The following is a 44,870-nucleotide window of genomic DNA, read 5'->3' as shown; positions in this document are numbered from 1 at the left end:
CCCCCCCCCCCCCCCCCCCCCCCCCCCCCCCCCCCCCCCCCCCCCCCCCCCCCCCCCCCCCCCCCCCCCCCCCCCCCCACCACCGTGTGTGTGCTTCATACGGAAGCTCAGGGCCAGGCAAGGCAGAACGGGTGGCCGGCCGGATCCGCGTAGACCCGGAACCCGGTGCGCGCGGCGGGGTCGTCGACCGCTTTCACCAGCCGTCCGCCTAGTTCGAGTACCTTCTCATGGGCGGCTTCGAGGTCTTCGATGTAGAAGTCGAGATGGACCTGTTGTGACCAGCCATTGTCCGGCCATGTCGGCGACACGTGCTCGGGCGCCAGCTGGACGGCGATATGCCAGTCCCCGTCCACCCAAACGTTGTGCCAGGTGTCCTTGGCTTCGACGGAGCCGCTCAGCAGTTCCGCCCAGAACGTGCTTTCCGCCTGAATGTCCGCAGCCTCGAAGACGATCGTCCGGCGTTTCAGTTTCACTGGTCACCCTCTCGTTTCATGGTGCTGGTGTGCTCTGCGGCCGACTCGATGTTTGGGCGGTCCCAGAGCATCGGCGTGTCCTGCCCGGTGCGCCAGAGGTCCACCTGGTCGGTGTAGTTGCGGTGAAAGGCGTGCCCGGAGGTACCGGTGAGCTGGACCCAGCGCGAGCCGTTCAGGTCGGACAGGTCGACGATTATCCGCATCGACGGCACGTAGGTGACCTCGTACCCCTGGGTCGTCACCCAGCTGGTCGCGTTGACGATGCCGCCACCGCCGCCGACCGGCACCGGGCCGCGGTTGAAGAGCATCTCGACCGGCGCGATCCCGGACTGCCCGAGCGAGCCGTTCTCTAGCGCGAGGGTGTGCAGGTCGCCCCAGCGCCACGCTGTGGGGTCGTCGCCGAGTCGGTCGCTCAGCTCCCGCTCGGCGTCGCTCATGGCGAGCGACAGCATGTCGTTCATCGTCTCGGTGACAGGGGTGCGCTTGTCGTCCCACCACGGCGACCGAGGTTCGGCCAGGAGCGGGCGGAGGGTCTCCCAACCGTCGTCGCCGGCGCCGGGAAGCCGGCCGGCGGGCAGCTCGTCGAACGTACGCCTCACCAGGTGAAGCAGAGTCGCGTTGTAGAACGCCGCCGCCGCGGCGGACGCGGCCGGTGTCTCGGCTGGCTGCTGGAAATCCCACCCACGCAGCAGATCGCGGGCCTGTGCCACGTTCTCGTCGCCGTCGGCGAGCGGTGCGGCGAGCAGCGCGGGCACCACGGTGGCAGCGAAGCCGTTGTAGTTGTCCATCTGCATCGCGCGCATGTCGTCGATGGTCAGTTTCCCGCGCGACGCCCGGTCGATGATCATGTCTGCGATGCGTTGGCTGCGATAGCCGTACGACCAGTCGTTCGTGATGAGGTACGGGTAATGCGGGCCGGCCACCGCCTGGTTCGCGGTGATGATCACGCCGTCGTCGGGGTTGTACTCGTTGGGCAGCGCCTCGAAGGGGATGAAGCCGGTCCAGTCGTACGCCGGATCCCAGCCGGGCGCGGGCCAGCGGCCGTCGCCCTTGCCACGGATGGGGATCCGGCCCGGGGCCTGGTATCCGATGTTGCCATCGACGTCGGCATAGATCATGTTCTGGGCGGGGACGTCGAACAGCGCGGCCGCAGCCCGGAACTCAGTCCAGTTCGACGCCCGGTTGAGGTCGAACATCGCGTCGATCGTGCGGCCGGGGTCGAGTGCGGTCCAGCGTAACGCCACGGCGTACGGCTGGGCGCTGGCGTGCGCGGGCACCCCGGGGGCACCCACGTCGAGACTCGGTATGTGCGTTGGTGAGACCTGCGCGTACGGCGAACCGGAGGGGTCGAGCGGTGGCCGGGCGGCGATGGCGAAGATGTCGGACATCCGGTCGGACAGCAGCGGGCCGTGCTTGGTGGACCGTACCTTGACGGTGACCGGATCCCCGCCGGCTACCTCGATGGTCTCGTCTCGGATTGTCAGCGGCAGCCAGGTCGTACCGTCGAAGTACCGGTCGCCGACGATCTTCTCAACATAGAGGTCAGCGACGTCGGCACCGAGGTTGGTCAACCCCCACGAAATCCGCCCGTTGTGTCCAATCAGCAGACCCGGCATGCCGGCGAGGGAGAAGCCTGCGGCGTTGTAGTCGCAGGTGCAGTGCAGCCCGTTCTGGTACCAGACACCTGGCAGGGACGGCCCGAGGTGCGGGTCGTTGGCAAGCAGCGGCTTGCCGGAGGCGGTCAGGTCGCCGCTGACCACCCAGGAGTTCGACCCGACGCCGGTGCCGCTGACGCCGAGCCGGGCTGGCAGCGCGGCGATCCGGCCGCGGAGCGCCTCGAGCGCCGGTGCCGCGTCGCCGCGCCAAGCCTGGTCCGCTGCCCCGCCCTCGCCTCCCAACGAGCCACCTGCAGCGGCTGCTTCTGCATCGAACGCACCATTGACAATCGAACCGCCACTAACGATCGGAGCGTTCCGCTCGAAGGGATATGCAGGGAATAGTTGCTCGATCTGCGCACGGGTCAACCCTTGCCCGAGCAGGACAGAGCGATCCATTTCCGAATAGATGTTGCCGATCAGATCCCAGGCCATTGTTTTCAGCAAGGAAATGGAGTCGACGGGACTCCATGGTTCGACGGTGTAGCCAGGGTTCTGCAGGCCGAGCACAGCGTACTCCAGACTTTTGGTTCCAGAAGCCTCAGAACCGCCATTGTCCGACATCCAAGCGTTCACACCTACTGCATATGCCTCAAGATTGGCGCGAGCGTCTGGTGTTAGCAGTTCCCATTCCTGCTCGGCCACCGCACGCCAGCCCATCGTCCGCAGGAAGGCGTCAGTGGGGATCTCCGACGGGCCGAACAGTTCGGCGAGGCGCCCAGAGGCGAGGTGACGACGGAAATCCATCTCCCAGAAGCGGTCCTGGGCGTGCACGTATCCCTGCGCCACAAAAAGGTCCAATTGGTTCGATGCGTACGAATGCGGGATTCCGTGATCATCCCGGTAGGCCGTAACCCCCGAGCTTAGACCCGGCATAATGATCACAGAGCTGTAATCGGGAAAGCTGCGACGAACGGCCCAGGCAAATGAGAGCAAAACGACCAATATCGTGGCCAGGAGGGCGGCGAGGAACCACTTCAGCACCCGCCACCGGCGACGCCTGCGACGCGCTCCGTCGGCCCGCTCCAGAGGATCCGCATCTGCCTCGACGACCTGGCCCTCTGGGGGGTCGTCTCGTCTCAAGTCCTGATCTGGCATGAGTCCATACCTGCCTTGTGCCGGGCTCCACGCGGGTCGGCCCATTGTGTTGCGGTCGGCGGAATCCGGACACGTCCCCGAATTCGGGGGCCGCGCTGTGGAGCGCACACCCCCTGCCGGTCGGCAGCTATCCGCCCTTGCAGTCGCCACCAGTCCCCGGAAGCAGGGACCGGCGAGCGCAGTGCACCCGCTGCTAGCTTGGGGCTACATCCAGTGACATCCTTCGACCTAATCCCGGCCTACGCCGGCCGGGATAGACGTATGCACTTTTCCGTCCGCGCGGGGGAACGCAGGCCGAGCGTCGATCGCGCGGCACAACCAGCACCGGGGGCTCAAGTGATCAGGACCGACATCCTCGTCAGTTCACCCATCTTCCTGATCGGACTGGTCCAAACGCTGACCGACGCAGGAATCGTCATCGTCTCGTCACGAACCGCACCCCAGGAGGAGCCGTCCTGGCTAGCTGACATCATCCTAGTCGACATTGATGCGCTGTCCCCTCCGGACGGCCTCGGCCACATCACCGATGCCGCAAGGAGCACGGCCGTGCTGGTCCTGGACAACGAGGCCGCCTCCAACGGTGCCGCGTACCTGCGCGCCGGCGCCTCGGGCGTGGTCAGCAAACGGGAGCCAGGCGACCGCATCGTCGACGCGGTACGAGCCGTCACCTCTGGCTGCCTCTACTGCCCCGGCGAACCGCAGACCCCGGCGTCCGCGGAACACCCCGATCTCCCGGGCTACCACCTGTCGGAACGGGAGAAGCAGGTCCTACGGCAGATCTCCCGCGGGCTCACCCACGGACAGATCGCTACGCGACTTGGGATCAGCCCGCATACGGTCGACACGTACGTCAAGCGCATCCGCGCCAAGCTCGGTGTCGGCAACAAGGCCGAGTTGACCCGCGCTGCCCTGCTCGGCCAGTTGACCAAAGCGGGCCCGGACAACGAGTACGGTCCCCTCGCGCAGAAATCGGCTTGACCACACGACGGCCCCCGCCCCGAACTTGATCTTTAACCTTGGCCGAGTTGCCAATACTTGATCCCTTGTAGATTCGGTCCACATCCGGGACGGTGGCGCACGGTGGCGGAGCAGCACAGCCACAGCGGTTTGGAATCATGGTCGCCGCGCAGGGGAACGACCTGCAGCCGGATCAGGGTGCCATCGAGGTAGGGGCACCAGCGTGGTCGATCCAGCAGGTGCGACGGGTCACCCTGGGGCCGCCGGTCTCCAGCTGCACACCTACGCGGTGCCGTAACGGCTGGTAGTGGTGCGATGCCACCGGCGCAATCCGGCGACGCGGCTGCTCGACGCACCTGCCCGTCCCGGCTCCTGGCGGCCGCCCGCCGACACTGGCGAACACCCCGGCACGCCGCAGCGTCCCTGGTGTAGGTCCTGCAACTACCGGATCACCCTGCCGGCCATGCTCGGCTGGGTCTCGGTCCGCCGGCCCTGGGTCGAGCCGGCCGACGTCCTGCTGAGCCCGAACGATCACCGCGTGTGCCGGCGATCGGGCGAGGGCCTCCGTCGCCATCGCCGTCCCGCCCTCCGCCTGCATTCACCGTCCGAACTCGCTCAGGTTTGCTGAACGGGAAGCGAGACGGAGCTGAACGAACTGCTGCACACGTCGCGACTCGACGCGCAGCGAGGGGATCATCGACAGACTCCGTCGAGAGTACGGATCGGCACCCATATGCTGCTCGGCTCGGTCCCTTCGGATATCGGCACCGCATCCTCCACGCCACGCACAGCCTGCCTGGCACTCCCACCGAGCACATCGCCCCGACGGCCGAGACGCTGGGCGTGGCCGACCTCATCGAGCTGGCGGCCGGCCCGGGCGGGCGGCGCTTCGCCGTAAGACCTGCTTCCTCGAGTTCACGCTCCCGCAGCTGAAGGCTGGCTCCAGCGCTGCCTCAAAGCAGCTCAGGACGTCAAGGTCTGTCCGGCCAGACCGCCGGCCGCGACCGAGTGTCGCGAGGGTGCCAGGCCGGAAACCCGTGAACCCTGCCGCTGCAACTGCGGTCGGCGGGGTGACTGGGAAGGTCTTGGCCCCGGATCCGTTCGAAACGTAGCGGCGTCGTCGGCCAAGACCCGGTGGTGCTCGGTGCGTGGCCAGCACCGAAACCCGACGTCACGCCTGAAACTGCGGCTTCCTAACGAACTCAAGCACCTGCCGAGGCCCTGACCAGCAACTCACCGACAGGGCGTCCCGGCTCCACGACCATTGCCCGCAGCACATTCTCGTACTGCTCCAGGATTCCCGCGACCGTGGACGCGTCGAACAGGTCCGCGTTGTACTCCAGCAGAACCGTGATGGTCTCGTCCACCCCAGACACCGTTGCGCCGTCCTGAAAACGCTGCTCGGCGTGTGGAATGATCACGGCGTTGAGGTCGAACTTCGCCGAGCCGTTGTGCGCGTCCAAGACCTCCAGCGTCACTCCTGGCAGCCGCAGCTCGGGCATCGGCGTGTCGAGGAAGCTGAACATCACCTGGAACAGCGGCATGTGGCTGACGCTCCGTACCGGACGCAGCTGCTCCACCAGTTTGTCGAACGGCATGTCCTGATGGGCGTACGCGTCGAGGCAGGTCTCCCGGACCCGGCGCAGCAGCTCGGCAAACGACGGCTCGCCGGACAGATCCGTCCGCAGAAGCACAGTATTGATGATCATACCGATCAGGTTCTCTAGTTCGGGCCGCTGCCGGTTGGCGGTGCCCGCGCCCAGGACGATGTCGTCCTGCCCGCAGAGCCCGTGCATCACGGCGACGAACCCGGCGAACATGCTCATGAACAGCGTGACGTCCTGCTGCCGGCCAAGTTCCCGAAGCCCACGGGCCAGCTCTCCGTCGATCTCCAGCGTCTCCTGCCCACCACGGGAGGTCATCTTGCGGGGACGGGGCCGGTCGGTCGGCAGGTCGAGGACCGGGGGCGCCCCCGCCATCCGATCGCGCCAGAACGCAAGCAGCGACTCCAGCCGCTCCCCCTGCATCTGCTGACGCTGCCAGACGGCGAAGTCGGCGTACTGCACCGGCAGGTGGGGCAGGTTCGGCTCGCGGCCGACACTACGAGCCTCGTACAGCTCCAGGAAGTCACGCAGGAAGACGCCCTGCGTCCAGCCGTCGTGGATCAAGTGGTGCTCGACCACGACCAGCACGTACTCGTCGTCGGCGAGCCGAACCAGGGTGACCCGCAGCAGCGGGCCGGTGACCAGATCGAACGGCTCCTGCCCTGCGGCGCGCACGAAGTCGTCGAGCCAGGCGTCGCGATCGTCGGCCGGCAGGTCGCGCCGGTCGGCCAGTGCGACCGGGATGCCCTTCGGCTCCAGGATCACCTGCACGGGTTCACCGTCGATGTCGGGGAACACGGTCCGCAGGATCTCGTGCCGCACCTCGAGCTCGGCGAGCGCCGCAGTGACCGTCTCCAGATCCACTTGCCCACGCAGCCGCAGCGCCCGGGGCACGTTGTAGTTCGAGCTGCCCGGCTGCAACTGGTGCAGGAACCAGATCCGCTCCTGGACAAACGACAGCGGCAAAGGCTCGTCCCGCGGCGCCCGCGGCACCGGCGCGGCACGGAACACCGGACTCTCCGCCACCCGGGCCGCGAAGGCGGCCAGCGTCGGCGCTTCGAAGATCGCGCGCAGCGGCAGGTCGACGCCGAGCTGTTGATTGACGTGCGCGAGCATCCGGGTAGCGAGCAGCGAATGCCCGCCGAGGACAAAGAAGTCGTCGTGCAGGCGCACTCGTGGCACGTCCAGAATCGCGCACCAGATCGCTGCGAGGTCCCGCTCCTCAGGCGTGCGGGGCGGCTCCCCCGGCGCAGCGGCGTCGTCCGACGCCTCGTCTAGGCCGACCGGCGGCAGTCCGGCGTAGTCGATCTTGCCGTTCGGTGTCCGGGGCAGCGCAGCGATCGGTACGCACCGCGCCGGCACCATGTATTCGGGAAGCACGGCCCGCAGCGCCGAACGCAGCTGCGCGACCGGGACGGACGTCGGCGTGACGTAGGCCAGCAACTGACCCGGCCGGCGGTGCCGCACCACCGCCGCATCGGTCACCTCGGGCAGCCGCCGCAGCGCCGACTCTATCTCTCCCAGCTCCACCCGGTACCCATTGAGCTTGATCTGCCGGTCGGCGCGGGCGACGAACGTGATCGAGCCATCCGGCAGACAGCGAGCCAGGTCGCCGGTGCGGTAGAGCCGGGCGCCAGGCAGTCCGAACGGGTCCGCCACGAAGTGCGCAGCGGTCAGCGCTGTCCGGCCCCGATAGCCGTACGCCAGTCCGGCGCCGCCGAGGTACAGCTCACCGACCACGCCCACCGGCACCGGCCGGCACTCGTCATCGAGCACGTAGGCTCGGGTGTTGGCGACCGGCCGCCCGATCGGCGCGCCGAGACTCGGATCGGCGCCGGTCAGCTCGCAGGTGGTCGCGACGATTGTCGTCTCGGTGGGCCCGTACGTGTTGATCAGCCGGACCCGGCCGCCGACACGTTCGTGCCAGACCGCGACCCGCTCCGGCAACGCCCGCTCCCCGCCAATGATCACCAGCCGCAGGGTGCCGGGCAGCTCGGCATCCCCTTGCCCGAGGGCGACGACGAGGTCGTGCCAGTACGCCGTCGGCAGGTCCAGCACGGTCACGTCGGCGGCGGCACAGGCATCGAGGAACGTCGCCGGGTCGGCCAGCATCCGGTCGTCCCGCAGCACCACGCAGGCGCCACGCAGCAGGGCCGGGAAGATCTCCTCCGCGCTCGTGTCGAACGCCATCGAGGCGAACTGCAGAATCCGGTCCTGCGGCCCGAGGTCGTACTGCTCCACGGCGTGCAGCGTGAAGTTGACCAGAGAGCCGTGCGACACCTCCACGCCTTTGGGCTCGCCGGTCGATCCGGAGGTATAGATGAGGTACGCGACGTCCCCCGCGGTAGCCGCCGGGTCGTCCCCGGTCGACGTTGCGTCGTCGTCGACGAGGATCACCGGCACATCGGTGCCGGACAGCTTCGCCGCCAGGTCCCGGTGACTCAGCACCGCCGTCACGTCCGCGTCGGCAAACGTGGCCGCGATGCGACCGGGTGGGCTCATCGGGTCGACCGGCACGTAGGCGGCACCAGCCCGGAGTACGCCGAGCAGCGCGGCGACCAGGTCCAGGCTCCGGTCCAGCACGATCCCCACCCGTCCGCCCGGCCCGGCTCCGGCCCTCCGCAGCAGGGAGGCGAATCCACCGGCTCGCTCATCGAGCTCCCGATAGGTCAGCGACGCGGTCCCCGCCTGCACAGCGACGGCGTCCGGGGATCGGCGGGCCTGCCTGGCGAACAACGTCGGCACGCATTCTCCGGTGCCCAGCTCACGCGCGGTGGCATTCCATTCCTGTACCGCCTGGTCGCGCTCATCGTCGCCTGCCCGGGGCAGCCCGCCGAGCCGTGCGGCGGGATTGGTGGCCGCCTGGTCCAGCAGCGCGGTGTATTGCCGCACGAAGCGCTCCCCGGCCGCCACGTCGAGGATGTCGTCGCGGAAGCGCAGCGAGCCATGCACCGTGTCACCGAGATCGGCGAACGCCATCTCGAGGTCGAACGCGCTGTGCCGCTGGCCTACCGGGAGGGACTCGGCCCGCAGGCTGCCCAGTTCTCGGACGATGCCGGCGTGGCCGAGCAGCGCCGCAGGAAACGCTGCGGTATCGCCGGGCGACGGCCGGTTGAAGACGAACATCGCCTGGAAAAGCCCGTGCCGGGGGACCGTCAGTTGCTCGGCAAGCAACGCGCTGGGCAAGTCCTGGTGTTCAATGGCGCCGACGACCTGGGTCCGCGCCTGTCGCAACAGGTGCCGAAAGGGGTCGGCGCCGGTGGCCCGGCTGCGAATCAGCACCGGGTTCATCAGGTACCCGACGACGCCCGCGGCGTCGGGCCGCGACCGGGCGGCGAGCGGGGTACCCACCACCACGTCGTCCTGTCCGGTCAGCCGGTGCAGCAGGGCCTGGTAGCCGGCGAGCAGTAGTACGTTCACGGTGACACCCTCGTCGACCGCGCACCGCCGGAGCCGGGCAAGCAGGTCGCCGTCGAGGCAGAACCGGTGCACGCCCGCCGTCTGCGAGGCTCCCGACGGATTCCGGGCGGGCAGTTCCAGCGGTGGCACGCCGGCACCGTACTGCCGTTTCCAGTACTCGAGCAGGTCCTCGCCAGCCGGAGACGGTGCATGGACAGCCGGGGCGGGTGTCAGTGCCTGCCCGGTGTAGAGGGCTGCGAGTTCCCGGGCGAGGATCGTGGTGGACCAGAAGTCGGTGGCGATGTGGTGCGCGGTCACCAGGACAGCGTGTTCGTCGGCGGCGAGACGGTACAAATACAGCCGGACGAGAGGGCCGGAGGCCAGATCGAACGGCAGGGCGGCGTCCGCCGCCAGCCGGGCCGGCAACTGCTCGGGGTCCACCTCGGACCGCACGAACTCGCCACCAGGCCCAGGCCGCCGTACCGGTTCGCCGTCGTGGGCCACGAAATTCGTCCGCAGCCCTGGGTGTCGTTGGACGAGACCATCGAACGCCGCAGCGAGGGCTACCTCGTCGAGTGGCCCGGTTAGCCGGACGGCGGCCGCCGTCGTGTGGGCGGTACTGTCCGGCTCCATCTGATGCAGGAACCACAGCGCCCGCTCCCCCGGCGACAGGACGGTCGACGGTGCCTCGGCCAGCGCAGACCCGACCACCGGCCGGGCACGAGCCGCATCGAGCTGTCCCGCCAGGCTACCGGCGAGGTCTGCCAGACCGGCCCCGGCGAGTACCTCGGCCAGCGGCAACACGACGCCGAGCTCCTGTTCGACCCGCTGCCCCAACTGCTGCGCGGCCAGCGAATCGAGCCCGGCGGCCAGCAGCGGCGACTCCGGCGCGAGGTCCGGCGCGGGAATCCCACAGGCCTCAGCCGCCCATCGACGCAGCGTCTCCACCATCAGCGTTTGACGGTCGCGGCCCTCGGCGGCAAGCAGTTGCGCGCGAGTCGGTGCGGGCCCGTCCGGGGTGGTCTCGCCGCGGCCGGTCTCGTTCCGGCCGAGTTCGGGCAGATCACCGGCGAGCAGCCGCGTGCGGCAGGCTGCCCGCTGCACCTTGCCGCTCGATGTCTTGGGCAGCGAACCGGGCGGGATGAGCACCACCAAAGCGACCTGGACGCCATGCTGCTCGGCGATCCCTCGCCGGATCGCACCTGCGACTGCGGCGATGTCGAGGGTGTCGGCGACGCCGCGGGTGACCTCGTGCACGATCACCACCCGGTCCTCGCCATCGTGCTCCACAGTGAACGCGGCCGCGCAGCCGGGCCGCAACGCCGGGTGCGTCCGCTCGGCCGTCACCTCCAGGTCCTGTGGATAGTGGTTACGCCCCCTGATGATGATCAGGTCCTTGAGCCGGCCGGTGACGACCAGTTCGCCGTCGCGGACAAAGCCGAGGTCGCCGGTGCGCAGCCAGTTCTCCTCGCCCTCGCCAGCAATCCGGGCGTGGAATACCTCGCTGGTGTCCCCCGGCCGCTCCCAGTAGCCCGCTGCGACGCTCGGACCCCGCAGCCAGACCTCCCCGACCTGATCCGGCGCGCGGCGTTCCCGGCTTTCCGGGTCCACCACCGCGATCTGCTGGTCGGCGGCGACCGGGCCGCAGCTGACCGGTCCCCCAGCAGGCCCGGGCACGACCTCACCACGCCTGAGCGCCGCTGGGTCGACATCGCCAGCGGTCGAGGCGAGCGAACCTCCGCTGACGATGAGTGTTGCTTCCGCGAGCCCGTAGCAGGGCAGGAACGCCTCGGCCCGGAACCCGGCAGGGGCGAACGCGGCGGAAAAGCGCTCCATGGTGGATCTACGAACCGGCTCGGCGCCGTTGAACGCTACCTGCCACGTGCTCAGGCTGAGCTGCGCCTGCTGCTCTGGGGTCGTCCGGCGCACGCACAGGTCGTAGGCGAAGTTCGGGCCGCCGGTCATTGTGATACCGAATTTGGTCACCGCCTCGAGCCAGCTCTGCGGTCGGCGAAGGAAGTCGAGTGGGGACATCAACCAGATCGGCAGGCCTGCGAACAGTGGCTGGAGTACACACCCGATCAAACCCATGTCATGGTACGGCGGTAGCCAGCTCAAGCCTCGGGTCTGTGGTGTGGTGTGGAAGAAGTCCTGGATCAGCCGCGAGTTGTGCAGCAAGTTCCCGTGGGTCAGCATCACGCCTTTGGGCGCGCCGGTGGATCCCGACGTGTACTGCAGCATCGCCGTGCTCCCGCGGTCCGCCGTCGGCCGGGTCCACTCATCGGCCGCCGCGTCGGGCACGTCGTCGGTCGTCAACCAGGGCAACCCTATGTCTGGCAACCCTTCGGCGAGTCCCCGCAGCGGCTCGGTGGTCAGCGCCGCTGCGGGACCGGCGTCGGCGACAATCGAAAGCAGACGCGGCAGGGTACGTTCGAAGCGCATCGGGTCGGGCGGAAACGCGGGCACCGCGATCACCCCGGCGAATAGGCAGCCGAAGAACGCAGAGACGAAGTCTGCCCCGGGCGGATAGAGCAGCAGCGCCCGGTCGCCCGCCACCACACCGGCCTCCCGCAGCCGCACCGCGATGGCCCGGGCGGTGCGGTCGAGTTCGCCGTAGGTCCTGGTGGCCGCGACATCGAGATCACCGTCGAGGAAGACGTAGCCCATCCGGTCGGGCTCGTGCGCCGCCCGCCAGCGCAGCAGCCACGCCAGGGTGGTCACCTCGACAGCGCTGCCCACATCTGGAAAGTCGAACCTCACCACAGTCTCCCCCTGCTCCAGATCGCCCTCGGCTTCGCCTCGAAATTACCGTCTGAGCAGGACGTTCTTGGTGTCACATGAAGCAGGGATGGTTGCGCCCACAACGGCACAGCAAGCTCGACGCACCGCCCGCGAAAGGAGCATGCCCATGCGGTTCAATACCCGAGTGGCCGACACCGTGGACTCGCCGATCGGGTCGGCGTACGAGGCGCTCGACCAGCGGATCGGCAAACGCGATCTGCTCGACCTGGCCCAGGCCGCCCCGCAGTACCCGCCGCCGCCGATCGTCGCCGAACGGCTCGCTTCGGTGGCCCGCGACGCCCGCGGCGCAGAGTACACCGAAATCGCCGGACTACCCCGTCTGCGCGAGGCATTCGCCAGGGAGGTCTCCGACGCGTACCGGGGCCGGGTAAGCCCCACGCAGGTGTTCGTGACGGCCGGCTGTAACCAGGCCTTCTGCCTCGCGACGTCGGCGCTCGCCGGGCCCGGCGACGAGATCGTCCTGACCCTGCCGTACTACTTCAACCACGATATGTGGCTACGCACACAGGGCATCGCGCCGGTCTACCTCGAACCGGGACCGGATCTGATGCCGACGCCGGAGGCCGCCGAGGCGCTGATCACCCCGCGGACCCGGGCGATCGTCGTCGTTTCGCCTGGCAATCCCACCGGAATCACCATGCCTCCCGAACGGATCGCCGCGATCGCTGCAGTGGCAGCACGGCACGACGTCGCTCTCGTCCTCGACGAGACCTACCGGTCGTTCCGTGGCACCACCGAACCGGCCCACCACCTGTTCGTCGACCCGGCGTGGGACCGGACGTTGGTAAGCCTGCACAGCTTCTCCAAGGATCTCGCGGTCCCCGGCTACCGCGTCGGCGCCGTGGTCGCGTCACCGGCGCTCGGCGCGCAGATCACCAAACTGCTCGACTGCGTGGCGATCTGCGCGCCGCGGATCGGGCAGGAGGCGGTGCTGACCGGCCTCGTCACCGCAGGCCCGTGGCGACGGCAACGAGCAGCCGAGGTGCGCCGCAGACAGGAATGGTTTGCCGAGGCGATGGCGAACCGGCCGGGCGGGTTCGAACTGCTCTCCGCCGGCGGCTTCTTCGGTTGGGTGCGCCACCCGTTCACCGGACGCACCACCGCCGAGGTGGTACGCGAACTCATCGTGGAGTATGACACCCTGGTGATACCGGGTACCGCGTTCCTGCCGGACGACCGGGGCATGCTGCGGGTCAGCGTCAGCAACGCCGACCGCAGCGCGACCGTGGAATTTGCCGGGCGGCTCGCCGAGTTCGGGAAGCTCAGCCCGTGACGCTCAATAGATGATTCGGTTGTCCGGGGCTGGACGCCACGCGCGCGAGCCCCGCAGGTTGCGGGTGATGTTCAGCCGCTTGAGCCACCGGTCGGTGCCGTCGTAGCGGGCGCGGAACGACTTGCGCCCGTGCACCGCCCGGAAGTTGTCGACGAAGACGAGGTCGCCTGGGCGCAGGGCCACGCCCCGCATGTGCGCCTCGATCTGCTCGCACAGCCCGTCGAACGCCTTCGCCGACCGGCCGGACCAGCCCTCGGTCTTCATGTGGTACGGATCGAGCGCCATGTACGGGTCGTGCCGATCGCCGAAGAGCACCGGGCGCTTCACCGGATCGTCGTTCCACGATTGGATGAGCGCGAAGCTGCGTTTCCGCAGCCGATCGATAACCGGGTCACCGGTGGACACGGCGGTGTTCTCCGGACGGTGCGAGTTGTCCGGCATCTGGGTGAACTCCGCCTCGAACAGCGCCTCGGTGTCCAGCATTGACCAGTCGAGGTCCCCGGCGTCGCAGATCACCGTCTCCACATCATCCGGGTTCTTCAGGCACATCAGCGCCACGTAGTCACCCCGGCACGGGTGGAACGCGTCCTCCGTGTGCCAGGAGAGATGCTGCAGACTGTTGGAGCCGATCTCGTAGTTCTCGTGCCCCTTGATCGGGAGCACGTCGTGCATGATCCGCCCGTCCTGCTGGGTCGCCCAGCCGAACACGTCACCGAGGCGGGACCCACAGAGCAGAAAGAAGATCTCCAACGGAAACGCCCGGGAGCCGTGCTGGCTGTCACGCCAGTGCTCCGGCGTCGGCCCCAGCGCTTTTTCATCGACATCGAGACCGGAAATGAGGCAGACAGCCGACGGCTCACCGAGCCGGTACTCCTCGAGGAAGGTCAGCAGCCGAGCCGGCAGCTGCAGGGCGAGCACCGGCGCCCGCCGGATCAACTCGGGGTCTTCGATGGTGTCGTATGCCGCGACGAGTTCGGCCAGCATCGGCGCGAACTCGGCGTTCTCCTGCCGCGTCAGCGCGAGAGTGTGCACGCGCGTCTCCCTCCTGCACTCAGCAGCCGTCAAATCGGCAGTCTAGGAACAGCCGGCCGGTATGCACTGGTCCCCGTTACACGGGACGGTCGCCCGGCCGCCGGAGCGCTTACCTTTCATGAAGACCCACCTACTGGTGCCGATCCGCGCCGTCGTTCCCGCGTGCGGCGACGTCAGAAGGACATGCAGAGGACTTGACGAATGCCCCACATGGCTAACCTGACCGCGATGGAAGTCGATGCGCTCACCGACATCGACGGCGGCATCAACCTCACCGACGGCCACGCCCGGCTGCTGTTGTCGCCGGAGCAGAAGGCCATCGTCAATCGGATTCCCGAGATGTTCGCCGAGGCGTCGCGGCGCCCGTTCCCCGAGATCGAGCGGGAGGCGCACACCGCGTTCCTGCACGCGATCGGGCAGCGCAGCGCACCGATCGGCACCGGGCGCATCCTGAGCTGCTACTCGTCGACGCTGGCCACCGACATCGTGGCCCGTGCCCTGCCCGCCGGCGCCCGGATCGCGGTACTGCACCCCACGTTCGACAACATCGCCGACCTCTTTACGACCCGCGGCCTCTCACTGCAACCGCTGTCCGAGGCCGAGTTGCTCAACAAGGAGTGGCCCGGCCCGCCGGTCCGCGCGATCATGCTGACCCACCCCAACAATCCGACCGGGCTGGTTACCCCTGAGGAACATCTGCGATCGCTCGCCGAACACGCCGCCCGCAACGGGCAGATTGCGATCGTGGATGCGAGCTTCCGCGGCCAGGTACGCGACGCCCAGTACGACACCTACGCCGTCCTGGACGCGGCCGGCACCGACTGGATCGTCCTGGAGGACACCGGCAAGCTGTGGCCGACGCACGAGCTGAAGATCGGCATGCTGGCTTACAGCGAACGCAACGAGCTGCCGATCGAGCGGGCGTTCTCCGAGTCATTGCTGTCCGCGTCACCGGTGGTGCTGTTGATGGTGACCGCGCTCGCCGCAGACTGGGTCAACGGCGGATACGAGCGGGCTCGGGACCTCGTGTCCCGCAACCGGGCGTTGGTCCGGGACGCGGTCGACGAACTGGGCCTCACTCTGGCCGACCCGGACTCGCAGATCAGCGTGGCCCGTATCGCGCTGCCCGCCAGCGGCCCGGACTCCGCTCTGCTCTACAAGGACTTGGTGACCCGCGGCGTGCACGTGCTGCCCTGCGGCCCGTTTCACTGGGCGGACCCGGCCGGCGGGCTGCGCTTCATCCGGGTGTCCCTGGCCCGCCCTGCTGCCTCGGTCGATAAGGCCGCTCGCACGCTGGCGCAGTCGTACCGGGAACTATCCGCCCTCACCATGCTCTGACGTGCTCGTCGAACGTCGCGGTGGTTGGAGCGGTTGGTCCACACCGCGTCGTCCCGGATCGAGCTGTTTTGCCTGCATCACGCCGGCGGAGCCGCAGCACTCTCCCGTTCCCGGCCACGGCCGCCACCTGGCGCCGTCACGCCGGGCAGCGGTCCAGCTGCCCGGGCGAGCGGACCGGTTCGGCGGGCCCGCGTACGACCGCATGGAATCGCTGATCGAGGTGCTGAGGCGCGTGCTGGAGCAGCCATTCGCGCTGTACGGCACCAGCATGTGCGCCCAGGTCACCTGGACGCTCAGTCACGCTCTACGGGCACGAGCACTGCCCCGGACCCTTTACCTGGCCAGCGACCCCGCCCCGCGCTCGGGACGCGGCAGCTGGAACCCTCGCAAAGCCGATGCCCAGCTCGCATGTTTCCTGCACGAACTGGGTAGCACGCCGTCCGAGGCGCTCGACGACCCGGAGACGTCTGGCGTCCTGCTGCCCACCCTGCGCGCCGATCTGACGCTGCTAGAGCCTGCTGGAATCAGCCGAGCGCGCTGTCCGTCCAGCAGTCCCGCTCGACGTGCCGATCCGTGCATTCGCGACGCCCGCTGACACAGCGTCCACCGCGGAATGCCTGCGCGGGTCGGGCAACGAGGCCTCGGCCGCGTTCACCCTCGGCCTCGTGCCCGGTGGGCATCCTGTTTGACTCCGCCGGTGTCCGCCAAGTGATCCGCACGATCGCCGACGACCTCACCGACCGACGCTGCGCACGCGCGGTGAAGCCTGGAACGATCGTCTCAGGGCTTCACCGCGTGTGCGCGATGGCCTCGCCGCTCAGCCTGCCGGCTTGCCGCCGCTGATCCGGCTGATCAGCGCGTCGAGCTGGGACTGGTCCACGCCTCGGGCGAGCGGAAAGTCCGACCCGGACGGCGCCAGCCCTTCGGCCGGTTCGGGCGCGGCCGCCGCCGGTTCCGGTTCCGGTTCGGCCGCCGCAGCCGACTCCGGGGCGGGTGCCGCGACGGACGCGATCTCGGCCAGCTGCGCCACGGTCGGTTGCTCGAACAGGTCGAGCGGCGACAGTTCTACCCCGGCCTCCTGTGCTCGGGCGACGACCTGGATCGCGAGGATCGAGTCGCCACCCAGCTCGAAAAAGTTGTCGTTGCGCCCGACCACGGTGACCCCTAGGACGTCCGCGACGATGTCCGCCAACTGTTGTTCCAGCGGCGTCTCCGGCAGCACTAGTTCCTCGACCATCTCTGGGCGCTCGTCGCCGGGCGGCGGCAGCCGGTCATGGTCGATCTTCCCGTTGGTGGTCACCGGGATCTGTTCGAGCTGGACGAACACCGACGGCACTAGGTACGGCGGCAGTTCCCGTCCGAGGAATCGGCGCAGATCCGCGATGCTTAGCCGGATCCGGCCCTGTGCCACCACGTAGCCGACCAGCCGCCGGTCGTCCGCCGCCCGCTCGTGCACGGTCGCCACGGCTTGGGCGACCTGTGGGTGTCGGCACATTGCCGACTCGATCTCGGTGGGCTCGACCCGCAGTCCACGAATCTTGATTTGGGTGTCCACCCGGGACCGGAACTCCAGGTTCCCGTCCATGCGCTGCCGTACCAGGTCGCCGCTGCGATACAGGCGGCCGCCCGGGTGAGCCGGGTCCGGATCGGCGATGAACCGTTCCGCGGTCAGCCCCGGCCGGCCCAGGTAGCCGCGGCCCACGCTCATTCCACCGATGTACAGCTCGCCGACCGCGCCGACCGGCACCGGCCGCAGCTCGGCGTCCAGGATCCGCAGATCAGCGAAGGGCAGGGCGGTACCGATCGGCAGGAACTGCAGGTCCGCCTCGGACGCCTTGGCGGGAAGCCGGAAGAACGTCGAGCTCACCGTGGTCTCGGTGATGCCGTACACGTGCATCAGCGGCACGCCGAGCCGTTGCCACATCGCCAGCCGCTCGGGCAGCACCCGTTCGGAACCGACGATCACCAGCCGCAGCGAGGCGGGCAGTTCGGCACCGGTGCCGTTCAGCTCCCGGACCCACTCGTGCCAGAACGCCGCAGGCAGCTCCATCACGCTGACCCGTCCCCGCTCCAACACAGCCGCCAGGTCGATGCCCGGCCCGGTCTGGTCGGCGGGCGGAATGACGACCGCACCGCCGGCCAGCCAGATCGGGAAGAGTTCCTCGATGAGGACGTCGAACCCGGGCGAGGCGAACTGCAGGAACCGGTCGCCGGCGCCGAGCTGGAGCCGGGCGGCGGTGTCCCGGGCGAACGCCACGAGCGAGCGGTGCTCGATGACCACGCCCTTGGGCTGCCCCGTCGAGCCGGAGGTGTAGACCACGTACGCAGCCGATTCGGGTGCCGGCGCCGGTGGGGTCGCGCCGCCGGCATCGTCCGGCAGCTCCTCGATCAGCACGGTTCGCGCCGCCGATCCGGTCGCTAGTGACGCGTGTTCGGCGGTGGTCACCACCACCGGTGCGCCGGCGTCGGTAAGCATGTACGTGATCCGGGCGGCCGGCAGCTGCACGTCGAGGGTGAGGAACGCACCGCCCGCCTTGAGTACGCCCAGCACCGCCACCGCCAGCCGGGGCGCGCGGTCGACCAGGACACCCACCACCGTCTCCGGGCCCACGCCGAGCCCACGCAGGTGACGTGCCAGCCGCTCAGCCTGCTGGTCGAGCTCGGCGAAGGTGACCTGCTCGCGGTCGCAGACGACCGCGGGCGCGTCCGGGGCTAGGGCGACCTGGGCCTCGAACAGCTCGAGGAAGCCCGGCCCCTGATTCGCGGTCACCGGCGCGGGGAGGGCCGGCTCCGTGACCTGAATCAGGTCGGCGTCACCGACCCGCACATCCGGCCGGGTGACCAACCGATCGAGGACCCGTTCGACCTGGCCGGCGAGCCCGACGATCGTCTCGTGGTCGAACAGCTCCGTGGAGTAGTGCCACTGGAGATAGATCTTCCCGCCGGTGGCCTGCACCGCCAGGATGAGGTCGATCGGAATCGGTCCTGGATCCATCACCTCCGGGCTGACCCGCACGCCGGGCGCCTCCCAGACGTCGCCGATCACCCGAAGTACCGAGCCGGGCGCGCTCAATACATTGATCATCATCTGGATGAGCGGGGTCTGCGCAGCCTCCTTCGGCGCCAACTCCTCGATCAGCCGGTCGAACGGAAGGTTCTGGTGGTCGAAGGCGGACGCGACGACCTGCCGGGCGCGGCGCAGCACGTCGAGCAGGGTGTCGTCCCGCGTCACCCTGATCCGCAGCGGCAACGCGTTCGCGAAGCAGCCGATGATCTCCTCGGTCTCGGACCGGACCCGGCCGGTGATGGCCGCGCCGAAGACGAGGTCGTCCTGCTGGGTGTAGCGGTGCAGCACGACCGAGCAAGCGGCCAGGAGCACCATCGAGATCGATACGCCCTCGGGCCCGGCGAGCCGCTCCAGCGCCGCGGTCGTTTCTAGGTCGAGTGCCGTGGTGTGGTGATGGCCGGCGAACGTCCGACGGGCGGGGTACGGCCGGTCGGTCGGCAACGCCAGCCGCGGCGGAATACCCTCGAGAGCCTTCTTCCAGTACGCGAGTTCGTTCGCCATCGCCTCCTCACCGAAGTGTTCGCGCTGCCAGACCGCGAAGTCACCATACTGCGCAGGCGGCGTCGGCAGGTCCGGCTCGCGGCCCGCCCGCAGCGCCGGATACAGCAGCGCCACCTCCTTGAACACGATCGCCATCGACCAGCCGTCGGAGGAGCTGTGATGGGTGCTGATCAGCGCCACATAGACGTTCTCTGCGAGCTTTACCGCCGTGCACCGCATACGCTGCGGCTCGTCCGGCGCGAACGGGCTGGCTACCTCGACGTCGTACAGCCGGCGCACCTCCAGCCGCTGCGCCTCCGGGCCGAGGTGGGTGATGTCGACGACCGGGATCTTGATCGGGGTGACCGGATGGACCACCGAGTACGGAGTACGGTCGATCATCTCGACCGTCGTGCGCAGCGCTTCGTGCCGCGCCATGATCTCGGTGAGGATCCGGCCGAGCAGGTCCAGGTCGGCGTCCTCCGCGGTATCGCCCTCGATCCGGAGCGCACCGCTGATGTTGTTGGACGGACGGAACCGCTCCAGCGCCCACTCGCGCTGCTGCGCGAACGACAGCGGGGTTGGTTTGTCGCGGTCTCGGGGCCGGATGGTGTCGGCGTCGTCCGGCCCGGCCGCTGACGCCAGCGCCGCCACCCGCGATTCCAGCAGTGCCCGCTGTTGTGGTGAAAGCGCCGCGATCCGACTCTGCACGTTGGTCATGAAAGGCTCCCGCCCGTCTCTATGGGTAGTCGGCCCGGGTCGTCGCGCGTCGCAACTCGTCGGCGACGGCCCGGATCACCTGCTGGGTACCGGCCGAGTCGAACAGGTGCCCGCCGCTGACCAGGTCCAGCGTGAAACCGCCGGTGGTCTCGGCCTTCCACTCGCGCATCCGGTCGGGCGGGCCCTCGGCGTCGTCGATGCCGGCGAACGCATTGATTGGGGTCGGCAGCGGCGTCGCCGGGCTGGCGTGGTACGAGTCGACCAGAATCAGGTCGGCGCGCACCGTGGGCAGCAGACCCGCGAGCAGCGCCGGCTCCGCGAAGATCTCCGCCGGCGTGCCACCCATGTGACGCAGATAGGCGATCACGTCATCGTCGGACCAGACGGCCCGGCCTTCCCGGTGCCTCGGTGCGGCGACGTTGGCCAGAAAGAGCCGTGCCGGCAGCGGCAGCCCTTCCTCGCGCAGGCGGTGGGTAAGCGCCCACGCCACCCGGGCACCCATGCTCAGGCCGTACAACGCGTACGGCTCGCCGAGCAGCGGCCGCAGCACGTCGACGAGTTGGTCGAGTAACACCGGCATCCGATCGAGCGGCGGTTCCCGGAAGCGGTCGGCCCGTCCCGGGAGCTGCACGGCGACCGGTTCAATTGTAGTGGGCATCAACCGGGGCCAGTCCCGGTACGTCGCGGCGGTGCCGCCGGCGTGGTGGAAGCAGAAGAGCCGGATGTCCGCAGGCTCCCGCCGGCCGGCCGGCTTGAGCCATCGTGTCCCGACCATCAGCGGGTGCTGAGCGGGCGCAGGTCGGTCCAGTTCTGCTCCACGAAGTCCAGACAGGTCTGTCGGTCGTCCTCGGGGTGCACGATCCGCCAGCCGGCCGGGACCGCGAGGTGGCTGGGCCACAGCGAATGCTGTTCCTCATCGTTGGCGAGAACGAGGAACCGTCCGTCCGGGTCGTCGAAAGGGTTCATGACGCTGACTCCTTCTCCAGGTTGTGCGCCGCGGTGTCTCGGCGGACCCGCTCAGGTGGGTAGACGTAGCGCAACAGCGGGCCGGTCATGGCTGTCGTGACGAGCGTCATGACGACCATCAGCGAGTACAGGGACTGGTCGAGCACGCCGAGTTGCAGCCCGATGGTCAGGGCGATGAGCTCGGTGAGCCCGCGGGTGTTAAGCAGGATCGCCAGCAACGTGGCGTGGCGCGGCTGGATCCCGGTGGCCCGGGCGCCGAGGAACGCTCCACCGAACTTGCCGCCGATCGCCACGAGCAGGATCAGTGCGAGTTCACCGAGCCCGGTGCCGTCCGTACGCGAAAGGTCGACCTTCATGCCGGCGGCCGAGAAGAAGACCGGCAGCAGCACCCATGCGGAGGCACGATCGATCCAGGGCAGCGCGATTCGGCGCAGCGACACCGCACCCTGGCGCGGCATGGTGACACCGAACAAGAACGCGCCGAATATCTGGTGCAGCCCCATCCACTCGGTCGCCTGGGCCGAGAGGAAGAGCCCCACGGCCACCGCAAGGCCTACGCCGATCACCGCGAGCCTGCTGTCCCCGGAGCGCTGGGCAGCGAGACGGGCGAGCAACGGCCGCAGGAACCGCAGCAGCAGAATCGCGAACGGCACCACGAGCAGCACCCGCCAAAGGTCGCCGCCGTCGCCGGCCACCGCGGCGACCACCGCCAGCATGGACCAGGCGAGCACGTCGTCGACGGCCGCGCAGGCTAGGGCGACCCCACCGATGGGAGTGTCGATCAGGCCCTTGTCGGCGAGGATCCGGGCCAGCACCGGGAACGCGGTGACCGCCATAGCCGTGCCGAGGAACAGGACGAAGGCAAGCCGGTTGTCGCTGGGGTGCCGCGACAGCAGGTGCAACGCCAGCAGCGCGCCGAGGCCGAACGGCAGGATCACCGAGCTCACCGACACCGTGGCGGCGACCCTGCCGGCGCCTCTGGGTAGAGCGTCGTCGAGATGCAGGCCGACGAGGAACATGAAGACGGCCACCCCGACGGTGGCGATCAGGCTCAGTGCCGGGCGTACGTCAGCGGGAAAAACCGTCCGAGTCAGCTCACCACCGAACAGCGTGGGGCCGAGCATGACGCCACCGAGGATCTCGCCGATCACCCGGGGTTGGCCGAGTTTCTGGGCCAGCGTCCCGAGTAGCCGCGCCACGACGACGATCACGGCCAGACCCAGCAGCAGGAAAGCCACCTCGTCGACCTTCACCGTGTACTTCCTTCCACCCCGCATTCGAGCAGGACCCCGCCAGGGCGACACCGCCCGCTGCCGGAAACGCTATGGGCGCGCGCGTTCGCGGGTGCAGTCACCGGAACCAGCGACGGACGTCCTGGTAGCGCATGCCGTTAACTGGGGCGGGCACCCGGATGCGAAGGGAACGGCATGACATTCACGCCGACCAGTGACCATGTGCCGCTCGTGGGCGACCAGCAGAATCCGGTGCCAGCGCTGCCCGGTCCGCCGGGCGGCACCCGTTGGTCCTGCACCGGAGACCTCGCGCGACGGCATTCGGATGGCCGTGTCGAGATCCTCGGCCGGACCGGCGACCAGACGCTGTGCACCCGCTACATGCCCGATGCGTCCGGACGGCTGGCGCCCGTGGTGGCACCTCCCGCCGCAACGTCACCGCCGGTCGAAGACGGTGTCCCCACGGCAGTCCCCGCGGCCGAGCTGGCGCGGCCGTTCGAGCTCGGCTCGGCGACGCCGGTCCGGATCCGGCTCCTCCGCGACCCCGACGGCTACGTGTTGCTCGTGGTCGTACACGAAATCGCCGCCGACGAACACTCCCGCGCCCTGACCGCCGCGCAGCTGCGAGGCGTCTACCGGGGCCGCACGGTCGCTGATCCGCCGCTGCGCGCCGCCCACCATGCGCAGTGGCACCGCGATCTGATGGCCGGCCCGGCCGGCACCCGGCACCCGGCGTTCTGGCGGCAGGCGCTGGACTGGCTCGACCCGGCGAAGCTGTGCACCGACCGGTCCCGCTCCGCCGACCGGGACTGGCACGCCGGCACAGTCCGGTTCGCGCTCACCCCGGACGAGGCAAGCGGGCTGCGTGACGCCGTGACCGCACACGGCGTCACCGCCTCGGCGGGGCTGCTCACCGCGTTCCTCGTGGTGCTGTCGCGGCACGTGGACGGCACCGATCTGACCACCGGTGTCCCGGTCGACGGATGCAACCGCCCCGAGCTGGCAACGCTGGTCGCCGCCCTGACCAGTATGGTGGCGCGGGCCCGGATCGGTGACGTGCCCGATTACGCAGGGCTGCTCCCCTGGGTCGGCGCGGCGGTGCTCGCGGTGATCGGCCACGCCACCGTCCCGTACGACGGCATCGTCATGGCGGGGTTGGAGGGCTCGCAGACCGCACCGGATCCGGCCCGGCATCCGTTGTTCGACGCGATGTTCGCGCTGCACGGGATCGCCGAGCCGGCCGGGTTCCCGCTCCCCGACCCGCCGGGGGCGCGGCTTGACCTCTGTTGCCGGCCCGTCCAGCGGGCGATCGGCGGGCTGGACGGCCGGCTCGACTACGCTACCCAGCTGTTCGACGAGGCGACGATCGCCGGGTTCGCCAAGGACTTCACCGCCCGGGTGGGGCGCGTTCCCTCTCTTCTGGAGTGACAACGATGCGTACCGAAAGCCCTCACGGGCCCTACGACCCCTTCTCGTACGAGGTGCAGGAGGATCCCTATCCTTTTTACGCCTGGATGCGGGAGAACGCCCCGGTCTATCGCAACCAGGAGCGCAACTTCTACGCGGTGTCCCGCTACGAAGACGTGTCCACCGTGCTACGCGACCCGCGCCGATTCACCAACCGCAACGGCATCTCGCTGGAGCCGTCGCTGTGGGGCCCGCAGGCGTACAAGAACGTGTTCTTTCTTGCCCTCGACCCGCCGGACCATGGCGCCCTGCGCAGCCTGACCGCCAAGGATTTCACGCCGCGGCACGTCGGCAGACGCGCCAAACGCATCCGCGAGCTGACCAGACGCCGGCTGGATCCGCTACTGGAGGCGGGGGACAGCTTCGACTTCGCCGCCGATTTCGCCGCCGCCGTGCCCAACGACGTCGTCTGCGAGATGCTCGGGATTCCCGAGGCGGACTGGGACACGATCCGGTTCGACACCGACCTGCTGACCAAACGGGAGAGCGACTCCGATGAGCGGTCGCCGGAGACCCTGGCGGCGGCGTTCCGGCTGGCGACCTACTATGTCCATCTGGTCGCCGACATCCGCAAGCATCCGAGCGACAACCTGGTGTCGATCCTCTGCCAGTCGAACGTCAAGGGCGTCAAGCTGTCCGACTCGGAGATCATCGCCTTCATCTTCCTCATCGTCAGCGGTGGCAACGAATCCACCGGGAAACTGATCGGCAGCGCCTGGTACCACGGGTGGCGCATGCCGCAGGTGCAGCGGGCCGGGCTGGGCGGCCGGTACGGCGACTGGATCAACGAGACGTTGCGCTACGACAACTCCAGCCAGATGACGTCGCGGACAGCCACCGAGGACGTCGTGCTGCACGACACGCTCATCCCCGCCGGGAGCCGGGTCGTGGTGCTGCACGCCTCGGCCAACCGGGATCACCGGGTGTTCGACAACCCGGACACGTTCGACATCGATCGCGACACCCGCAAGATGCTCAGCTTCGGTGCCGGACCGCACCACTGCCTCGGCGGCGCGCTTGCCAAGGTGGAGATGGAGATCGTGCTGGAGGAGATCGCCAAGAAGGTTGAGTCGTACGAGGTCGACATCGCGCGCACCGAGCGGGTCCACTCGGCACACCAGCGCGGCTTCCAGCACCTGCCTATCACTGTGAAGCGCCGCCGCACGTCCGGCTGAGACAGGAGATCAGGTCATGACCCACCGGCTCAGCCTCGGGTACGTCAACAAGCCCTCGCTGACCGCCTCCCGCTATCTGCCCGACCCGTTTCGCTCTGGTGCCGGGCGAGCGCCTGTACCGGACCGGTGACCTGGTCCGGTTCCGGGCTGACGGCACCCTGCTCTACCTCGGGCGGTGGGATTTCCAGATCAAGTCCGCGGGCGGCGCATCGAACTGGGTGAAATCGAGACCACGCTACAGCGCCACCCGGGCGTACGCGCACGGCGCCGTTGTGGGTGCCGGTCGGCGTTCTGTGCGGCGCCGTGACCCTGTTCGCACCGGGCGAGAGGAGCTCGCCGCCTACCGGTCGGCCGGCGCGGCACCGGCCCGACAGCGAGGTCGAGTACGCGCGCCGCGCTCGGCGACCCACTGGAAGTGTTCGCGCTCGGCTGGACCTGCTGGGCGTCACCGGCGCCGTCGTCATCACCGGTCCAGGGCAGGGCACGGCGGCGTACGTGACCGGCACCCACCTCGACGTCGGGCGGATACGCCAGCGCCTCGTCAAGAGCCTGCCGGAGTATCTAGTGCCGCGCCGGGTGATCCCGCTCGACCGGTCCCTCGCTGACCTCCGGCGACGGCCACGACCTGGCGGGTCTGCCCTGAACGCAAGTCGCGCCTCGGGACTTCCGGGCGCGCGACTCGTAGGTCACCGGTGGATCAGTTCCTCTACCGCCGACAGCCCTGCGGTCAGTTCGGCCGTCGTCCCGCCGAAGCCCAGCCGTGCGTAGCCGGCGAAGGCGTCACCGAAGCAGGAGCCCGGCACCAGGAGCACCCGGTGGTGCCGGGCGAGATCGTGGCAGAGCCCGGTCACGTCCGGCCTGCCAAGGAACTCCACGAACGTCGAGACACCACCGTCCGGCGGGTTCACCCGGACCAGGTCCGGCAGAGTGCCGGCCCACCGCAGCAGCCGTCGGCGGTTGGCCGAGGCGTGCGCGTGCTGCAGCTTGACGATCTGGTCGGCGTTGCGCACCGCCAGCTCGGCGAAGAACTCCAGCACCGGCGACACGTACAGGGCGATGTAGTCGCGCAGGATCGCGGCACGGGCCAGCAGGTCCGGTGGCGCGACGCACCAGCCGACCCGCAACCCGGCAAGCCCATAGCTCTTGGAGAGTGTGCCGAAGCAGATCGTCTTCTCGTAACGATCGTACGGCAGCGGCAACGGCGCGCCGGTATAAGTCATCTCGCCGAACGCGTTGTCCCACACCAGCCACGCATTCGCCTCGCGGGCGATGGCGATGATCTCCTCCTGCTCGGCGGCGGTGATGCTGACGCCGGTCGGGTTGTGCGGGAAGTTCACCACGATCATCCGCAGCCGGCTGCGCGCCAGTTGCCGCAGCAGCGGCAGGTCGGCCCGGAATCCCTCGCTCACCTGCAGCGGCCACGGCGTGATCCGGCAGCCCCGCCACTTCGCGATGTCGTGCAACTGCTGGTACGCCGGGTCCACGACGATGATCTCGTCACCCGGCTCGACCGCGAGGTGCATCATCAGGTAGATCGCCTCGCTGGAGCCGTGCGTGACCATCACCGGGTCGACATCCCCGCCCGTCCAGCGGTCGGCGAGCGCGGCGCGCAGGCCACCGCCGCCGTAACTCTCACTGTCCCGGATGACCATCGTACTCAGATCGGCGAGGTCGGCGCCGCCGATGGCGAGCAACTCGGCCATGGACAGATCACGTACTCCGCTGCTGCCGATGTCGTGATCGACCTCGTGGTAGTAGCTGCGCATCCAGGCTTCGAGCCGGGCAACAGCGATATCCATGGCGCATGGTCCTTTCCCGCGTGGACTTCCTCCAGGCGACGCTACCGATCGGTTGGACAAGTCGGGACGTCACGTGAACACGGCTCAATCACGGGGCCCGCACCCGTCGTAGCGTCGCCTCGTGGACGCCTGCGAGGGAGTCAGTATGAGCACCCACGACATCGAGGACATCTACGAGTTGTCACCGCTGCAACAGGCCATCCTGTTCCACACGCTCTACGCCGGTGACACCGACGTCTATGTCAACCAGCGCAGCTTCTACGTTGACGGGCCGCTGGACGTCGACACGTTGCTGCTGGCGTGGGAGCAGACGGCTCGCGCGCACACGATCCTGCGGACCTCGTTCCACTGGGAGGGTCTGGACAAGCCAGTCCAGGTGGTGCACCGCGACGTGCCGTCGCAGATCACCAGGTACGACTGGTCCGGCGAGCCGGACCAGCAGGAGCGCTTCGACCGGTTACGGGCCGAGGATCTGACCACCGGGTTCGACCCGGCAGTCGTCCCGCTCCAGCGGCTGCACCTGGTCAAGTTCGACGACCGCCGGCACGGTGTCATCTGGACCAACCACCTGCTGCTGCTCGACGGCTGGTCAGTGCCGATCTTCCTGAACGACGTACTGCGCCGCTATGCCAACCTCGCCTTCGGCACCCCGCCACCCGAGCCGGCGCCCCCGTACCGCGACTACATCGCCTGGTTGCAGCGACAGGATCTGGACGCAGCAAAAGACTTCTGGTCCCGTACGCTGTCCGGCCGGGCCGGGTCCGCCGCACTGGCGCCGCTGCTGCCCGCCAACCCGCATGGCGCCGAGGGCACGCTCGACGAACGCACGGTTCGGCTCCCCGGCGGCGTCGAGACGCGGCTACGAGACAAAGCCGCGAGGCACCGAGTCACCCTCAACACTGTGCTGCACGCGGCTTGGGCGCTGGTCCTGCAACGCTTCAGCGGCGAGGCCGAGGTGATGTTCGGCGTCACCAGCGCCGGCCGCCCGCCCGAAGTGCCCCGCGTCGACCGAATGATGGGTCTGCTCACCAACACCTTGCCGGTACACGTGACGGTGCCCGATGACGGCGAGGTAGGGCCCTGGCTGCACGACATCCAAACGGGCTACACCGCCGTCCGCCGCTACGAGTACAGTCCGCTCGCCCAGATCAAGCAGTGGATCGGCGCGACCGGCACCCAGCCGTTGTTCAACAGCCTGTTCATCTTCGACAACTACTCGCTCGACGTGAGCGCCGACGAGCTCGGCCAGCTGCTGTCGGTACGCCCTGTCGACACGATCGAGAAGACGAGCCAGCCGCTCGTGCTGACCGTCACGCCCGAGCCGCACCTGGCCCTGCGGATCCACATCCTGCGCGAACGGTTCGTACCCGGCGCGGCCGACGAGATCCTCGACTGCTTCCAGGCCGCGCTCGCCGGGCTGGCCGAACACGACCGCGTCGCCGAGATCGCCGCCACGCTACCGGCGCCGGCCACCGAACAGGGCCCGGTGGTGAACTATCGGGACGCGGACGCGACACTACCCGAGCTAATCGAACGGCAGGCGGCCATGACCCCAGACGCCGTCGCCGTCGTCACCGACGATGAGTTCTGCCGGTACGGGGAACTGCTGGACCGGGCCCGGCAGGCTGCGGCCGTGCTCGGCACGCTCGGGGTCGGTCCAGGCGACGTCGTCGGGATCTGTGCCGAGCGGTCGCTGCACATGGTGACCGGCATTCTCGGCGCGCTGTTCGCCGGGGCGGCCTACCTGCCGCTCGACCCGACGCTCCCGGCCGCCCGGCTGGCGTTCATGCTCGCCGACGCCGACGCGCGCGCGGTGATCGCGACGCCCGAGTCCGCCGCGCATGCCCGCGCCGCTGGTGCCCGGACCGTGCTGATCCCGGACGGGTTCCCGGCCACAGAGCAGGGCTGGGTCAGACCTGCGGTGAGCGGCGCCGACCCCGCGTACGTGATGTACACCTCCGGATCAACCGGTCGACCCAAGGGCGTCGTCATCACCCATCGGGCGGTGGTCAACCGCCTTCTATGGACGCAACAGACGTTCGAGCTCGCCGCCGACGACCGGGTGATGCAGAAGACACCGTTCGGTTTCGACGTTTCGGTGTGGGAGCTGTTCTGGCCGCTCATCACCGGCGCCACAATGGTAGTGGCCGCGCCGGGCGGGCACCAGGATGCCGAATACCTGGCCGAGGCCTTCATCCGCCACAAGGTGACCACCGCACACTTCGTGCCGTCGATGCTGCAACTGTTCGTGGACGAGCCCGCTGCGGCCGACCTGCCGCTGCTTCGCCGGGTGATCTGCAGCGGCGAGGCGCTGCCCTACCCTCTGGCTCGGCGGTTCCGCGAACTGCTACCCGACGTGGGGTTACACAACCTCTACGGCCCGACCGAGGCGACCGTCGACGTGACCTGGTGGGACTGCAGCCGTCCCGGGCCGCCAAGTGTAGTGCCGATCGGGTTTCCGGTGGCGAACACCGGCGCGTACGTACTGGACCGACGGCTACAGGAGGTGCCGGTCGGCGTACCGGGTGAGCTGTACCTCGGCGGTGTCCAGCTGGCACGGGGATACCTCGCGCGGCCCGGGCTGACTGCGTCGACGTTCGTCGCCCACCCGCTCGCAGGGCCGGGCGGACGGCTCTATCGCACCGGTGACAAGGCGCGCCGGCTGCGAGACGGGTCCCTGGAGTTCCTCGGCCGACTCGACCACCAAGTGAAGCTGCGCGGCTACCGGATCGAGTTGGGCGAGATCGAGCAGGTGCTGGCCGGTCACCCCGGTGTCCGGGAGGCCGTGGTCGTCGCCTGCGGCCGCGACGACTCCCTGCAGCTCGCCGCATACCTTACGGTGGCCAGCGACACCGCGCCCGACCAGCGGGCGCTGCGCGAGCACCTACAGACCGAACTACCCCGCTACATGCTGCCGGCCACGTTCACCGTACTGCCCGCGATGCCGCTGACCCACAACGGCAAACTGGATCGGGCCGCCCTGCCGGCCCCCGCAGCGAGCGGCGCCAAGTCTCCCGTCCGGGCGCCACAGACCGCGTCCACGCCGGCCGCCGCCGATGAGGAGGCGGTGCTCTCCGTCTACCGCGAGATCCTCAACCTGACCGACGTCGATACCGACGCGAGCTTCTTCGACCTGGGCGGGAACTCCTACGACGCCGTCCGCGCGATCCGCCGCATCGAGGGGGCGACGGTCGGGTTGCTCGTCGCCAACCCCAGCGCGCGGGCGCTGGCCGCGGCCCTGCGCTCTGTACAAGAACCGGACGGCATCCTGCTACGCCTGACCGGCCCGGCGCTAGCCGGGCACACCCTGGTCTGCGTCCCGTTCGGCGGTGGCAGCGCGATCAGCTATCGGCCGCTCGCAGAGGTCTTGCCGCCGGAGGTGGCGCTGCACGCCGTCACGCTGCCCGGGCACGACATCGGTGGCCACCCGGAGCTGCGTCCCCTGGAGGACGTGGCGCAGGAGACGGTGGAGGCCGTCCTGCGAAGCACCTCCGGCCCCACCTCAGTCTACGGGCACTGTGCCGGCGTCGCGCTGGCCGTCGAGGTGGCCCGCCTGCTTGAGGCGGCAGGCCGACGGGTCGAACGGGTACTGCTCGGCGGGTCGTTCCCGTTCTACGATCCGGGTCCGGTCGGCCGGGTCGTGCAGCGTAGCCTCGCCGCCATGGTCAGCCGCGGGTGGCTGAGGGTCTCGGCGAACACGGTCGGGCTCACCGGCAACGACCGCCCTGGCGCCGACGTCGCCGAGATGCGCTACCTGCGCTCGATCGGCGGGTTCGAGGGCGTGGTCGACGACGAAGTGCTGGCGTTCGTCATGCGTGCCTTCCGCCACGACGTCGCCCAGGCCAGCCGCTACTTCTCGACACGCTGGACCCGCAAGTCGGATACGCCGCCGCTGGCAGCACCGATCACCTTCATCGCCGGTACGGACGACCCGCTCACTCCCCGCTACGAACAGCGGTGGCGCATGTGGGAACGGTTCAGCCGCAGCGTCGAGCTGACCACCGTGCCGGGCGGCGGGCACTACTTCCACCAGCAGCAACCCGAGATGGTCGCCAAGATCCTGGAGAGCGCCCTCACATCGGAAGCGCGGCGATGACGGGTACGGTCGCCGGCCGGCTGAGTCTGGCCGACGCCCTCGCGGCCGTAGCCGAGGCGCGGTGTTTCCGCCCGGAGCATCGCAGCCCTCAAGGAAGCCAGCCTGAGTCGCTGGCGATCCCGGCGCGGTTCGGCGGTCACGGATTCGACACGTTGGGTCTCCGCCGCGGTTTCTCCAGCTGGTACGGAACAAAGGCGAGCACGCCAGGGCTGTCCGGCCCGCGATCGATCAAATCGCCGACGTGAATCACCATGGCGTCTGGATCCGTCAGCATAGGCGCCACGGCCTGGGACAGCCGCTCGGCACATCCACCGACGTCACCAATGATCATGATCTCGCCATGTCGACCTCCGCACGGCCGATGCTAGTGCTGCTCCACGTGAGTTCATGGAGGGGTGATCAGGCTGGCTGGTCTCCGAGGTAGAGGTAGCAGGCGCAGTCCAGGCAGTCCTCGGGTGCCGAAGGACAGGAATGGGCAGGACGCTGTCCTGGTAGGTGCTGCGGCTGGCCAGGTATATGGCGATGCACCGCGTGTGCAGGACCCTGATAAAGCGCGGCGGCAGAGGGGATCAGCTCGCCGTCGTTCAGATTGCTGCCGACGTAGGCGAATCCGGTACAGAAGCGGACCTCGACGCGAGCCAGTCAGGCCCGCGGTCCTTGGCTCGGGCGTTGTGTGCCGAGCGTCGTGCCGCCGTCGCCGCCGAGTTGCACGGGCCCCGTAGGACACTCGGTGTCCGCACCCCCGCCGAGCTACTATCAGCCCGTCATAAGCATGAACACCCACTGTTGCAACGACCGAGTTGAATCCGCCGCGTGGAAGAGGTCGGCGGCCTGCCGCCCGATGGCCTGGTATGTAGGAACCTCCGTCAATAGGTGTCGCGGGGTGCGAGGCCGAGGCGACCTTGGGCCAGGATTCGACGGATGGCGCCGAGGCCGACGCGGTGGCCGGAGTCCGAGCAGTTCGCCGTGGATTCTCTTGTGGCCCCAGTGGGGTTGTCCCGGGCCATCCGTCGGATGGGATCGACCCAGCGTGGCCCTCAGAACCTACCGGCCGTAGTGCGGAATTCACGCAGGCGATGAGTCGCACTGCACGTACCCCGGCGACGCACCGGGATCGCCCGGGATCTACTGTGTCCGGGCGGCATCTGTCGTTCCGACCCCCTTTTGTGTGACAGCCAAGTGGCCTGTGGCTGCCCGTAACGTCTGAGCCATGGCACACCCTTCCCCGGCTCGCACCCTCCCCGATCCCGACGAGGGTGCGGAGATCCCTGACCACCCCGTCCCGCCGCGCACACCCGTCGAGGACGCCATCGCGGAGATCTGGTCGGATGTGCTGGGTCGCACGGACGTCGGCGTCCTCGACGACTTCTTCGAACTCGGCGGCCACTCGCTGCTGGCCCCCCGCGTAGTCGCACGGATCCGCAAGACGCTCGGCGTGCACATCCCGGTGATGGACTTCTTCGAGTCCCCGACGGTGGCGGCGCTGGCCGCTGTCGTGGCCGCCCGCTCCACGGCGGAGCCGCAGTTGATCGGACGCCGGACGCCGGACGCCAAGCCGGTGCTCTCCTACGACCAGCAGCGGCTGTGGCTGGAGGACCAGCTGCTGCCCGGCGCGGCGTACAACGTACACGGGCGACGGCGGCTCGCCGGCGACCTCGACATCGCCGCGCTGGAGGCGAGCGTCCGGGTGATCCTGGAACGCCACGAGGCGCTGCGCACCCGCTTCCCCACCGCGGATGGTCAACCGATACAGGTGGTCGACGACGCCGACCCGGACTGGCGCCTGGATGTGCGGGACCTGCGCGACAGCAACGGCGATCGACAGGCGGCGGCGATCGTGCTCGCCGACGAGCAGGCGGCTACGCCGTTCGACCTCGCCGAAGGACCGCTGTTCCGGTGCCAGCTGGTGCGCCTGACCGACACCACGTACGTGCTCAGCGTCACCATGCACCACATCATCTCCGATGCCTGGTCGATCGGGCTCTTCGTCCGCGAGCTGTCCGCGCTGTACCAGGCCGGCGGCGACGCGGCCCGTGCCGGCCTGCCGCCGCTGCCGGTCCAGTACCGCGACTACGCGTCGTGGCAGCGCGGCTGGCTGGTTGGCGAACGGCTCCAGAAGCAGGTCGACTACTGGCATCGCCACCTGGCCGGCGCTCCGCCGACGCTGGCGCTGCCGACCGCACAGCGCTTCCTCTCCGCTCAAGGCGGCGGCGCCGACACGATCCCGTTCGCCCTCACGGTCGAGGAGACCACCGCGCTGCACGAGCTGTGCCGCAGGCACGGAGTGACTCCGTTCATGGCGCTGCTGGCGACCGAGTCGGCGGTACTGAGCCGATGGTCGGGGCAGTCCGATGTGGTCATCGGTGTGCCGGTCGCGAGACGCGGCAACGCCGACACCGACAAGCTAATCGGCTTCCTGGTCAACACCCTGCCGATGCGGGTGGAGCTGTCCAGCGCGGCGACCTTCGCCGACCTGCTCGCCCAGGTGCGCAAGACCTCCCTGGACGGGTACGCGCACGCGGACGCCCCCTTCGACATGCTCGTCAAAGACCTCCAAGCTAGCCGCGACCCGCGCCGCACACCGCTGTTCCAGGCTGTGCTGAACGTCGTAGGCGGGCCCGAGGTCGAGTACATCAGCGGCATCGAGGTCGAGCCGATGGACGAGGCGCCGACAATGCCGAGCAAGTTCGACCTCGCGCTCATCGCCCGTGAGCGGGAAGGCGCCCTGCGGCTGGAACTCTACTTCAACGCCGACCGGTTCCGGGTCGAGATGATGCGGCTGCTCGCCGAGCACATCGGCACCTTCCTGCGCGCGGTGCTGGCCGACCCGACCCGCAGCATCCTGGACTACCCGCTCGGGCCCGCACCACCGCCGCAGGAACCGGCCCCGGTGGATCGCGCCGCCCCGCACCTGGCGGTCGCCCGGCACGCCCGCGGCGCCGACTGGGTCGCGGTCGTCGACGCCGACGGCGAGTGGGGGTACCGGTGGCTCGACAGTGCCGCCGCGAAGGTGGCCGCTGTCCTCGACTCCCGGGGCGTGCGGGCCGGTGGCCACGTCGCGGTCGTCCGCCGCCGCGGCGCCGCCTTCGTTGCCGCACTCGTCGGCTGTCTACGGGCGGGCGCGACGTTCACGGTGACCGAGCCGGACAGTGTGGTGGCGGTGCGCTACCTCGGTGCCGCGCTCCTGCTCGACGTGCACCCCGACGGGGAGTCCGCACCGGACACGGTGGAACTCGGCGGAATCTTCGCCGGGGAGCCGCCGGCACCGGACGACGCGGACGCCGCCGAGCCGGGTAGCGACTGGGCAGTCGAGCGGTTCGGGCTGACCAGCGACGACCGGTTCGCGGTGCTGTCCGGACAGCCGGGTCACCTGATGTCGGCGCTCGCCAGCGCGTTCACCGCCGGCGGCACCCTGGTACTGTCCGACGGCCCGGTCGCCGGCGACGTCGCCGGCTGGCTGCGCGACAAGGCGATCACGGTGGCGTATCTGAGCCCGCCGGTGCTCCGCGCGGCGGGGTACGGATCGGACACCACGGTTCCGGCGCTGCGCTTGGCCTTGGTCGGCAACAACGGCGAGCTGATCTCGCACGACGTCACCGCGCTGCGGCGGCTGGCCCCGGGCAGCCGGTACGTTGCCGCCTACCGGACCCGTCCCGACGGCCTTCCCCTGGCCACCTACGAGGTGCCGGCGAACTGGCAGCAGGAGACCGCGCCACTGCGGGTGCCGCTCGGCACCGAACTGGACGGCACGCCGGCGACGCTGCGCCACCCGTCGGGGCAGGCAGCCGCAGTCGGCGAGGTGGCCGAACTCTGCTTCGGCTCCCAGCAGACCGGTGACCTGGGCCGGCGGTGGCCGGACGGAACGCTGGAGTTTGTCGGCCGGCTCGGCGCGAGCCCGCTGATCGACCCGGTCGAGACCGCCGGCGCCCTACGCGACCTGCCCGAGGTACGGGACGCCGTGGTCACCGAAAAGGTCGGCATGGACGGCGAGACCACGCTGGTGGGATACCTGACCGGACCCGACCCAGCGCAGGGGACAAACCTTCGCCAGCAACTGATGCTGCGTCTGCCCAGCTTCCTCATCCCCAGCCACTTCGTGGTTCTGGACCGGCTGCCACTCGCGGCGGACGGCACGTACGACCTAGCCGTCCTCGGCGAACACGACGCGGACGGCGGGGCCGGCGACGAATACGTCGCCCCGCGCACCCCGATGGAACGGCAGCTCACTGACATCCTCCAGGAGCTGCTCGGGCTGGACCGCGTCGGCATCCACGACAGCTTCTTCGAACTCGGCGGGTTCTCGCTGCTGGCGACCCAGCTCACGACGAGAATCCGGGAGCAGTTCAACGTCGAACTGTCGCTGCGGGACGTCTTCGAGTCACCCACCGTCGACGAACTGGCCCAGCTCATCGTCCGTACCCAGGGCGAGCTGGCCGGCGTTGAGGACCTAGAGGCGCTGCTCGACGAGATCGGTCCAGCCGAGCCGGAGCGCGGGTGAGATCGAAGATGGTCGGCGAGTCGGAGCACCTGGTCCCGCTGGGCGGCACCCGCTGGACGCTGTGGCGGGAGAGCGCCCTGCGCGGCGCGGGCTTTCCCGCCGAGCGGTTCACCGAGATCTGCGACGACGAACTGGCCGTCGCCGCGGACCTGCTCGACGACGCGGTACCGGCCACGCAGGAGCGGTACCGGAAGATCTTTGCCGAGGCTGCGGACCGGCTCAGCGCCGCGATCCGCCGTACCGCCGGGGAGAGCACCTTCCGGGAGGCGGTGACCTGGCAGAACCCAAACCTGATCCGGGACTGCCTGGACAAGGCCGCGGCCGGCGAGCCGCGCAACACCCGCGGCCGGGGGCACGAGCAGACAATCGTCAACTACCTCCAGCGGTACTGCCTCAAGAACGACACCGTCGGCTTCTTCGGGCCGGTCGGCTGGGCCCGGATCGGTCCGGAGGACATCGGCCTGATCAGCGAGCCGGGGCCGCAGCTACTCGCCCGACGCACGGCGTACTTCGAGGGCTGGGCGATCGACGCGGTCGCGGACACGATCGCCGCCCGCCCGGAGCTGTGGCCATGGCTGCGCCCCCGTGTATCGCCATCCACTGTGGTCATCGGCAGTTCGCTGCGGCTGCCGTTCCGCAAGCCTGTCACGCTGACAGCTCAGGAGTTACAGGTCCTGGCCCGCTGCGACGGCCGGCGTACCGTACGGGACATCGCCGGTCACCCGCTTGACCCGGCGACCGTCGCGACGCTACTGCGGCTGCGCGATCACGGCGCGGTCCGTATCGACCTCGGCGTCCACCTTGTCACCTGGCCCGAGCAGGAGCTCTCGGAGCTGCTGGACGCGATCGGCGACCCCGCGGTGCGAGCCGGTGCCCGCAAGCCGCTGGAGGAGATGGTCCACGCCCGGGACGCCCTGCACGCCGCGGCCGGCGACCCGGACCGGCTTCTCCGGGCGATGGAAGCGCTAGCAGAGACGTTCTCCCGGATCACCGGCAGCGCCGCCACCCGCCGCTCCGGCACCACCTACGCCGGGCGGACACTGGTCTACGAGGACACCGCCCGCGCCGGTGAGGTACGCGTGGGGCGCCGGCTCACCGACCCGCTCGCCCCCGCCCTGGGGCTGATGCTCGACAGCGCGGTGTGGCTGGCGAACGCGGTCGGCGAACGGTACCAGGCCAAGGCGCTGGACGTGGTGGACCGCGAGGCAGCCCGCACCGGCAAGCCAGCGATGCCGCTGCTCCAGCTGCTCACCTCTGTCTTGCCGGAGCTGGCCCGGCTGGCCCAGGGCGGCGCCGGTTCGGAGATCGTGGACGAGTTCGAGATCGAGTTCCAGGAGCGCTGGCGCCGGGTGCTCGACCTGCTGCCGGAGCGGTTCGAGCAGGTCCGCGAGCACCAGGTGACCAGCGACGAGATCGCCGAGCGGGCGGCGCGGGAGTTCGCCACATCGGCACCGCTGTGGAGCATCGCCCGCTGGCACTCCCCTGACCTAATGATCGCCGCGACCGACCCGCAGGCACTCGCCAGCGGCGACGTCGACTTCGTTCTCGGCGAGCTGCACGCCGCAACCAATACGCTGGAGAGCAAACTTTTCATCGCCCAGCACCACGAGCCCAAACGCCTCACCGCCGCCTCCGCCGCAGTCGGCTTCACCCACCGGGTCTTTACGATCCCGAGGATGGACGCGCCGCAGACCACCACCCGGATGTCGCGCGCCGTCGAGCTGATGCTGCCCGACTACACGTACATCTGCGTCGGTGCCGAGACCTTCGAACCGCCGCCGGGCGCCACCGTGGTCTCCGCGCTGGACATGGTCGCCGAACGCCAGGGCGACGAGGTGGTGGTGCGCCATCGTACCGGTGCCGGCCCCGCGCACCGCTTCCTCGAGGTTATCGGCGAACCGCTGTCGGTGCTCGCCTCCAACGCGTTCCACCCCTTCGCCGGCGGCCGACACCGGCCCCGCATCACGATCGACCGGCTGGTCGTCGGCCGCGAGTCGTGGACGCTGCCGGCGTCCGGCGCGACCTGGGCGTTCGTCAAGGACGAGGACAAGCGGTACGCGCAGGCGCGGCGCTGGCGAGCGAAGCACGAACTGCCCGAGCGGGGCTTCGTGCGGGTGGACGTGGAGAGCAAGCCGATGGCCGTCGACTTCCGCAGCCTGCCCCTGGTTAATCTGCTGGCGAAGTCGATCCGGCGGACCGCCGGGTCGGGCGCCGGCAAGGTCACAATCACCGAAATGCTGCCGGACGTTGACCAGCTCTGGCTGCGCGATGCCGCCGGCAACCGCTACACCGCCGAGCTGCGCATCGTCGCCATCACCCCGGAGTGACCACGCCCGCACATGTTGACGCGGCAGCGGGGGCAAAGTGCCGGTCAGCGGCGGGTGACTGCCGTGGGGAGCTTGGCCCAGCCGCGCTGGTGCGGGGAGTGGATGGCGCGGGCGTTACTCAGGTCGATGTCGTAGTCGCTGACCACTGCGCCCAGCTCCTCCAGCGCCACGGTGATCTCCAGTTGGGCGAGCACGGCGCCGAGGCAGAAGTGCGGTCCGTGGCCGAAACTGATCATGGCGCTGGTGTCCCGGTCGAGGTCGAAGCAGTCCGGGTCGGGGAAGACTGCGGCGTCCCGGTTCGCGGAGCCGGGCAGCAGGGCGATCCGCGCCCCTTCCGGGACCCGGACGCCGTGGATCTCGGTCTCCCGGGTCAGCGTGCGGGCCATCATCTGGCTCGGCGAGTCGTAGCGCAGTGCCTCGTTGCCCCAGTCCGTGGACCGCCCCTTCAGCCCGGCGCGGGCCACGTCCGGGAAGCGCCAGCCGTGGTACCAGGCCAGGCCGATCTGCTTGCCGGTGGACTCGTTGGTGGCGCTGACGAGTAGGAAAAGGAACGCGACGAGCTGGGAGTCGGTGAGCGGCTGGCCGTCGACCTCGGCGGCGATCATCGCGGAGATAAGGTCGTCGGCAGGGCGTCGGCGCCGCTGGTTGACGAGGCCGACGTAGTAGACCGCGAGCCGGAAGCCGGCGTCGATGGTGTCGGCGGATCGCACATCGGCGCCGTCCTCGCAGTGATTGAGCAGGTCGTTGTCTGCGCGGATCCGGTCCCAGTCCTCGCGTGGAATGCCGATCAGGTCGCACATCACGTCGTTGGGGACGGCTGCGGCGAACTCGCCCGCGAAGTCGAACGAGGGGCGCTCCAGCAGCGGCAGCAGCCGCGCCCGGGTCAGCTCCCGCACCCGCGGCTCGGCTTCCCTGACCCACCGCGGCTTGAACGTGGTGCCCAGCAGCCGCCGCATCGCGCCGTGCTCGGGCGGGTCCATGGCGAGAAAGAAGCTTGTCTTGACCGCCTCGGGACCCCACAGGTCCGGTTCCAGCGAAATGCCGTTGCGGCTCGAGAAGAGCGAGGGATTGCGCAGCGCGGGAAGCACGTCCTCGTACCGAGAGAGGGCCCAGAAGTCCCGCGCCTCGTTGCGGTACAGCGGCGCGTGCTCGCGCATGTACGCGTAAGTCGGGTAGGGATCCTCGTGGATCCGGTACGAAAAGGGATCGTAACCGGGAACATCGGTGATCGCATCCATCGACAGACTCCGTACCCGCGAGAAACATGCCCCAAGGGAAACGTATGGCGCGGACCGTACCCGGTCGTGTCCCGTAAACACGGTGCCGGCCACCGCTTTACATCGTGTCGGACAGCTGGCCGGTCGGGCTGGTGCTGCGCGAGCTTCCGCCCTGTACCTCGCCGGCGGCGACCCGGAGCGCGCCGGGCGGCCGCCGCTGACCGTCCAGTACCGCGACTACGCCACCGACGCAGCGGCCCCACAACCCGGGTACCAACAAACCCGAATCCTGCGGCTACTCCCCGTCGACCCCACCCAACCCCGCTGGACATGACCGACGACCACTCGGCCATGGGTGGGTGACGAACTTCCGGCGTGTCGCTGCCCGGTAAACAGCGAGGCCTCCGGTAGATGGCTTATCGACCAAGACGAACCATCAACACGGAGACCTCGTGACCAGCGTAGCGGTGACAAGGCGGCACGACCTGACCGACGCTCAGTGGGCAGTCCTGGAACCACTCCTACCCACCGCACGCCGACCGGGGCCGACCGTCCACATCAACGAAACGGCAGCTCATCGACGCGATCCGGTGGCGCACACGGGCCGGCGCCCCGTGGCGGGACATCCCCGACCACTACGGCTCCTGGGCGGCGGCGTACGCCCTGTTCCGCCGGTGGCAGCGCGACGGCACCTGGGCACGGATCCTGACCGCGTTACAGGCCCTGGCCGACGCGGCGGGACGCATCGTCTGGGACGTGTCCGTGGACTCCACGATCACCCGAGCGCACCAGCACGCCGCCGGAGCGCGTAAAAGGGGGATCTGCAGGCCGAACCACCCGGTGGTACCGGGTCGGAACCCGACGACCACGCGTTGGGGCGTTCCCGTGGCGGACGGACCACGAAACTGCACCTGGGCTGTGAACAGGGCCGCAAGCCGCTGTCGATCGTGCTGACCGGCGGGCAGCGTGGCGACAGCCCGCAGTTCACGACGGTCCTCGACGGTGTGCGGGTGCCCCGGCTGAAGTCCGGCCGGCCCCGGACCCGTCCGGACCGGGTGCTGGCGGACAAGGCGTACACGTCGAAGGCGAACCGCGCCTACCTGCGTCGACGGGGTATCGCCACGACGATCCCGTCCAAGGCCGACCAGGACGCCAACCGGCGCGGGCTGGGGTCGAAGGGCGGCAGGCCACCGGCCTTCGACCCCGAAATCTACAAGCAACACCACGCGGTCGAGTGCGGCATCAACCGGCTCACGCGCAACCGTGCCGTCGCGACCCGCTACGACAAACTCGCCGTCCGTTACGAGGCGACCGTGCAGGTCGCAGCGATCAACGAGTGGCTGTGACCGACTTCGATACACGCCCTAGACGGGTTCGTCGCCGAAGGTGAGCAGTTCGGCGTTGACGCCGCTGAGCCGGTCATTGTGGATCATCAACCGCGCGGAATAGAGGTCGCGCAGGTGACGTCCGACCGAGAAGTCCCCAACTTCCGAGTAGCCGGCCATCCCGCAGACCTCTAGGGCGAGCTGCGCGATCCGGAGCGCGTCGATGGACACCTGCATCTTCAGGGCGTTGGCGCGGATGCCGAGTGCGCCGCCGCGCGGGTCAGCAGCGTAGTCGGCGGCGAACTGGCGGATCGAGTCCTTGATCATCTGACCGCGAGCGTGCGTCCAGGCCACGCGCGGGTCGGGCGCGGCGGTGCTCTTGCGCAGCTTCAAGCGGTTGTAGGCGATCGCCCTGCGCAGGGCGTCATCGGCAATGCCCGACCAGACGGCGGCCCAGAGGAGGTGGGACAGCGGGACCATGCGCTGCGTCGCGATCTCGCTGAACGGCTGCCGCAGTACCTGCCAAGGGCGTACCACCGCGCTGATCGCGTACGGCGCGCTGCACGTGCCGCGCATCCCCAGCGTGTCCCACGATCCGGTCTGCCGCAGTGTCGCCTGGCGCGCCTCGACCAGCACGAGCACCTGGTCGCCAGCTGCGGCCTCGGGGTCGCGCCGGGCGGTGACCAGGAACGCGTCAGCGGCACCGGCGTAGGAGACGGTCGGGGCCCGCTTGACGATCTCGACGCCGCCGGGCACCGGCCGAACCGCAGCCTTGCTCATACGCAGGTTGCCGCCGACCCCCTCCTCGGAGGTGACGGAGGCGATCAGCAGCTGTTCCCGGGCGGCCCGCCGGAGGTAGTCGGCGACCTCGGGCTGTTGATCCGCGCTGGGCTCCATGCAGCCGAGCTGGATCTGGTGCATCGCCCAGATCATCGCCGTCGACCCGCACAGTGCCCCCAGCCTCCGGCCTATCTCGCTGAGCCGTACCGCATCGAAGCCCGGACCGCCGTACCGCGTCGGGATCGCCGCCGACATGAGCTCGGCGCTCCTGAGCGCCGCGACGCTCCGGTTGGGAAAGGCTGCGGCCTTGTCCGCCTTGACCGCTTCCTCAGTGATGACGGCACGGGCCGCGTCCACCGCCCGCAGCGCGTCGGCCAGGCTCAACGCGGTGGTACCGGCGCGGCTCATCTACCATCTCCGTTCAGCAGGGTGCTCTCCACGATCTCCGGCTGCTGTTGGTGAAAACAGTGACCACCGCGTGGCGCGGTGGCCACGTCGACGGTCGTGCTGAGGAAGACCGGTACCGACCAGCCGCCGAGCAACAGGTGATGCGTCAAACGACACCGTGAATGCGGCCGTCGAACTTGATGAGTTGCAGCCGCCGCATCGGCGGAACTGCCGGATCGAAGCCAGCTGCCACGTCTTCGGCAATCAGCTGCTTGAAGCGCTCGTCCTGGTCCGCTAGGCCGGACCAATCGTACTGGATGATCCGTGGCGGCACGTCCCGGTGCACGTTCTGAACCGACCGATCCATCCACTCCCCAGTGGAACGACGTGCGCAGGATCGTGTGCGCACGCGTGGTCTGCTCCCACGCCTGCCGAAGCATGTCGACGTCCCGATACCCTGCCACGAGGGAAATACGCCGGTTTAGATACACGTCGGCGTCGCCGTCGCCGAAAATGCGGAACAGGAGTCCCTGTTGGAGCGGCGACAGCTCATAGCTATCCTCGAAGTCGCCGACGTTCATCCCTGACTCCCTGGCAGCGGCCAGCCACATGGCCGACGGAGGAAGGCCGTCCACATGGTGGTGACGCTACCGGCAGGTCCTGGCACGAGTGCGTCACATGAACGGGGGATGAAAGCCGGCTCGCCCTCCGGTCGGTGAGCCGCCTCTACGTGACCCCTTTCCTCCTCGGCATCACCGCGTACCCCACCGGCCAATGGATGGTCCAGCAGGCCTGCAGCCTCATCATGGACCGGCCAACATGCCGGCCGGTTCCGAGCCCTCAGCCGCGACCGCGACGGCAAGTACACTCCGCCTTCGACCAAGTCGCCGCAGCCGAAGGCATCACCGTGGTCAAAAACGCTACCCCACGCGGGTGGTCGTGGTGACCACCTCGTTCGTGCCGCCGGTGATCCCCAAGGTGGCCCGGACGGCGGTGTCGGTACCGTGCGGGTGCCGAAAACCTCGTCCGTCCTGGTCACGACCTTCTTGAACACTGAGATCCGAACTCACTTGCACCCTTGACTCCGCCCTCCCTGGCGCGGCGGGTGATCGACGTTGAGCGGTGCGCGAGGATGACTTGTTGTGCTGCTGCGACGGGCCTACCTCGGCGTAACCAACACTTTCGCGCTGCTACGGCTGCTGCCGATGAGCGACCGGGACAAGGATGCCGAGATTCTCGTGCTGCGCCACCAGGTCACGGTCCTGCAGCGGCAGCTGCCTGGCGAGACGGTCCGGTTCACCCCGGCTGACCGGGCGTGGCTTGCTGCTGTGCTCCACCGGCTACCCCGCGACGTGCTGCGCAACCTGCGACTGCTGGTCCGCCCGGAGACGGTGCTGCGCTGGCACCGTGACCTGATCGCTCGCCGGCACGCCAGAATCTCCCGACCCCGGCGGGCCGGCCGGCCACGTACCGTGCGGTCGATCCGTCGGCTGGTGCTGCGCCTGGCACACGAGAACACGACGTGGGGGTACCGTCGCATCCACGGCGAACTGCTCGTCCTGGGTGTGGAGGTCGCGGCTTCCACCGTCTGGGAGATCCTGCGGCAGGGCAGCCCACGGCGTGGGTTGCGGCCGCTGGTCTCGACGAAGGCGTCCTTGGAGTCGACTGCCGCCAGGTAAGCGCTCGAGTAGCGGTCGTGTTTCGGCAGCCCACCGGCTGTACTGAGCGCAGGCTCCGCACATGGCCCGCCCGCCGAAGGGGTGGCTGCAGCCGCACTCGCCACAGCAGGCGCATGGGGTGCAGGGATGCGCAACTCCCTCGGCATCGAGGACCATCGGTTCCTGGTCGCCGAGCGCAGAGCCAACCCGTCGGCGATCCGCTCGGCCTGGTCGACCGCCGCGAGCAGTGTCTCGGCGAACTGCCGTGCCGTCGGCTCGTCGAGCAACAGCCGCAGCAGTCGAATCTGCACCGGGGGTGAGTCGTCGTCATCGTTACCGATGAACAGGCCCATCGTGACGACACTGATCGGCCCGGCCAGCGACGCGGGGCTGTTCGAGGTCGCCGGTTCGTCAGAGCGTGGGCCGCGGCGGTGGTCGCCGCGCCGCGGGTGGCGTCGACGGCGTCTCGGGTGCTGTACGAGGCGCTGGCCTCGGTGTTCACCTGCCTCGGGTTCGACGCCCTGGACGACAAGGTGTTCCAGGACCTGGCCATCGCGCGGATCGTGGAACCGACCTCGATCCGCGACACCGGCCGGGTACTGACCGACCTGGGGTGTCAGCCGGCCAGCGAGAAGGCGATGCGCCGCACCCTGACCCGCGCCCACACGAGCGCATACCGGGCCCAGATCGCGCGGCTGTGCTTCGCCCACGCCCCGCCTCGCCGCTTGACGCAACCCATAGGGACAGCCCGTCCACAGGCCGGTCCACGAACTGGGCGCCCTCGCTGCGGAGCAATTGCATAGGTCGGTCACGCTATGTTCTGTCGTCAGTGCGGGCTGCGGTGGTGGGAGGTCGGTTTGAGACGCCGTTCGGTGCTGATGCTATCCGTTCTAGCACTGGGGTTGAGCCTCGTGTTCGCGCTGGTGGGCAATATGGCCACGGGCACGGTGGACCCGCCCGAGTCGTGGCGGTGGTGGGCACCGGTGATGTGGACGATGGCCGCGCTGGTGGCGGCCGGCTCGCTGCGGGTGGCGTATCTCGTGTTTTCCCGGTCCGAGGTTGTGGGTGGTGCGGATGACCAAGTCATCACTGATCTGGCGGCTCGACTGCGGCAACAGTGGTCGGGAGAGGCGGTGCGGCGGGAGGTAACCCGGCCGGCACCGTTGCTGGTTACATGGCGTTCGACCGGACGGCCGGCAGCGAGCAGGCAGGCGGTACTGGGCAATCCGCTGGGTGGAGACTGGCTGCAGTTTCCACTGCGCGGGCACACCGATCTTCCCTCGGACAGGCGGAACCGTGGGGGTGAGCAGAGCGGCATCAACCAAGAGATCGTGACGGCGTTTCGAGAGCTGCCCCGGCGACATCTGTTGGTACTGGGCGAGCCCGGCGCGGGCAAGAGCGTGTTCGCGCTGCTGCTCACATTAGGACTGCTCAATACTCGCAGGGACGTCGGCGAGGCTGATGTGCCGGTGCTGCTAGCGATCAATACATGGGATCCGGCCGTTTCGGTCGGTGAGTTTCTAGCCCGCCGGGTCGCCGAAGACTATGCCGAGGTGCTCGAGCCGTACGGAGATCCGCGACGGGTGGCCGACCGGCTGGTCGAGCACGGAAGGATTCTGCCTGTACTCGACGGGCTGGATGAGCTGCCAGCTGCGGCGATCGTCAGGGCATTGAAGCGCCTTGACACGTATGCGGCAACGGGCCGACCATTGGTGGCGACCTGTCGTAGCCGCGAGTACGAGCAGGCAGCCACCGGCTCGGAGACGATTCTAGCCACCGCAGCCGTGGTAGAACTGGAGCCGGTAACCATCGACGCGGCGATTGCCTACCTGTCCTATCCGGAACCGGCTCGGCAGCGCTGGGAATCGGTTTTCGCTCATCTCAGGAGCGTCCATAGCGCGGACGAGCCCACCTCCGCAGCGAGACGTGATCCTGTGAGGTCTATTCACAGGCAATCCTGTAGAAGTGCAGCCCGATGACACAGGAGATCGTTTCCGTGAAGGTCGCGAGCGGTCTGCGGTAGTCGGTGTGCAGGATTCTCCAGG

The 44,870-nt window shown here is 69.1% G+C and carries 24 protein-coding genes and 3 pseudogenes; 14 read left to right on the top strand and 13 right to left on the bottom strand.

What is annotated here, in order from left to right; genetic code table 11:
- Positions 1–107: 107 nt before the first annotated feature.
- The gene (locus ACXAHD_RS10970) at positions 108–473 is read right to left on the bottom strand and encodes a VOC family protein (RefSeq protein ID WP_421367782.1); all 366 of its coding nucleotides are present in this window, start codon (positions 471–473) and stop codon (positions 108–110) included.
- Entirely contained in the window at positions 470–3,112 is a 2,643-nt protein-coding gene (locus tag ACXAHD_RS10965; RefSeq protein ID WP_475050214.1) for a penicillin acylase family protein, read from the bottom strand. The genes ACXAHD_RS10970 and ACXAHD_RS10965 overlap by 4 nt, the downstream gene beginning before the upstream one ends.
- Before the next feature lie 450 nt (positions 3,113–3,562).
- Between ACXAHD_RS10965 and ACXAHD_RS10960 the strand changes: the two genes are divergently transcribed.
- Positions 3,563–4,204 (top strand): helix-turn-helix transcriptional regulator, encoded by a 642-nt coding sequence (locus tag ACXAHD_RS10960; protein WP_475050212.1) that lies wholly within the window; start codon positions 3,563–3,565, stop codon positions 4,202–4,204.
- A gap of 1,181 nt (positions 4,205–5,385) precedes the next feature.
- On the opposite strand, the gene ACXAHD_RS10955 is transcribed toward ACXAHD_RS10960, so the two are convergent.
- Positions 5,386–11,946 carry an amino acid adenylation domain-containing protein gene (locus ACXAHD_RS10955; protein WP_475050209.1) on the bottom strand — a complete coding sequence of 2,187 codons (6,561 nt, stop codon included), beginning with the start codon at positions 11,944–11,946 and terminating at the stop codon, positions 5,386–5,388.
- 148 nt (positions 11,947–12,094) lie between these two features.
- Between ACXAHD_RS10955 and ACXAHD_RS10950 the strand changes: the two genes are divergently transcribed.
- Positions 12,095–13,261, top strand: coding sequence for an aminotransferase (locus ACXAHD_RS10950; RefSeq protein ID WP_475050206.1), 1,167 nt, complete (start codon positions 12,095–12,097; stop codon positions 13,259–13,261).
- 3 nt (positions 13,262–13,264) lie between these two features.
- Here the strand turns inward: ACXAHD_RS10950 and vioC are convergent, their stop codons facing one another.
- On the bottom strand, positions 13,265–14,293 hold the full coding sequence (vioC, locus tag ACXAHD_RS10945; protein ID WP_475050203.1) for an arginine beta-hydroxylase, Fe(II)/alpha-ketoglutarate-dependent: 1,029 nt from the start codon (positions 14,291–14,293) through the stop codon (positions 13,265–13,267).
- A 228-nt stretch (positions 14,294–14,521) separates the two neighbouring features.
- Between vioC and ACXAHD_RS10940 the strand changes: the two genes are divergently transcribed.
- Together ACXAHD_RS10940 and ACXAHD_RS10935 are read left to right on the top strand one after the other, a co-directional pair.
- A complete protein-coding gene (locus tag ACXAHD_RS10940; protein ID WP_421367797.1) occupies positions 14,522–15,631 on the top strand; it encodes an aminotransferase class I/II-fold pyridoxal phosphate-dependent enzyme in 1,110 nt (369 codons plus the stop codon).
- Between the two features lies 1 nt (position 15,632).
- Positions 15,633–16,226: a thioesterase II family protein gene (locus tag ACXAHD_RS10935; RefSeq protein WP_475050200.1), complete on the top strand. Its 594-nt coding sequence runs from the start codon at positions 15,633–15,635 to the stop codon at positions 16,224–16,226.
- 222 nt (positions 16,227–16,448) lie between these two features.
- Here the strand turns inward: ACXAHD_RS10935 and ACXAHD_RS10930 are convergent, their stop codons facing one another.
- The 4 genes from ACXAHD_RS10930 to ACXAHD_RS10915 are packed head-to-tail and all read right to left on the bottom strand — an operon-like array spanning position 16,449 to position 22,117.
- Complete coding sequence (locus tag ACXAHD_RS10930; RefSeq protein WP_475050198.1) at positions 16,449–19,898, bottom strand: non-ribosomal peptide synthetase; 3,450 nt, start codon at positions 19,896–19,898, stop codon at positions 16,449–16,451.
- 19 nt (positions 19,899–19,917) lie between these two features.
- Complete coding sequence (locus ACXAHD_RS10925; RefSeq protein ID WP_475050195.1) at positions 19,918–20,673, bottom strand: thioesterase II family protein; 756 nt, start codon at positions 20,671–20,673, stop codon at positions 19,918–19,920.
- Complete coding sequence (locus ACXAHD_RS10920; protein ID WP_421367806.1) at positions 20,673–20,864, bottom strand: MbtH family protein; 192 nt, start codon at positions 20,862–20,864, stop codon at positions 20,673–20,675. The genes ACXAHD_RS10925 and ACXAHD_RS10920 overlap by 1 nt, the downstream gene beginning before the upstream one ends.
- Complete coding sequence (locus tag ACXAHD_RS10915) at positions 20,861–22,117, bottom strand: cation:proton antiporter domain-containing protein (protein ID WP_475050192.1); 1,257 nt, start codon at positions 22,115–22,117, stop codon at positions 20,861–20,863. The genes ACXAHD_RS10920 and ACXAHD_RS10915 overlap by 4 nt, the downstream gene beginning before the upstream one ends.
- A gap of 174 nt (positions 22,118–22,291) precedes the next feature.
- Here ACXAHD_RS10915 and ACXAHD_RS10910 point away from each other — a divergent pair, with 174 nt between their 5' ends.
- From ACXAHD_RS10910 to ACXAHD_RS10900, 3 genes and pseudogenes are all read left to right on the top strand, one after another.
- Positions 22,292–23,524, top strand: a complete 1,233-nt coding sequence (locus ACXAHD_RS10910; RefSeq protein WP_475050189.1) for a condensation domain-containing protein — start codon at positions 22,292–22,294, stop codon at positions 23,522–23,524.
- A 5-nt stretch (positions 23,525–23,529) separates the two neighbouring features.
- Entirely contained in the window at positions 23,530–24,738 is a 1,209-nt protein-coding gene (locus tag ACXAHD_RS10905) for a cytochrome P450 (RefSeq protein ID WP_421367812.1), read from the top strand.
- A 25-nt stretch (positions 24,739–24,763) separates the two neighbouring features.
- A pseudogene (locus ACXAHD_RS10900) lies at positions 24,764–25,000 on the top strand (hypothetical protein); the annotation flags it as partial.
- A gap of 424 nt (positions 25,001–25,424) precedes the next feature.
- Here the strand turns inward: ACXAHD_RS10900 and vioD are convergent.
- Positions 25,425–26,537 carry a capreomycidine synthase gene (gene vioD, locus ACXAHD_RS10895; protein ID WP_475050185.1) on the bottom strand — a complete coding sequence of 371 codons (1,113 nt, stop codon included), beginning with the start codon at positions 26,535–26,537 and terminating at the stop codon, positions 25,425–25,427.
- A 145-nt stretch (positions 26,538–26,682) separates the two neighbouring features.
- Between vioD and ACXAHD_RS10890 the strand changes: the two genes are divergently transcribed.
- Positions 26,683–30,633 carry a thioesterase II family protein gene (locus tag ACXAHD_RS10890; RefSeq protein WP_475050182.1) on the top strand — a complete coding sequence of 1,317 codons (3,951 nt, stop codon included), beginning with the start codon at positions 26,683–26,685 and terminating at the stop codon, positions 30,631–30,633.
- Between the two features lie 136 nt (positions 30,634–30,769).
- Here the strand turns inward: ACXAHD_RS10890 and ACXAHD_RS10885 are convergent, their stop codons facing one another.
- On the bottom strand, positions 30,770–30,964 hold the full coding sequence (locus ACXAHD_RS10885; protein ID WP_475050180.1) for a metallophosphoesterase: 195 nt from the start codon (positions 30,962–30,964) through the stop codon (positions 30,770–30,772).
- An 879-nt stretch (positions 30,965–31,843) separates the two neighbouring features.
- Here ACXAHD_RS10885 and ACXAHD_RS10880 point away from each other — a divergent pair.
- Complete coding sequence (locus ACXAHD_RS10880) at positions 31,844–35,131, top strand: condensation domain-containing protein (RefSeq protein ID WP_475050178.1); 3,288 nt, start codon at positions 31,844–31,846, stop codon at positions 35,129–35,131.
- Complete coding sequence (locus ACXAHD_RS10875) at positions 35,128–37,458, top strand: lantibiotic dehydratase (protein ID WP_475050175.1); 2,331 nt, start codon at positions 35,128–35,130, stop codon at positions 37,456–37,458. The genes ACXAHD_RS10880 and ACXAHD_RS10875 overlap by 4 nt, the downstream gene beginning before the upstream one ends.
- A gap of 44 nt (positions 37,459–37,502) precedes the next feature.
- On the opposite strand, the gene ACXAHD_RS10870 is transcribed toward ACXAHD_RS10875, so the two are convergent.
- On the bottom strand, positions 37,503–38,696 hold the full coding sequence (locus ACXAHD_RS10870; RefSeq protein WP_475050172.1) for a cytochrome P450: 1,194 nt from the start codon (positions 38,694–38,696) through the stop codon (positions 37,503–37,505).
- A gap of 446 nt (positions 38,697–39,142) precedes the next feature.
- On the opposite strand from ACXAHD_RS10870, the pseudogene ACXAHD_RS10865 reads away from it, so the two are divergent.
- Positions 39,143–40,021: pseudogene (locus tag ACXAHD_RS10865) on the top strand (IS5 family transposase).
- Between the two features lie 18 nt (positions 40,022–40,039).
- Here ACXAHD_RS10865 and ACXAHD_RS10860 read toward each other — a convergent pair.
- Together ACXAHD_RS10860 and ACXAHD_RS10855 are read right to left on the bottom strand one after the other, a co-directional pair.
- Complete coding sequence (locus ACXAHD_RS10860; RefSeq protein WP_475050169.1) at positions 40,040–41,164, bottom strand: acyl-CoA dehydrogenase family protein; 1,125 nt, start codon at positions 41,162–41,164, stop codon at positions 40,040–40,042.
- A 169-nt stretch (positions 41,165–41,333) separates the two neighbouring features.
- A complete protein-coding gene (locus ACXAHD_RS10855; RefSeq protein ID WP_475050167.1) occupies positions 41,334–41,534 on the bottom strand; it encodes a hypothetical protein in 201 nt (66 codons plus the stop codon).
- 775 nt (positions 41,535–42,309) lie between these two features.
- Between ACXAHD_RS10855 and ACXAHD_RS10850 the strand changes: the two genes are divergently transcribed.
- The 3 genes and pseudogenes from ACXAHD_RS10850 to ACXAHD_RS10840 all read left to right on the top strand — a co-directional run bounded on the left by ACXAHD_RS10850 (position 42,310) and on the right by ACXAHD_RS10840 (position 44,804).
- The gene (locus ACXAHD_RS10850) at positions 42,310–42,846 is read left to right on the top strand and encodes a hypothetical protein (RefSeq protein WP_475050164.1); all 537 of its coding nucleotides are present in this window, start codon (positions 42,310–42,312) and stop codon (positions 42,844–42,846) included.
- Positions 42,847–43,188: 342 nt separating this feature from the next.
- A pseudogene (locus ACXAHD_RS10845) lies at positions 43,189–43,538 on the top strand (IS1634 family transposase); the annotation flags it as partial.
- A 198-nt stretch (positions 43,539–43,736) separates the two neighbouring features.
- Entirely contained in the window at positions 43,737–44,804 is a 1,068-nt protein-coding gene (locus tag ACXAHD_RS10840) for an NACHT domain-containing protein (protein ID WP_475050162.1), read from the top strand.
- Positions 44,805–44,870 lie beyond the last annotated feature (66 nt).

This window comes from Micromonospora sp. ABR4_055 (assembly GCF_056160425.1).
Note: the sequence above shows the minus strand (reverse complement) of the source record. Positions and strands in the feature narration are given on the sequence as shown.

Bases quoted from the DNA above. Each gene is read 5' to 3' on its own strand.
- ACXAHD_RS10950 (WP_475050206.1), top strand. From the start codon at position 12,095: ATGCGGTTCAATACCCGAGTGGCCGACACCGTGGACTCGCCGATCGGG.
- ACXAHD_RS10940 (WP_421367797.1), top strand. From the start codon at position 14,522: ATGGAAGTCGATGCGCTCACCGACATCGACGGCGGCATCAACCTCACC.
- ACXAHD_RS10930 (WP_475050198.1), bottom strand. From the start codon at position 19,898: ATGACCAACGTGCAGAGTCGGATCGCGGCGCTTTCACCACAACAGCGG.
- ACXAHD_RS10925 (WP_475050195.1), bottom strand. From the start codon at position 20,673: ATGGTCGGGACACGATGGCTCAAGCCGGCCGGCCGGCGGGAGCCTGCG.
- ACXAHD_RS10920 (WP_421367806.1), bottom strand. From the start codon at position 20,864: ATGAACCCTTTCGACGACCCGGACGGACGGTTCCTCGTTCTCGCCAAC.
- ACXAHD_RS10910 (WP_475050189.1), top strand. From the start codon at position 22,292: ATGACATTCACGCCGACCAGTGACCATGTGCCGCTCGTGGGCGACCAG.
- ACXAHD_RS10905 (WP_421367812.1), top strand. From the start codon at position 23,530: ATGCGTACCGAAAGCCCTCACGGGCCCTACGACCCCTTCTCGTACGAG.
- vioD (WP_475050185.1), bottom strand. From the start codon at position 26,537: ATGGATATCGCTGTTGCCCGGCTCGAAGCCTGGATGCGCAGCTACTAC.
- ACXAHD_RS10890 (WP_475050182.1), top strand. From the start codon at position 26,683: ATGAGCACCCACGACATCGAGGACATCTACGAGTTGTCACCGCTGCAA.
- ACXAHD_RS10885 (WP_475050180.1), bottom strand. From the start codon at position 30,964: ATGATCATTGGTGACGTCGGTGGATGTGCCGAGCGGCTGTCCCAGGCC.
- ACXAHD_RS10880 (WP_475050178.1), top strand. From the start codon at position 31,844: ATGGCACACCCTTCCCCGGCTCGCACCCTCCCCGATCCCGACGAGGGT.
- ACXAHD_RS10870 (WP_475050172.1), bottom strand. From the start codon at position 38,696: ATGGATGCGATCACCGATGTTCCCGGTTACGATCCCTTTTCGTACCGG.
- ACXAHD_RS10855 (WP_475050167.1), bottom strand. From the start codon at position 41,534: ATGGATCGGTCGGTTCAGAACGTGCACCGGGACGTGCCGCCACGGATC.